General features: G+C 38.4%; 49 protein-coding genes and 1 pseudogene (2 of these 50 running past the window's edge). 12 read left to right on the top strand and 38 right to left on the bottom strand.

Annotated elements, in window-relative coordinates:
• Window positions 1-1,222: the 5' portion of a class II fumarate hydratase gene (locus tag IGI37_RS03540; protein WP_438760042.1), read on the bottom strand. Its footprint begins 152 nt before the window's first position; the window shows 1,222 of its 1,374 coding nt (coding positions 1-1,222); its start codon is at window positions 1,220-1,222; its stop codon lies off the left edge, out of view.
• A 145-nt stretch (window positions 1,223-1,367) separates the two neighbouring features.
• On the opposite strand from IGI37_RS03540, the gene IGI37_RS03535 reads away from it, so the two are divergent.
• Together IGI37_RS03535 and IGI37_RS03530 are read left to right on the top strand one after the other, a co-directional pair.
• The gene (locus IGI37_RS03535; RefSeq protein ID WP_438760041.1) at window positions 1,368-1,652 is read left to right on the top strand and encodes a hypothetical protein; all 285 of its coding nucleotides are present in this window, start codon (window positions 1,368-1,370) and stop codon (window positions 1,650-1,652) included.
• Window positions 1,653-1,752: 100 nt separating this feature from the next.
• Window positions 1,753-2,589, top strand: coding sequence for an NUDIX domain-containing protein (locus IGI37_RS03530; protein WP_438760040.1), 837 nt, complete (start codon window positions 1,753-1,755; stop codon window positions 2,587-2,589).
• 113 nt (window positions 2,590-2,702) lie between these two features.
• Here IGI37_RS03530 and IGI37_RS03525 read toward each other — a convergent pair whose 3' ends face one another.
• The 16 genes from IGI37_RS03525 to IGI37_RS03450 all read right to left on the bottom strand — a co-directional run bounded on the left by IGI37_RS03525 (window position 2,703) and on the right by IGI37_RS03450 (window position 23,213).
• Complete coding sequence (locus IGI37_RS03525) at window positions 2,703-3,839, bottom strand: FtsX-like permease family protein (RefSeq protein WP_438760039.1); 1,137 nt, start codon at window positions 3,837-3,839, stop codon at window positions 2,703-2,705.
• 1 nt (window position 3,840) lies between these two features.
• Window positions 3,841-4,533 (bottom strand): ABC transporter ATP-binding protein, encoded by a 693-nt coding sequence (locus IGI37_RS03520; RefSeq protein ID WP_438760038.1) that lies wholly within the window; start codon window positions 4,531-4,533, stop codon window positions 3,841-3,843.
• A 21-nt stretch (window positions 4,534-4,554) separates the two neighbouring features.
• Complete coding sequence (locus IGI37_RS03515) at window positions 4,555-5,118, bottom strand: TetR/AcrR family transcriptional regulator (protein WP_438760037.1); 564 nt, start codon at window positions 5,116-5,118, stop codon at window positions 4,555-4,557.
• A gap of 296 nt (window positions 5,119-5,414) precedes the next feature.
• Window positions 5,415-6,599 carry an IS110 family transposase gene (locus tag IGI37_RS03510; RefSeq protein ID WP_438760035.1) on the bottom strand — a complete coding sequence of 395 codons (1,185 nt, stop codon included), beginning with the start codon at window positions 6,597-6,599 and terminating at the stop codon, window positions 5,415-5,417.
• Window positions 6,600-7,002: 403 nt separating this feature from the next.
• Window positions 7,003-7,557: an aminoglycoside N-acetyltransferase AAC(6')-Ii gene (aac(6'), locus tag IGI37_RS03505; RefSeq protein WP_438760034.1), complete on the bottom strand. Its 555-nt coding sequence runs from the start codon at window positions 7,555-7,557 to the stop codon at window positions 7,003-7,005.
• A gap of 178 nt (window positions 7,558-7,735) precedes the next feature.
• A complete protein-coding gene (gene rlmN, locus IGI37_RS03500; RefSeq protein WP_438760033.1) occupies window positions 7,736-8,809 on the bottom strand; it encodes a 23S rRNA (adenine(2503)-C(2))-methyltransferase RlmN in 1,074 nt (357 codons plus the stop codon).
• Between the two features lie 267 nt (window positions 8,810-9,076).
• Entirely contained in the window at window positions 9,077-9,709 is a 633-nt protein-coding gene (locus IGI37_RS03495; protein WP_438760032.1) for a TetR/AcrR family transcriptional regulator, read from the bottom strand.
• Between the two features lie 184 nt (window positions 9,710-9,893).
• The gene (locus IGI37_RS03490; RefSeq protein ID WP_438760031.1) at window positions 9,894-11,015 is read right to left on the bottom strand and encodes an alpha/beta hydrolase family protein; all 1,122 of its coding nucleotides are present in this window, start codon (window positions 11,013-11,015) and stop codon (window positions 9,894-9,896) included.
• Window positions 11,016-11,245: 230 nt separating this feature from the next.
• Window positions 11,246-13,189, bottom strand: a complete 1,944-nt coding sequence (locus IGI37_RS03485) for a heavy metal translocating P-type ATPase (RefSeq protein WP_438760030.1) — start codon at window positions 13,187-13,189, stop codon at window positions 11,246-11,248.
• 317 nt (window positions 13,190-13,506) lie between these two features.
• Window positions 13,507-14,643 (bottom strand): AI-2E family transporter, encoded by a 1,137-nt coding sequence (locus IGI37_RS03480; RefSeq protein ID WP_438760029.1) that lies wholly within the window; start codon window positions 14,641-14,643, stop codon window positions 13,507-13,509.
• Window positions 14,644-16,150: 1,507 nt separating this feature from the next.
• Complete coding sequence (locus tag IGI37_RS03475; protein WP_438760028.1) at window positions 16,151-17,698, bottom strand: bifunctional metallophosphatase/5'-nucleotidase; 1,548 nt, start codon at window positions 17,696-17,698, stop codon at window positions 16,151-16,153.
• 149 nt (window positions 17,699-17,847) lie between these two features.
• The gene (locus IGI37_RS03470) at window positions 17,848-19,134 is read right to left on the bottom strand and encodes an extracellular solute-binding protein (RefSeq protein WP_438760027.1); all 1,287 of its coding nucleotides are present in this window, start codon (window positions 19,132-19,134) and stop codon (window positions 17,848-17,850) included.
• Window positions 19,135-19,162: 28 nt separating this feature from the next.
• Window positions 19,163-20,455 carry an MBL fold metallo-hydrolase gene (locus IGI37_RS03465; RefSeq protein WP_438760025.1) on the bottom strand — a complete coding sequence of 431 codons (1,293 nt, stop codon included), beginning with the start codon at window positions 20,453-20,455 and terminating at the stop codon, window positions 19,163-19,165.
• Window positions 20,439-21,257 (bottom strand): carbohydrate ABC transporter permease, encoded by an 819-nt coding sequence (locus IGI37_RS03460; protein ID WP_438760024.1) that lies wholly within the window; start codon window positions 21,255-21,257, stop codon window positions 20,439-20,441. Before IGI37_RS03460 ends, IGI37_RS03465 begins: the two co-directional genes overlap by 17 nt.
• A 1-nt stretch (window position 21,258) precedes the next feature.
• Complete coding sequence (locus tag IGI37_RS03455) at window positions 21,259-22,143, bottom strand: carbohydrate ABC transporter permease (RefSeq protein WP_438760023.1); 885 nt, start codon at window positions 22,141-22,143, stop codon at window positions 21,259-21,261.
• Window positions 22,143-23,213 carry an ABC transporter ATP-binding protein gene (locus IGI37_RS03450; RefSeq protein ID WP_438760021.1) on the bottom strand — a complete coding sequence of 357 codons (1,071 nt, stop codon included), beginning with the start codon at window positions 23,211-23,213 and terminating at the stop codon, window positions 22,143-22,145. The genes IGI37_RS03455 and IGI37_RS03450 overlap by 1 nt, the downstream gene beginning before the upstream one ends.
• 615 nt (window positions 23,214-23,828) lie before the next feature.
• Here IGI37_RS03450 and IGI37_RS03445 point away from each other — a divergent pair.
• Window positions 23,829-24,440, top strand: a pseudogene (locus tag IGI37_RS03445) (ATP-binding cassette domain-containing protein).
• A gap of 127 nt (window positions 24,441-24,567) precedes the next feature.
• Here IGI37_RS03445 and ald read toward each other — a convergent pair.
• The 5 genes from ald to ppdK all read right to left on the bottom strand — a co-directional run bounded on the left by ald (window position 24,568) and on the right by ppdK (window position 31,227).
• Window positions 24,568-25,668, bottom strand: coding sequence for an alanine dehydrogenase (ald, locus tag IGI37_RS03440; protein ID WP_438760020.1), 1,101 nt, complete (start codon window positions 25,666-25,668; stop codon window positions 24,568-24,570).
• Between the two features lie 83 nt (window positions 25,669-25,751).
• Window positions 25,752-26,963, bottom strand: coding sequence for an amidohydrolase (locus IGI37_RS03435; protein WP_438760019.1), 1,212 nt, complete (start codon window positions 26,961-26,963; stop codon window positions 25,752-25,754).
• Between the two features lie 51 nt (window positions 26,964-27,014).
• Window positions 27,015-27,839 carry an ankyrin repeat domain-containing protein gene (locus tag IGI37_RS03430; protein ID WP_438760017.1) on the bottom strand — a complete coding sequence of 275 codons (825 nt, stop codon included), beginning with the start codon at window positions 27,837-27,839 and terminating at the stop codon, window positions 27,015-27,017.
• A 204-nt stretch (window positions 27,840-28,043) separates the two neighbouring features.
• Window positions 28,044-28,442 carry a VOC family protein gene (locus IGI37_RS03425; protein WP_438760016.1) on the bottom strand — a complete coding sequence of 133 codons (399 nt, stop codon included), beginning with the start codon at window positions 28,440-28,442 and terminating at the stop codon, window positions 28,044-28,046.
• A 181-nt stretch (window positions 28,443-28,623) separates the two neighbouring features.
• A complete protein-coding gene (ppdK, locus tag IGI37_RS03420; RefSeq protein ID WP_438760014.1) occupies window positions 28,624-31,227 on the bottom strand; it encodes a pyruvate, phosphate dikinase in 2,604 nt (867 codons plus the stop codon).
• Window positions 31,228-31,393: 166 nt separating this feature from the next.
• On the opposite strand from ppdK, the gene IGI37_RS03415 reads away from it, so the two are divergent.
• Both IGI37_RS03415 and IGI37_RS03410 read left to right on the top strand, forming a co-directional pair.
• The gene (locus IGI37_RS03415) at window positions 31,394-32,023 is read left to right on the top strand and encodes a helix-turn-helix transcriptional regulator (protein ID WP_438760013.1); all 630 of its coding nucleotides are present in this window, start codon (window positions 31,394-31,396) and stop codon (window positions 32,021-32,023) included.
• A gap of 10 nt (window positions 32,024-32,033) precedes the next feature.
• Window positions 32,034-32,855: a pyruvate, water dikinase regulatory protein gene (locus IGI37_RS03410; RefSeq protein ID WP_438760011.1), complete on the top strand. Its 822-nt coding sequence runs from the start codon at window positions 32,034-32,036 to the stop codon at window positions 32,853-32,855.
• 89 nt (window positions 32,856-32,944) lie between these two features.
• Here the strand turns inward: IGI37_RS03410 and IGI37_RS03405 are convergent, their stop codons facing one another.
• On the bottom strand, window positions 32,945-33,661 hold the full coding sequence (locus tag IGI37_RS03405; protein ID WP_438760010.1) for a GntR family transcriptional regulator: 717 nt from the start codon (window positions 33,659-33,661) through the stop codon (window positions 32,945-32,947).
• Between the two features lie 470 nt (window positions 33,662-34,131).
• Here IGI37_RS03405 and IGI37_RS03400 point away from each other — a divergent pair, with 470 nt between their 5' ends.
• Together IGI37_RS03400 and IGI37_RS03395 are read left to right on the top strand one after the other, a co-directional pair.
• Complete coding sequence (locus IGI37_RS03400) at window positions 34,132-34,776, top strand: FusB/FusC family EF-G-binding protein (protein ID WP_438760009.1); 645 nt, start codon at window positions 34,132-34,134, stop codon at window positions 34,774-34,776.
• A gap of 197 nt (window positions 34,777-34,973) precedes the next feature.
• Window positions 34,974-35,321 (top strand): DUF6176 family protein, encoded by a 348-nt coding sequence (locus IGI37_RS03395; RefSeq protein WP_438760007.1) that lies wholly within the window; start codon window positions 34,974-34,976, stop codon window positions 35,319-35,321.
• A 146-nt stretch (window positions 35,322-35,467) separates the two neighbouring features.
• Here IGI37_RS03395 and efp read toward each other — a convergent pair whose 3' ends face one another.
• The 6 genes from efp to IGI37_RS03365 form a co-directional block, all read right to left on the bottom strand.
• A complete protein-coding gene (gene efp / locus IGI37_RS03390) occupies window positions 35,468-36,031 on the bottom strand; it encodes an elongation factor P (protein WP_438760006.1) in 564 nt (187 codons plus the stop codon).
• Window positions 36,032-36,202: 171 nt separating this feature from the next.
• Window positions 36,203-38,233: an immunoglobulin-like domain-containing protein gene (locus IGI37_RS03385; RefSeq protein WP_438760005.1), complete on the bottom strand. Its 2,031-nt coding sequence runs from the start codon at window positions 38,231-38,233 to the stop codon at window positions 36,203-36,205.
• Between the two features lie 282 nt (window positions 38,234-38,515).
• Complete coding sequence (spx, locus tag IGI37_RS03380) at window positions 38,516-38,917, bottom strand: transcriptional regulator Spx (RefSeq protein ID WP_161842773.1); 402 nt, start codon at window positions 38,915-38,917, stop codon at window positions 38,516-38,518.
• A 219-nt stretch (window positions 38,918-39,136) separates the two neighbouring features.
• Window positions 39,137-39,385, bottom strand: coding sequence for a GlsB/YeaQ/YmgE family stress response membrane protein (locus IGI37_RS03375; RefSeq protein WP_438760004.1), 249 nt, complete (start codon window positions 39,383-39,385; stop codon window positions 39,137-39,139).
• Window positions 39,386-40,124: 739 nt separating this feature from the next.
• Window positions 40,125-40,823, bottom strand: coding sequence for a response regulator (locus IGI37_RS03370; RefSeq protein WP_438760002.1), 699 nt, complete (start codon window positions 40,821-40,823; stop codon window positions 40,125-40,127).
• Window positions 40,801-42,348, bottom strand: a complete 1,548-nt coding sequence (locus IGI37_RS03365; RefSeq protein WP_438760000.1) for a PAS domain-containing protein — start codon at window positions 42,346-42,348, stop codon at window positions 40,801-40,803. Before IGI37_RS03365 ends, IGI37_RS03370 begins: the two co-directional genes overlap by 23 nt.
• A gap of 157 nt (window positions 42,349-42,505) precedes the next feature.
• Between IGI37_RS03365 and IGI37_RS03360 the strand changes: the two genes are divergently transcribed.
• Together IGI37_RS03360 and IGI37_RS03355 are read left to right on the top strand one after the other, a co-directional pair.
• Complete coding sequence (locus tag IGI37_RS03360) at window positions 42,506-43,831, top strand: 2-hydroxycarboxylate transporter family protein (RefSeq protein WP_438759999.1); 1,326 nt, start codon at window positions 42,506-42,508, stop codon at window positions 43,829-43,831.
• A gap of 215 nt (window positions 43,832-44,046) precedes the next feature.
• A complete protein-coding gene (locus IGI37_RS03355) occupies window positions 44,047-45,210 on the top strand; it encodes an NAD(P)-dependent malic enzyme (RefSeq protein WP_438759998.1) in 1,164 nt (387 codons plus the stop codon).
• Between the two features lie 109 nt (window positions 45,211-45,319).
• Here the strand turns inward: IGI37_RS03355 and IGI37_RS03350 are convergent, their stop codons facing one another.
• Window positions 45,320-46,342: a glycosyltransferase family 4 protein gene (locus IGI37_RS03350; RefSeq protein WP_438759997.1), complete on the bottom strand. Its 1,023-nt coding sequence runs from the start codon at window positions 46,340-46,342 to the stop codon at window positions 45,320-45,322.
• Between the two features lie 286 nt (window positions 46,343-46,628).
• Between IGI37_RS03350 and IGI37_RS03345 the strand changes: the two genes are divergently transcribed.
• Window positions 46,629-47,603, top strand: coding sequence for a diacylglycerol/lipid kinase family protein (locus IGI37_RS03345; protein WP_438759996.1), 975 nt, complete (start codon window positions 46,629-46,631; stop codon window positions 47,601-47,603).
• A 92-nt stretch (window positions 47,604-47,695) separates the two neighbouring features.
• Here IGI37_RS03345 and recD2 read toward each other — a convergent pair whose 3' ends face one another.
• The 4 genes from recD2 to IGI37_RS03325 form a co-directional block, all read right to left on the bottom strand.
• Window positions 47,696-50,284, bottom strand: coding sequence for an SF1B family DNA helicase RecD2 (gene recD2, locus IGI37_RS03340; RefSeq protein ID WP_438759995.1), 2,589 nt, complete (start codon window positions 50,282-50,284; stop codon window positions 47,696-47,698).
• 24 nt (window positions 50,285-50,308) lie between these two features.
• Window positions 50,309-50,953 carry a histidine phosphatase family protein gene (locus IGI37_RS03335; RefSeq protein WP_438759993.1) on the bottom strand — a complete coding sequence of 215 codons (645 nt, stop codon included), beginning with the start codon at window positions 50,951-50,953 and terminating at the stop codon, window positions 50,309-50,311.
• Between the two features lie 215 nt (window positions 50,954-51,168).
• Window positions 51,169-51,675: a tRNA (uridine(34)/cytosine(34)/5-carboxymethylaminomethyluridine(34)-2'-O)-methyltransferase TrmL gene (trmL, locus tag IGI37_RS03330; protein ID WP_438759992.1), complete on the bottom strand. Its 507-nt coding sequence runs from the start codon at window positions 51,673-51,675 to the stop codon at window positions 51,169-51,171.
• Between the two features lie 221 nt (window positions 51,676-51,896).
• Window positions 51,897-52,754 carry a methyltransferase domain-containing protein gene (locus IGI37_RS03325; RefSeq protein ID WP_438759991.1) on the bottom strand — a complete coding sequence of 286 codons (858 nt, stop codon included), beginning with the start codon at window positions 52,752-52,754 and terminating at the stop codon, window positions 51,897-51,899.
• Window positions 52,755-52,857: 103 nt separating this feature from the next.
• On the opposite strand from IGI37_RS03325, the gene IGI37_RS03320 reads away from it, so the two are divergent.
• Window positions 52,858-53,502, top strand: coding sequence for a copper homeostasis protein CutC (locus IGI37_RS03320; protein WP_438759990.1), 645 nt, complete (start codon window positions 52,858-52,860; stop codon window positions 53,500-53,502).
• 142 nt (window positions 53,503-53,644) lie between these two features.
• Here the strand turns inward: IGI37_RS03320 and mgtE are convergent, their stop codons facing one another.
• Genes mgtE through IGI37_RS03300 form a run of 4 tightly spaced genes read right to left on the bottom strand, consistent with a single transcriptional unit; the run spans window position 53,645 to window position 57,406 of the window.
• Window positions 53,645-55,009: a magnesium transporter gene (gene mgtE, locus IGI37_RS03315; protein WP_438759989.1), complete on the bottom strand. Its 1,365-nt coding sequence runs from the start codon at window positions 55,007-55,009 to the stop codon at window positions 53,645-53,647.
• Window positions 55,010-55,032: 23 nt separating this feature from the next.
• The gene (locus IGI37_RS03310) at window positions 55,033-55,926 is read right to left on the bottom strand and encodes an RluA family pseudouridine synthase (RefSeq protein WP_438759987.1); all 894 of its coding nucleotides are present in this window, start codon (window positions 55,924-55,926) and stop codon (window positions 55,033-55,035) included.
• Between the two features lie 3 nt (window positions 55,927-55,929).
• Window positions 55,930-56,727 carry an NAD kinase gene (locus IGI37_RS03305; protein WP_438763572.1) on the bottom strand — a complete coding sequence of 266 codons (798 nt, stop codon included), beginning with the start codon at window positions 56,725-56,727 and terminating at the stop codon, window positions 55,930-55,932.
• A 13-nt stretch (window positions 56,728-56,740) separates the two neighbouring features.
• On the bottom strand, window positions 56,741-57,406 hold the full coding sequence (locus IGI37_RS03300) for a GTP pyrophosphokinase (protein WP_438759985.1): 666 nt from the start codon (window positions 57,404-57,406) through the stop codon (window positions 56,741-56,743).
• 201 nt (window positions 57,407-57,607) lie between these two features.
• Between IGI37_RS03300 and IGI37_RS03295 the strand changes: the two genes are divergently transcribed.
• Window positions 57,608-57,671 carry the start of a CYTH domain-containing protein gene (locus IGI37_RS03295; protein WP_438759984.1) on the top strand. Its footprint extends 524 nt past the window's final position, so the window shows 64 of its 588 coding nt (coding positions 1-64); the start codon lies at window positions 57,608-57,610; its stop codon lies off the right edge, out of view.

The raw sequence follows: 57,671 nt of genomic DNA, 5'->3' as shown, positions 1-57,671 counted from the left end.
GTGCATTTAGAGCCGTCACTAACATCAAGGATTGATTCACGTACTCGGCCATCTTTTCTTCATTAACTGTCAAACCACGCAGACATTTCTCTTCAAATGAAGCCAAACTATCTGTCAGTAGCTCAATACTTTGTAACAAATTATATGCCAGCAGTGGCATATACACATTCAGCTCAAAATTCCCTTGAGAAGCAGCAATCCCAATAGCCGTATCATTTCCCATAACTTGGACCGCAACCATTGTCAGTGCTTCACATTGCGTAGGATTGACCTTGCCTGGCATGATTGAGCTTCCTGGTTCATTGGCAGGTAAGGTAATCTCGCCAAAGCCACTTCTTGGGCCACTCGCCAACCAACGAACATCATTAGCCATCTTCATGCTATTGGCCGCTAAAGCTTTTAAGGCGCCACTCAAAAATACAAGCGCATCTTTATTCGCTAAGCCATAAAACTTATTGTCTAACTCGACAAATTCAAGACCCGTCTTTTTGTTTAACTGTTGCATAAACGCAGAAACATACGAAGAAGACGCATTTAACCCGGTTCCTACAGCTGTCCCACCAATCGGTAGTTGCTTCACTTCAGTCAAGGTTAGCTCAATCATTTGTTTTGTATGCTGTAAGCTTGCTCGCCACCCACTAACTTCTTGGGCAAATGTAATCGGCGTCGCATCTTGCAAATGTGTTCGACCTATTTTGATGGTTTTTTGATAAGTCTCCTCTAGCTTCTCCAATTGTTCACTCACTCGCTCAATCGTTGGTAACAAACGGTTCGTCACTGATGTCACAGCCGCAATCTGAATTGCTGTCGGAAAGACATCGTTTGAACTTTGCGAACAGTTCACGTCATCATTTGGGTGAATCGCTAGCTTTTGACCCGCATGATGAGCAATCACTTCATTAGCATTCATATTGGTTTGCGTGCCACTTCCGGTTTGCCAAACAGACAACGGAAAATGAGTCATTAGCGTTTCTGGATGATCTAATAATTTTTGTGCCGCTTCATAAATCGCCTGACTTTTTTCAAGAGATAATTTTTCTACTTCTTGGTTCGCCACAGCGGCAGTTTGTTTGACCAAAACTAAGGCTTCAATCAACGCTATTGGCATTTTTTCTTGACCAATCACAAAATTTTCTTTACTTCTTTGCGTTTGGGGACCCCAGAGAGCCTCTATTGGCACTTGAATTTCTCCCATCGAATCTTTTTCCGTACGATATGTCATGCGTTTTCCTCCTGTTTTTTTGCTTGTATTAACTATACTTGATTCCCAGCGTCTGCTCAAATAGTTTCTCAAGAAAAATATTCTCATGGTATAATAGATAAATAGGCCAATTTTATTTGGAACGTTAACAGGAGGATCTATCTCTATGAAGAAAAAAACAATGCTTTTACTTGGCTGTATCGCCTTTTTTTCTCTAATTCATCTAGGGCTCTGCTTTTTTTATCCGCAGATGTATGCTTATTTTTCAGGTCAAGAACAGCTCACAGTCTTTTTAACCTCACTTCGAATCTTTCGCTGGTTACTCTACTGTGCCGTTATTTTAGCGGGGCTGTACACTTTACAAAAAAAAGAAACAAAAGTGGTACCCGCCTACCTATTATTTTTCCTATTTAATTTACTCTTACCCAACATTTTTTCTAGCATCTATTAGGTTTTATTTCTAAATATGCTACTTTAATGCTTGGTTTTTTTACAACGCATGATACAATGAATGTATTCTGTACAAATTAATGAATGAGAGGTGTTCCAGATTGGAATTTCGTTCTAAATCAGAAGAAAAGCTTTACTTTGAACAAACAGCCAGTGAAGCTGAATTCCTAGAATGGTACCACAAACAAGAATTACCTGAATATGAGAAACCTTCTTTAACCGTCGATATCGTTTTGATGTGTTACAACAAGGAAGAAGATCAATTAAAAATCCTATTAATCAAAAGAAAAGGCCATCCTTACCGCAACTCTTGGGCCCTTCCTGGTGGGTTCGTTCAACGAAACGAATCGACAGGTGAAAGTGTTCTTCGAGAAACAACTGAAGAAACAGGTGTCGTCATTTCAAAAGAAAATATTGAACAGCTACACTCGTTTAGTACGCCTAACCGCGATCCACGAGGCTGGGTCGTAACGGTCAGTTATTTAGCCTTTATTGGGGAAGAACCTTTAATCGCAGGTGACGACGCCAAAGAAGTTCGTTGGTTTTCTATGGAGCGTCAAGCTAACCAAATTCATTTAACAAGCGGCGACGTGGAGATTATTTTAGATTTAAAAACAGGTCTATCTACTGGGAAAGACACGTTAGCCTTTGACCACAGTGAGATTATCTTAAAAGCCTTTAATCGTGTGTCCGATAAAATGGAACATGAACCTCAAGTCCTTCAAGTATTAGGAAAAGATTTCACCATTACAGAAGCACGAAAGGTTTTCGCTAAGTTTCTGGGCATTGATTTTCATTCAATCGACCACTCAAACTTTAAGAAAGCCATGCTTCAATACTTCGATGAAATTGGTGAGCGACCAGTTGGCATCGGTCGTCCTTCCAAGATTTATCAGCTAAAGCCTGAAGTTACTGAAGGAAAAAACACCTATTTATAAGAAGAACTCTTTTAACATTACAGTCAAAATAAGAGCAGCCATCCCTTTTCGGATGACTGCTCTATTTTTGACTGAATAAAGAGGAGCGATTTTTTGTAACCAACTCCTATTCTTTACACAAGCATCACAGATTTTACTGATATTGATTCAATTTTTTTGGCATACAGATACATGTATGTTTCATAAATTGCTAGGAAAGCAACTAATGTTACTACACAGGCGCCTACATCAAAGGCGACTTCTGGAAAATCCTCAATTGACGTCGCAAATAATCCTGTCATCAGCTTAATGAGAACAAACTGATACACTGTTCCGATTAGAAAACCAGCCCACGCGATTGGACGATACCCATCTAACACGGCCTTACGACAAGTCGTATTGCTATATCCCATGACTTTCATAATAGAAATATCTTTCGCTCGTCCTTCAACAACCGTCGCAACAGAGATAAATAGAATAACTAAAGAAAGAATCAGTCCAATCCCTAAGATAAGTATTGCAAATAACTCATCCATCATATCACGCATATTCAAAGTCATCTGAATCATTGTTGCAAAGCAGAAAGCACTAAACCCAATAAAAAACACAAGACTTTTTCTAGAAGCTAACATTGTTCTTTTTAATTCAGTTAAAAATGAACGCTCTTTCAAGCGGACTCGTTTATGTTTAATTTGTTTGGGCATCTCCTTAAGTAATTGCATCGTTGTTTTTTGTAGCTTGAAACTTGCATAAACAACTGAAAATAAGCCGAAAACGACTGTTGGCACTAGAATTAGAAATACTGGAACTGCAATATGTAAGGTTGGTGTAAATTCAATCAGTTCACTAATTTCTGCATTCATCACTTTATAAAACTGAGGTAAAAATAAGTACGCCACTAGAAAACCAAAGCTACTCCCAAAAAGAACACTGATACTGAAAAACCAAAACTGTTTAGCAATTTTAAATGTACTATACCCTAAAGCTTTCATCATTCCTAAATATTTCTGATGTGTATCAATATACTGCTTCACATAAAAGGCTAGCATAATCATGGAGGTCAAAGATAAGCAGATACCGCTTGTCCAACAAATCATATCAGCAACTGCTATCTGTGCTTCATATAAGGTGACAAGCCTCGAATCTTTAATATTTTCTAAATTAATGCCAGAATCAATCCGATAGCTAATAAATAAGGTGCAGACAAACACTGCACAAAAAATAATTAATGATACAGCAAATAATTTTTTTAGAGTTTTCTTTTGAATCATCTTACCACCCAATTTCGTACGCATTTTTTTTCGTTGAATTCTGTGTAATAGTCTTAATCTCTCCGCTATTCACTTCAACTACCGTATCAGCCATTTCCGCGATATTCAAATTATGTGTGACCATAATCATCGTTAAATTCATTTCTTCTTGAAGCTTAGCAAGGTAATCCAACACGCTTCGCCCAGTTGTTTCATCTAACGCCCCTGTTGGTTCATCTAAAAATAAGATTTCTGGTTTTTTAGCTAAAGCTCTAGCAATTGAAACTCTCTGTTGTTCTCCACCGCTGAGTGCACTAGGATATTTTTTTAATTTGTCTTTTAAGCCGACTGCCTCTACTATATTGAGATACTCTTTATTATTGGCAAGCTCCGCACCCATTTTGATATTCATCTCAACAGTTAACTCTGGCAGTAAATAATATTGTTGAAAAACAAAACCTGTCGTTTCTTTTCGGAAAAGCGTTCGTTCTTTTTCGCTCATCTTTGACAAATCTTGGCTTCCTACAGACAAACGCCCTTCATCAATCTGTTCTAATCCAGATAATAAATTTAATAAGGTCGATTTTCCTGAACCGGAAGGGCCTAAAATAACGGTGAATGTTCCTTTTGAAATGGTTAATGAGACATCCTTTACCACTTTCGTTAATTGTTCACCTGTACTAAAAGACTTGTGTATATTTTTTGCATTAATCATTAATTCTCCCCAACCTTCTCTTTATTTAATTTGATGCACAGCTCCTAAAAAAACATCTGCCATCATTCCTCCAACTTCTGTCGGCTCAAATGCATGAACACCTGTCGCGTACAGTGTTGCAATCCCGTGAGTAAACACCCATAAGATCATATATAGTCGGTAGGCTTTTTCATCTGAAAATCCATAACTTTCAGAAATTGATTGTAAAATCTTCTGACTATTTTCATCAATGGAAGATAAAATGCTCACAAAACTATTTTCCAAGTTTTTTTCTGACATGAATAATAGCTGAAACATTTTCGGCTCTTCACTAGCAAATCGAATGTAAGCTTCACCAACTGCTTTAAATGCCAAATCTTGTTCTAAAGCTTCAGAGACATACCCATTGTAAAGATTTTTTGCATATTCAATTGCACTGTCTTGGACTTCTTCCATGGTATGAAAAACTGTAAAAATGGGCCTCGGGGAGCTTCCCAATTCTTCAGCTAAAGCACGAGCGGTAATCCCCGAAAGACCATCTTGTCTTAAAATCTTAACCGCTGAAGCGACAATTTCTTCTCTACTAAATTTTTGTTTTGGTGGCATATTTTTCCAATCCTCTTTTCGATTTCGTCCGTTTTAAAACAACCGTTGCATAACATCTGTATTTATAATAACGAAACTTTCCCCTATTGTCAACACCCCATATAATTTTTTTATAATGGTCACTCTAAGCTCGTTTATACTAAAGGTGGTCTCGCTTATCTCAAACAAAAACGATTGAAGGAGGCTGAGGTGGGGACAGACTTATAAAGTTTTTATACGAAAACTAAATCTGTAAAAAAACAAAAAAAAGCTACCTCCTACTAAAAGCGTAGTTAGCTAAATTGGTCTAGAACACTCTAGGAGGTAGCCGTTAGAGGGTTCTCTCTATTTTGTAAATACGTTTCTCCAAGTTCTTTATAGCGGGACTGATCGGAAAACATCCGATAAATAATACGTAGTAATAAATGAACTGTCGCAACGACCGCTTTTTTGTGACCGGCATTTCTTCTTACTCGAAAGAAAAATGCTTGAATTCGGTTCTTTTTCCCCTTTGAAACAGCTAAAGCACCTTGCGCTAAGACTTTCTTTAGATAAGAATTTCCTTTTCTTACCCGTTTACTTCGCGTTTTTCCGGCACTTTGATTATTTCCCGGACTCGCTCCCGCCCATGAAGCTAAATGTCCAGAAGTAGGGAAAACAGACATATCTATCCCAATCTCTGCCAGTACAACTGCGGCAGTTCTTCGATTGATTCCCGGTATTTCCTCTAACCGTTCCACGTATTCTTCATAAGGTGTAAGATAGTCGTTAATTGTTTCTTCGACTTCCTGAATTTGTTTTTCTAAACACTCAATTTGAGTGAGATGAAGAGCCAACATTTTACGATAATGAGGATTCATAAATCCTTCTAAGGCGTCCATTAATTGAGGAACTTTTCTGCGTAGCGTTGTATAAACAGATTTGAGAATGAGTGACTCTGTGATTGTTTTATTTTCAATTAAGACATAAAGCAAGGCGCGACCAGATTTCCCATAAATATCTTTCATCACTGAGGTCAATTTGATTCCAGCATTTTGTAAGACCATATGCCCACGATTTTTTTCTCGATTCAAGTCTTCAACTAAATGTTTGCGATAACGAGTTAAGTCTCTCAATTCTTGAATGGGTTCGGGTGGCACAAAACTCGTAGGAACGACACCTAATCGAGTCAACCGAGCAATCCATTCAGCATCTTTCATATCTGTTTTTTTCCCTGGAATGTTTTTGATATGCCGAGGGTTAGCTAGTTGTAATTCAAACTGATTTTGTAAAATGCGCCACACACATTTCCAATAGACACCCGTACTTTCCATACTAATATGAGTCACTTCATAAGAAGCCAACCAATCAGAGAGTTCAAACAGACCACGAGTCGTTGTTTCAAAACTACCAAAGGCTTTTTCTGGGCGTTTTTTTCCTTCAGTAGAACGAAGAACACAAGCAACAATAACTTTTTGATGAATATCTAATCCAGCACAACAAGAATGAAATACATCTTCCATTTTACCTTCCTCCTTGAAAAATTATCCAGAAGAGGCTATTCTACTTATAGAAACAATTTATTTTTATACGCAGGTTCTATGACCTAATGATTGGTGCAAATAAGTAGAATGATCTAGTTTGTCCCTCAAGGTTACTTGGAGCAGAACCTCAATAAGTGATCGACCTACAAGCCACTCCTGTCAATTATATTATGACAGGAAATCATTTGTAGGTCGATCATTTTCGTTTTCATTCTGTTTGGTGAGGGTGATAACCCTCATGGGTGTTTGTCCCAGCCTCTTTTTATCCGAATAAACGGTGGGTGCAGAAGCAACTCCATCTTATTTCTCGGAGTTAAACATTTCTGTCCCCACCTCAGCCTCTTCAACCGTCTTCCTATTTTTATTTCTTCATCGGCACCCATTAACTCGCGTGCTTAGTGTCTCTCTTTCCCACCGATTTAGCCATCCAAATATCCGGCTTATTCCAACCATTCACGTCTGGAAAAACGCCAACAATCTGATACCCTTGTTTTTGATAAAATTCAAATGGATGATTCTTTTTATTTTTTATCTGTTGGATTTTTTCAAGAGGATTCTCAAACAAGTCCCCTTCACTAAGTGAGGTTTGGAAATTTTCATCATCTGTTCCTAGATAGATGGTCAAGCCACCCATTGAGGCCACTTCTTTTTCTAAATATCGAACCAGACGCTCACCAATTCGATTGCCCCTCTGTGTGGAAGTAACTACTAGCGGATGCATCTCCCATCCCGTCTTGCCATATTGTGGAATCGCCCCGACAAATCCAATCAATCGATCATCTTCTAACGCGACAACCGCAATTCGATTCTCAGAAAGTAGTTCCGTCACTTCTGCTGTTGCTGTTTCTCCATATTCCTTGGGCCAAGTCAAAGCCAGTAAGTCTGCCAGTTGACTTCTCAAAGCCACACTTTCCCAATCAAATTCTGTGATTATCATCTGCTGTTGACCTCCATTTACCAATTTATTGCTCCATTGTACCAGTCTACTCATAAAAAAAGAAATAATAGGGTTTAACTGATAAAAAAAGCCAGTTCCTTGTTTATCTACTAATTTTGAGGAATCAAAAAAACTGATAAAACAAGGTTTCCCCTCTTCTTATCAGTTCTTAGTTAAACTATTTAGTTGCTTCTTTTTGTTTCTTCATTTGTTTACTACGCAATTGTCCGCAAGCCGCATCGATATCTGTTCCATGTTCTTTACGAATGACACAGTTTACGCCGTTTTTCTTTAGGATATCGTAAAATTTTAGGACATCTGCCTTATCACTACGAGAATACTGGTCATGTTCACTCACTGGATTATAGGGAATCAAATTCACGTAAGATAATTTTTTCTTATTTTTTAATAGATCTGCAAGCTGTTTTGCGTGTTCCGGACGATCATTCACTCCGTTTAACATAATATATTCAAACGTAATTCGACGATTCGTTTTCTCAATATATTCATCCACCGCTTCCATTAATTTTTCAATTGGGAAGCTACGGTTAATTCGCATGATTGATGTACGCACGTCATTATTTGGTGCATGTAATGAAATAGCCAGATTAACCTGCAGGCCGTTTTCAGCAAACTCTTTAATTTTGTTTGCCAAACCACTCGTTGAAACCGTGATATGACGAGCGCCAATCGCCAGACCTTTTGCATCATTAATAATCCGCAAAAAGCTCATTACGTTATCATAGTTATCAAATGGTTCACCAATCCCCATCACCACTACGTGAGACACTCGTTCGTCTAGCCCACGTTCATCAAAGTAATGTTGGACTAACATAATTTGTGCTACGATTTCACCGGCCGTTAAATCACGTTGTTTTTTAAGTAGCCCACTTGCACAAAAGGTACAGCCAATATTACAACCAACCTGTGTCGTTACACACACAGAAAGACCATATTCTTGGCGCATCAAAACTGTTTCAATCATATTTTTATCAGGCAATTCAAATAGATACTTGACGGTCCCATCCTTCGCCTCTTGTACAACCATTTGTTTTAATGGATTGATCACAAAATTTTCTTCCAATTTATTAATCAAGTCTTTGGATAAGTTGGTCATCTCAGAAAACTCACGCACGCGTTTTTCATAAAGCCATGCCCAAACCTGTGTTGCTCGAAATTTTTTCTCCCCATTTTCAAGAAACCAAGCGACTAATTCTTCATTTGTTAAGCCATAAATGGATTGTTTATCCAATGTTGTTACCCCTTTTCTTCACGAAAGATTCGCTACATACTATACCCGATTCTTCACCTATATGCAATAACTTCTCAATTTTTGACTAAGAAATCTTCTTAAAACAAAGAAGTTTCAGCCAACCACAAGTATACACGCATTTTATAGGCTCTTTTCTGTAATACATAACCACCTCAAAACAAACAAAACAACCACTGAGTCACATGAGGCTCGTTACAGTGGTTGTTCTGTTTGCAAAAGACAATCATTTCAAGCCGTAATTGACGACTATTCTACCGCAATTCCTCTTGAATGACACAACTCTCGATAGTCAAACTGGGTCTCTTCACTAATATACAAGCCAAGTAAGCTACAAAGTACTTCAGTAATCTGGTATTTGGGCAACAAATCATTATTGTAAGGGGCATTTTGTTGTAACCAAACCGTTGATAAACTAACAAAGGTATAGGAAAAACTCGTCATCTCGGGCATTGTAATGGATGGTTTTAACAATCCTTCTTGCTGCATATCCTCCATTCGTTTTAACACTCGATCATACAAATGCTTTTGAAATTGTTTTGTTTTGTCTGAAATATAGTCAGAATCCTTCGTAATCTCGTATAAATTTTGATAGTAAAAACTATTTTTTGATTCGTTGACTTGCGCTGTAACAAATGCATCAAGCAAATTTTCCAACAAAGCGATTCCTTTTAGATTTTCCACTAAATTTAAAGGAAACGTAGTATGTAAATCATCCAAAATCGCAATTAGCAACTCCTCTTTTTGTTTAAAATAATAAGTTAAATTGCCAATTGTTGTGTTCGCTTCTGCCGCTATGGTTCTCAAAGATACCTTATCATAACCAAACTCATTAAATAGTTTTTCTGCTACCTCTATAATTTTTTGTCTTGTATTCGTCATGCGCTTATCATTCCACTCATCTTTAATATACCTCTTTGATTCTATTATATAATAAAAACGAGCTAGAGAAATAAATACTTTCTTGATTTATTGACTCAAAAAAAGCAACTATTTTTAGCTATAGACTAGAAGACAGGTAAGTGACAGCCTACAAGTTGTCAAACAAGCAGAGAGACATGTTGGTTTAGTTCATCAACCTACTTACAATCCAGTCTGCCGCATAAGCTCTTGTTTTTTGATCTTCATTATTGCCGCAATGAACATTTCCAGGAACTTCATAATATTCTTTGTCGGCACTCGCACATTTTTGATAAATCGTTTTTGCCCCTTCAACACCTAGCACTAAATCTTCTTCAGAGTGAACCACCAAAACCGAACAAGTCACCTGATTTAACCGTGGTTCGACATTCAGTTCACGACTAATTTTTTTCGCTTCTTCTAAGTCAGTTGTATTAAATTTTGGCATAAAATGACGAAGGTAAAAATGGTCGATTCCTTCCCATTCATGCATAGTTAACTGATCCGTTTGTGAGCAACCGCCTCTACAGACCATTGCTGAAATATCTTTTGCATTGGCAGCTGCCGCACTTGTTGCAAGGTAGCCTCCATAACTCATTCCACTGAGGCCAATCTTGTCACCTAGTCGGGGGTCTTCTTTGATAAAATTGATCACTGCTTTGACTGCCCGATCATAGTTATCTGCAGTTAAAAACATCGCTTGGTTTAACAGAGGATCTCCTTGCCCTGGTCCATCAAAAATCAATGCCGCACACCCTCGTTCATAGATGGAATAAGCAATATTATAGTTTTCCTCCTTATACCCCGTTGCACCAGGAATACAGATCACCACTGGAACATCAGCAGGTGCATCATGAGGAATTAATAAATAACCTGGCATCATTTTTCCTTCAAACGGGATTTCAACGAATTCACTAGCCTCCGTCACCGAAAGCTCTTTACTTTGTCTGAAGCTACTTAATAGCTTCGAGTAAACGCGATGTTTTTCATCGGTAATCCCTCTAATTCCATAGTCACCAAGTCGGTAAAGACAAGAAGCATTAAAGAAATACTGACTTGCGGTAACCATTCTGCCTAACTTTTGATTATTGGTCGCATATTCGACAGCTCTATCGCCTAATTCTTCACAGGTGTTGACAAAATCAGCGGCCTCTTCAAACGTTAGTTTCGTAAAATCCTCAATATTTCCTTCTGTCGCATTCATCAGCTTGATAAAATCCTCTGATGCCATTCCTCCACCTAAAATCCGGCCAATATTTTGTGCTGCAGGTCTAATTCGTTTCTCCATGAGTTTCTCTCCCTTCATTTTTAGTACAGTGTACTATACTCAAATAGTACACTGTACTAAAATCGTTGTCAATCCCTTTATTCATGAATAATACTCTAAAAGTTTTCGAAAGACTCGACTTGACGCTGAATTCTGCCGACTCCAATAAATTCCCACACAAAATAAGAGTAGAACATAACCTTCTAGTTACGCCCTACTCTCTCTTTTGCTCACACAATCCTCTTCACTTTTTACCGTTCTCTTACTGGCAAAAGTAAACGTAATCCATTCAAAATAACAAGTAACGTACTTCCTTCATGGGCTAAGACACCAAGACCAATGTCCATTTTCCCAAGAATATTTAACACAACAAGCAGAACAACAATAAACATAGAGAAGAAAATATTTTGCCAAACAACTGTCGCCAATTTTTTAGACACTTGATGTGCATATTTAAATTTGGTTAAATCATTTTTCATGATAACCGCATCTGCTATATCAATCGCAATATCTGTTCCATCGCCCATCGCAAACCCGATATCTGCTTGAACAAGCGCAGGTGCATCATTAATTCCATCGCCTAGCATAACTGTCGGGCCAGTTGTTTTTTGTAAATCACTTATGATCATTGATTTGTTCTCAGGCAACACATTCGCTTTGACTGAGTCAATCTGCAACCTTTTAGCAACAGCTTCTCCCGTTACTTTTGCATCACCCGTAATCATGGTGGTCTGGATTCCTTGACTACGCAAATACTCAATCACGCCAGCTGCCGCTTGGTTTGGCACATCCATTAAGGCAATCATCCCCACGAGTTCGTTATCTTTCGTGAGACAAACGACGGTCTTTCCTTCTTTCATCCAAGCAATATTTTTTTCTTGGACAGTCTCTGATAACGCCTCTGTATTTTCGATTTTTCCTAATCGATAATGAGCGCCTTTATAGACTGTTACTAACCCTTTCCCAATCTCATTAGTCACTGCTAATTCTAAGTCGTCCGTTTGATCAAACGCTTCTAAAATAGCATTGGCCAATGGATGGTTTGATTCCTTTTCCATATGAACAATCAGATTTATCCACTCAGCTTTTTGTGTTTCATCTACAAAATACGTATCTGTAACGGAGGGCTTACCTTCTGTTAAGGTTCCTGTTTTATCAAACGCAACCGCTTTAATCGTCGCTAAATTCGATAGATAACTACCCCCTTTGAATAACACACCACGTTTGGCTAAGTTGGAAATGCCAGATAAAGTTGCCGGAACCGCACTAGCAGCCAACGCACAAGGAGATGCTGAGATTAGTAACACCATGCCACGATAGATACTCACTTGCCAGCTCCAACCAAACACAGACGGTGCCAAAAGAATAAAGAGAGGCACAATAATTAATACAACTGTTACATAAATTGGTTCTAATTGCTTAATTTTTGTCGCTGTTTTGGACATATTTGATTGCGCTTGACTGACCATTTCAACAATTTTTGAAAAAACGGTGTCCTTACTGTCTTTAGTCACACGCATCGTAAAGGTTCCTGTTCCGTTCATCGTACTTCCAAAAACTTCGTCCATCAGTTGTTTTTCTTTTGGCATGCTTTCACCAGTGATAGATGATTCATCAACCGCTGTCCCTCCTGAAAGAATGATCCCATCAGTTGGGATTTGATCTCCAGGTAAAACCTTCAATTCATCACCAATCTTCAAGGTAGACACATCCACCAACTTCGTCTGTCCATCTGACTGAATCAAACGAGCTTCTGTTGGGTTTAGTTTTAGAAGCTTTGTAATTTCACGTTTACTTTTCCCTTCTGCATACTCTTCAAGGAAATGAGCACCAGCGAAAATCAAAATAAGCAACGCACCCTCATCAAAATCGCCAATTGCGGACGCACCAGCAGCTGCTAAAGTCATCAAAATATGCACATTCGGTAAGAATTTCTTTTGATTGATTGTATCGGTGATTGTTTCACTAATCCCTTCGACAATTACATGGTAACCTGCAGTCAGAATCGCTAGTACATACAAACTGTTTTCTATAAACTCATTTTGAATAAACAGTAATGCGATGAAATAAAAAACTAACCCGACGCCGTATAAAACAATTGGTAAATTCCCATGACTATGTTCATGTGAATGATTATGAGAACAGCCTTTCCCGTGCTCATGAGTGTGCGAATGTGTTGCATTGGTTGTCGTCATTTTATATCCCTCCATTTATGTATCAATCTACATATGATTATTTGTTCATACGTTTATTATATATGATTGTTTATTCATATGTCAAATGAATACATAGAATTTATTCACTCTCTTTGACCAAAGCTGTCCAATGATGATTAGCTTTCACTTATCGACTAAATCACTCGCCTGCTACTTCCATTCCAAACAGCCCAAAGTGCCGCTTAACTCGAAAAAAACACATACAATCATTGGGCGTTTTCCCCAGTAATTGTATGTGTTTCCCTAATAATTTCTAGTAGCCTCCGTGGAATAGCTAGCTGCTAGTTCAGACCAACTTAATTAGTCAATCCAGCTTTTTTCTGTTCTTTTTCGACAATATAGATTTTCGCTAGCTTATATACGCAGGCGGTTGCCGGGATTCCCAGAAACATACCTGGTATACCAGCAAGTGTTCCAAAAACCATCACTGAAGCCAGAACAAAAATCCCTGGCAAGCCGACAGAATTGCCCACGACTCTTGGATAAATGATATTGCTTTCGAACTGTTGCAAAATAATTAAGTAGACTAAAAAGCCAATCGATAAGACAGGATTTACAGTAAATACCATAAACGTCCCAATCGCACCACCCACATAGGCGCCGACGATTGGAACAATATTTATAACACCGACCAAAGTTCCCACCATAATTGCGTAAGGCATTTTTAGAATCAACATGCCAATCGCACAAAGCGTTCCTAGAATCACAGCTTCTAGACATTGCCCGCCGATAAAAGAGCTAAATGTGTGATGAACAAGCTTCAAGACTTTATCAAGACGACGTTTTCGACGCTCAGAAATATACAAGTTCCCCACCCGTTCATAGGCCCGGATAAAACGTTCCTTATCTAATAAAATATAGATAGCAAAGACTAAAATCAGTAAGAAGTTAAACAAGCTCCCCAATACAGCACTGATGATTGAAATTGCTACATCCACAAAGTTTGCGACACCACCACCCAAGAAGGACAGCGTGTTTTGTAGAATATTCTTCCAGTCAATCTCCAATGTAGCAATCGTTTGTTTGATTTCCGGATTATTTTGAAAGACATTAATCAAAAACTCTTGTGTTTCTTTAAACACACCTGGTAAAGAAGTGAATAACACATTCAGTGAATCAATAATACTTGGAACGACTAATCCGATAAATACTGTAATGATAAACAATAAAATAATCAGCGATAAAAGTAAACTAATCGGACGTTTAATTTTTTTCACCCAACTATATGAAACCTTATCGAAAAGATGCTCAATTTTGACCATCACGATATTGATTACATAGGCGAGTAGTGCTGCAAGAATAATATTCGTAAACGCACCAAGGATTGTTTTAGCAATTCCTAAAATTGGTAATAGGTAAATGATTCCAATCACCAATAACGCCACGAGTAAAATATATTTTTTTAATAATTTTTCAATCTCCTGTTTTTCCATAAGCCACCTCAATTTCTTTCACCTAAGCATACCTAATTACCTATAGAATAGGCAAGAGAAAAAAAGAAAAAGTAGAAAAAATCTAAGGTTCTTTAACTCTTTACAGCTCAATTAAAAAATAACACGCCTATATCTAAGCCTTTACTACTAAAAATGAGTTCTCGCAGCCAGAATTCCTTCCACCACACGGTCGAGTGCCTCACTACTATGGTCCCTCTGTCGATAATAGGATTATAAATAGCTATGGATTGTGGACTTGCGCACAGATTCCATGGTCTGGAACTGTCCTGCCACTTTCATTTTTGATTTCACGCTGCGTAAACTTCGCTCGCTTAGATATTAGAAAACGGCGAGTCGACATTGAGCACCCATGAAAACTAGTACGAACGGCAGTCGAACTATTGTTTTAACTGCGCTCAGTAAAAAATTAGTAGTGATTATCCTCCATCTTATTTCCATCAATCTTCTTCAAAACAACTTCATCGAGTGATGCAAAAGTTGGCTCTCCTTAAACGTAAGAAATGAGCTTTCTCCTTGTTTAATCAACTGTGTGTGTGCCACATTTTGTTGCGTAATCAACTGTTTCAATTTCTCAGACCAAGGATGCGTGTTATCTGAACATTTCTATAAATCCCTTAGTAAGTGAACGTTACATTCAATATTCTGATAGCTGAACAAGCGATTAAAATGGACTTTTTTGTGGTCGCGCATCACTAAGTTTTCTTAAGATAACAACGCAAGAAACTCGTCTGGTTGAATGCTTTCCAGATTTTTTTCGGATGCGCACAGCACTATGCCAAATCTTACGTGCCATAAAATCGGAGGCAGCCTCCTTTCTTACTTAAATGACTAGTTTTTCCCCACGGATTTCAATCTATGGAGAACTTTTGAAACGAATTTCCATACGAAATTAGGAATAGAAATTCTCCTTCCAGTTGGCCTCTTCTTGAAAATGTTCGAGATCTAGCAGTAGAAATTTCTGGAACCAAAAAGTTCTGTAGTCTCAAGAGGCAGATGGTGAATTACCGGCTGTTTTCCAAGTATGTACAGCCGGTTGCCAGTTCTACTTACCAAGTATCATAGTAGTAGAATGGTACTCGGCGCGTCAATGAAAGGAAATGTTTCATTTCCTTCCTTATTTTGAGCAAGGTTCAAAGAGGCTAATGCCAAAAAAATGTGATGAAATGAAACATTTCATTTTTATCGGCCTGCGCATACCATTCCACTAGAGGGGCCTACACAAGTGGAACTGGCAAGCTGCTTGCGGCCAGACTATAAACTTTTTTGGTGGAAGAAATTTTGGATGCGATTCTTCATTTTTATTGAGAAAATATCTGATGTACGAGTGTTCCTTTCTTAATTTAGCCGTGAACAGTAACCCACTTTTTCCAATTACTCTGCGCTTATTTAACTTAAAATGCTCTAGATTAGCAGACTACTCTTTTCGACAGCACTCTTTTAACGGTTAACCCATACATCAACTTATCTCTACTCATCACTCTTTTAGTTATCTTAGCACAGTAAAATTTTGATTGGTTGTGGCTTGAATTACCGGATGCTCTTTCAAATAATTGGCGATCAGTTCCGTCATATCAATTTGGATTTCACGGATAATTTTGCCTGCTTCAAACATCTCATAGTTTCCACCACCGACTGCACGATATTGATTGATAACCATTTCCAATTCATCCGTCGCCTCCACGGGTTTTCCTTCAAACTCTAGCTTAGTGATACGGCTAAAAGCAGGGTTTCTCATATCAATTGTATAGTTAATTCCTTCATACATATCGTAGTTGTAGTACTGTGGTTTCGGCATAATAAATTCAGGGTTAAAAACAACCTTTCCTTCATCCAAAATTAAATAGTTTGCCGTTTGTTCAAGTGCTGCACGCAAATCTGCGCCTGTCACTTTTAAGACAGCCAGTGTATTCGGATAAATATAATTGGTAATCACATCCCTCATTGTGATCACAGAACCAAAACCTTTTCCTTCATTATTAAACAAGGATGTTCCAGATATTTTGGCCCCACTAGCTGCCATCTGTACGCGATTAATAAACTCGATATAAGGATGTTCGTGGATTCTCGCTACCATAGGGTCAGTGATATGCATATCGCCTTCGACTTTCCCAACAGGCTGATCCAACCAAACCTCAACTTCTTCTCCAGCCGGCGCAATTAACTTTTTGATTTCTTCATCTACTTGAACCGACTCTACTGAAAGAATTGCCGCCTTACTTTCATTGACTTTAAATCCTTCTTGCGTTTGCTCAATCTCTAAGGTAATTTCTCCTAAATGACTTCCCCTATAGCCCGGTTGAACCACTGGTACGCCCTGAACATGTGTTGCAATTTCACGATGTTGATGCCCAGTAACAAGTGCATCAATTCCAGATACCTCTTGAAGAAGTTGATACCCCTCATTTTCACCTGTCAATAGTTCTGTCGGTTCACCCGTCACTAAATCACGCTCAAATCCACCATGATAAGCAACTACGACAAGATCTGCTTGTTCTCTTAGTTTTGGCACATATTCCTTTGCCGTTTCAACAATACTCTTGAATGTTAAATCTTTAACCGTAGCCGGCTGTTCCCAATGAGGGATATACTGTGTGACTAAGCCTAAGATTGCAATAGTCACCCCTTCTTTTTCGATTAAATCGTAAGCTTTTCCAAAGGCTGGTTGCCCTTCTTTATTTATGATATTCGCGGCGAGAACTGGATGATTGTAGCTCGCAATTGCTGATTTTAAATACGACAATCCATAGTTAAACTCATGGTTGCCCAATACACCCACATCATACCCAAGTGCGTTAACAACCTGTGTCAGTTCACCCACTCGTTTATTTTTGGCTAGGAAATAACTCAAGGGAGAGCCTTGAATAAAATCGCCGTTTTCAATCATTATGACCGGACCCGTAGCATTTTTTTTGATATTTTTAATTAATGTAGCAATCTTTTCTGTCCCAAAAGGTAGGTCACTATTTTTTTCTGCATAGTTTGTTGGTTCGATATACCCATGCATATCGCTGGTTGCCAAAATTTTTATTTCCATCTACTTCACTCCCATTTCTCTACTGCTTTATCTTAACAAAAAAAGTGGCTAGACAAAAGTGAATCACTTTTGCCTGCCACTATCATTGTCGATTAGCGGTTGTCTATCGCTAACTGTTGGTGCTCATTTGAACCGTCCCTAATAAATTCTTACTGATTCCAAGCATCTTCCAATTGTGCTTGAGAATCTTCAATAATTTTGTCTGTGTTTTTACCAGTATTTGATAAGACATTTTCCATAATCGCACGAACTTCATTGTACGCAGCATCACTATTTTCAGCAACTGGAACTGTAAATAAGTCTTCTGTAGTAGCTGCTAAATGAGCCGGGATTTTTGTATTTTCTGCCTTTTGATAATCGTCACTAGAAATAACTGAATCTAGAATCGGCATGTAACCTGTTGTGATTGCCCAGTCTAATTGAACTTCTGGTGAAACCAAATATTTCATGAATAGATAAGCCGCTGTACGTTCTTCGTTAGAGGCATTACTGAACATATACACGTCTGTTCCTTGTTGTAAGTTAATTTTTTCAGGGCGAGGAGCCACATCATAAACAAATTTACCTTCAGTATCTTTTGCAACAAAGCTTTCTCCTGCAATACTTCCGATAAACATAGCCACTTGTTCATTGGCAAATGGGCCAGATAAATATTTGTCAGAGCCTGCAATACGGAAGTAACCATCTTTCACGCCTTCAGCATAGTAATTGATGATTTCTTTTGACGCATCGCTAGTAATTTTTGTATCTTTACCAAATTCTTCGCCTTTGTTTTTCATCCCAATAACATAGTAGTTATTTAGTGAATCAAACCCAACTCCAACGACTTTTTTGCCTGATTTTTCGTAAATTGTTTTAGAGGCTTCTTTTAATTCTTCCATTGTTGTTGGAACTTTTACCCCATATTTATCTAACATATCTTTGTTATAGAATAACATTTCAGTTGATTTGTTAAACGGCACCCCATATTGAACGCCATCAATTTGAGCCCCTTCAAGTAAAGCGGGCTTGATTGGATTTTCTTTGTCCATACCAATCGTTTTGTCATCCATATAAGGTTTCAAGTCTACTAACATATCATCTTGAGAAGCATTCCATAACCAGCCAGGATAAGCTTGAGTGATTGTTGGTAAATCTTTTGGTGAAGGTAATGTTGAATTAATCTTTGCTTGTAAATCTGGATAAGAAGATTGGTTTTGCAATTCTACTTTAATTTTTGGATTTTCTTTCATAAAGTCTTTTGCAACTTTGGTCAACTCTTCTTCTTGAGCGCCATTCATAGCATGCCAGAAAGTGATTGTCGTATCGTCTTTTACTTCTGTAACGATTTTCCCGTCATCTTTTGTTGTCCCTTTATCATTACTGTTTCCACACGCCCCTAGAACAAAAATAGTTGCGGCCGCTAATACGGCAGTTGATAGTTTAGTCAATTTCATTTTTTCTAGTCTCCCTGTAATTTCATTTTTAAAGAACAATTTTTTCGCCTCTGGTAGGCAAGTACCTATCTCCATACGGATTTTTCAGTTTTTCTGGCTTCAACGTATGGATTGGAATCAGTAACTTTGGCTCAATCCATGCAATAATCTGTGCTAAATCTTCTGGAAATGCATGTCCTGAACATGCTAAACGAACAAACTCTACCTTTTGCTTGTCTAACATTTCCAAAAATACTGCATATTGAGGATCAAAGTCCCCCAATGGTGCTGCATCGCTATGAATATAAACGCCACCTCCTTGTAAATTGGTAAAACGATCAACCACCTGCCACAAGTATTGATGGTTGTCAGTAATTAAACCTTCATAGGAAATCTCCAATGAAGAATCTAACTCCGGAATAATTGGACTATCATTAAGATAGTAGTAATGTGCAGATCGCCCAGTAACCTCTTTTAACAAAGCAGCCATTGAAGCTTCTAACACAACTGTTCTAGGCGCCAACTCAACAATTTTTTCAAATCGTTTCACATTGGCAGGGTAGCCATTGAAGGTTACTTGACGGTCTGGATTCTCATTCACAACTTTGATTAGCTGTTGGATTAAATCTTCTTCGCTGATAACCTTAATCTCTTTTGGATCTTCCTCACGCTCAGGGAAACTGATGCTAACCCCTTCCATAATTAAGGCATCTGTGTATTTCGCTTTTTCACACAATTGAACAGTCTGGCCGCGATCATACCCATGTAGACGCAAATCACCAGTATACGTAATAAAACGATCCGGGGTTTGAATTAATAACGCGCAAGCGCCATATGCATCATGGTCGACAGGAACTAACTCCACAGAAATATCTCCAACCGTCACTACTTCGTTGGCTTCACAAGCAATCAACTCACGCGTAAAGTTCTTTTCCTCAAAAGGAGAAGGAATCAAAAAGTCTCCTTCACGATTCAAAAGATTTAAGATTGCTTTTGATTCTTTTAAAGTATACATAGGAATGTTTGGATCTAAGTAATTCACCATACGCGAATGATCCAAATGAACATGAGACAAGAATACAGCTGTGTTCGCATATTCTTTTTGATTCTCACCTTGGTAGACATACCCTAGGCGAGGATCATATAAATCCTTGATTTCTGGCACTAAACGATGGTCAATTAGCGTCTGTAGATTGTCATCTTTTAAATTCAGTTCTGGTCGAAACTCCGTACCAAAGTCGAAGAAGATATGAGAATCTTCGTAAGCTACTTCAATTACTGTTCCACCAATCGTTAAAATTCCACTATGAAACGTTAACGTTGTTTTACCCTTTGATGCCATTTTTCGCCACTCCTCGAATGATTTCTTTTCTAAAGACTAGATAAATAATTAATATTGGTAAAACAGTTAAGGTTGCCGCAGCCATCTGTAAGTGGACATCACTTCCACTTTCTGTTGTAAATGCTGACAGACCATTGTTTAACAAACGATATTTTTTCTCATTGGTCACAAGTAGCGGCCACAAGAATGAATTCCAACTCGAAATAAAGGTCAAAATCCCGACAGTTACCAATGCTGGTTTGGACATAGGAATAAGAATCTTCCAAATATATTCCAAATCCGAGGCACCATCAATTTTGGCTGCTTTATAAAAGGTTGGTGAAATTCCTTTTAGATACCCGTGCAAATAATAAATATAAAAAATACTCGTCAGAAACGGAATAATCAAGGCAACATAAGTATTCAACAAGCCCATCTTAGAAATTGTATTGTAATTGGTAAAAATGATTGATTCATAAGGAACCATCAACAGAGAAATCATCAGCCCAATCACAAGCTGCTTATACTTGAATTGTAAATTAGTCAGCGCAAAAGCTGCCAAGACAGCTGTCACTAAAGTTGCAATGGTCGTAATTGCTGAAACCACCGTTGTGTTAATAAAATATTGTAAGAACGGGGCTTTTGTAAAGACCTCAGTATAATTTGACCATTGTGGGCTTTTTGGAAACATAGTTGGTGGAATACTAGTTGCCTCACTATAACTCATAAGCCCTGCCAAAATCATATAAATAAATGGAAATAAAGTGATGATTCCTAAGAGGATAATAAATAGATAAGCAATTCCTGTCACTACTTTTTTCATCTTATTTTTCCACCCTCTTTACTAATTTGTTCTGAATAAAGGTAATCAATAAAATAACAATAAACAGAATAACTGTCGCTGCCATCGCTACTCCTGGTCGACCGGCTACATGGAATTTATCATAGATATAGTACACGGCGGTGGTTGCACTCTTGGCGATTCCTGGTTGACCGGCAAACAAGGCGTAAACTTGCGTGTAAACTTTAAAAGCGCCAATAATATTGACGGTTAATAAAAAAGTTAACGTTGGGATTAGCTGTGGAAAGGTAATTCTGCGGAAAATTTCGCCATCTGTTGCACCAAACATTCTAGCAATTTTGTAGTGTTCTGGATCAATGTTTCTAAAACCTGCCAACAAAATAATAATATTAAAGGCTAGACTCGTCCAAACACCAAAAATAATCAAGGTCGGCATGCTCATGTCAACATTATCCAACCAGTTGACCGCTGGAATCCCAAAAATCGACAGTATATAGTTCACAATCCCGTAAGAACCATTAAAAAAGTAACGAAAAACAATCCCGATAGCAATTGTACTTGTAACATACGGCATAAAGAAAATCGTTTCAAAAAAAGCTTTGTGTTTAATTTTTTCAAAAATAATCCAGGCAATTGCTAACGAGATAAGTAAAGCAATTGGCACGACGGTAAACGCAAAAAGTGCTGTGTTTAGCATGGCCTTCGCAAATACTGGATCTGCCAGAACCTTTTGATAGTTTTCCACTCCTGCATAGCTTTGATTAATTAAGGATCCCTTCTGAAAGCTCATATAAAATGAACGGAATAAAGGATAAATGCTGAATAATAAAATCACTGCTAATGAAGGAAACAAAAATAACCAGGCTTTTGGTTGATTCTCTGGGTTATACTTCCTCTTTTTAAACATTAGTAGATTCGCTCCCCATTCTCCTTAAATATGAAGGTTTTATGGTAAGCAAAATCAAATGACATTACCGACCCCTCTTCAATCCCTGTTTCAATGCTAACAATTGATTTCATACGTTTTGCACCTACTTGGAAATTCAGAATTCTTTCACGACCAATTAATTCAACCCCAGGAATATTCGTGGTAAAGACACCTGGCTCTGCTGGTAAGACATCTTCTGGACGAATCCCCAAATGATAGTTTCCATCTGGCATCTCTGCTTTAAAACGAGAAGAATCAAAATTTGAAATTGGAATAGTGACTGATTCATAGTGCATAACCCCATTTTTTACTTCAACCGGTAAAATGTTGATGATTGGGTTACCGATAAATTCTGCCACAAACAAATTGTTTGGCTCCAGATACAAATTTTGCGGATCATCGTCTTGCTGAATAATTCCTTCATTTAACAAAATAATCTTATCACTGATTGATAAAGCCTCTTCTTGGTCATGGGTAACAAAGATGGTCGTGATACCAACTTCTTTAACTAAACGCCGAATTTCTTCACGAATCTTCAAACGGAGGCGAGCATCCAAGTTACTTAATGGCTCATCTAATAAAAGAACTTCTGGTTTTTGAACAAGCGCACGGGTAATCGCCACACGCTGTTGTTGTCCTCCAGATAACGTTCCTGGTTTTTTATTTTTTAATTCTTCAATATTGGTTAGTGCCATGTACTCTTTGGCGATTTCTCGAGCTTCTACTTTTGAAATTTTCTTTGCGCCGACTGTTAAAGGAAACATAATATTTTCTTCAACCGTCATATGTGGGTATAGTGCATAATTTTGAAAAACAAATCCGATATTTCTATTTTTGGGCTCCGTATCAACAACCGACTCGCCAGCAAAACGAATATCTCCAGCTGATGGGGTTAATAGTCCCGAAATTAGATTCAAGATTGTTGATTTTCCGCAACCACTTGGACCTAATAAACAAACGAGATCTCCTTTCTCAATAGTAAAGTTCACTGATTTTAGTGCTTCAAATCCATTATCGAATACTTTCTTTAAGTCGATAACTTCTATCATGAGTTAGCCTCCAAAATATTTATTTTTCATCCATACACAGTATACCATCTTTATCGAATTTTCTAAAAAAAATGCCTGATTTTTTTTAGAACTAAGTGGATAAATGTTCGGATTTAAAAAAATGTCTCGAAGGGTATTGTCTCGTAGTTTTATTAAACGATAATAAAAACACTGTGAATTTTCTATAAGAACTTAAGTAAAACTTAACTATTCATAAATCAAAAAAACTGCCTGTTTTTTGATCTGTGATATATTTCTCGAAATAAGGTACTGATTCTCATAGAAAGTTCACCTTATAAGTCCAAATCTATCTATCTGGAAATTATCCCATATCTTCATTTAATGGTGAAAGGCCACCTCTATCTGATAAAGTGCTCCCAAAGTGTTACGTTTGCTCTAGAACTTTGAATAAAACTCTGAAAACAATATCCTTTCGCAGACAAAAAACATGAATAGATTCAGAAAGAACCTTTGTCTCAGCTTACTGATTCAAAAAACAACAAACTATTTTCATAATTTACTAGATAATCTAGGTACATGGTGACTTAACTAATATACATTCCAAACGATACATACGAGCTTAAGGACTCAAAAAAATAAATGTAAGTAAAAAAGTTGGAACAACGTACACTTTTAGAAAACCTAAACCTTCTATTTAAACCAGGAAAATCTATGTGATAACTAGGATGAGTGATAGTGGAAAAACCACTCTTCTAAATATCTTAAGTCACCTTGAAACATTTGATGAGGAGGTGGTTTATTATAATACTGTCTCCTTGGTAGATAGTCCCTCTCCAAAATTTTCCCACGAAGAATTAGGCCATTTATTTCAAAATTTTAGCCTATTGGACGGCCAAACTATCCAAGAAAATTTGGATTTGGGATTCGCAGGAAGAAAAGCTTCTCCAATATTAGGCTTTAGAAAAAGTAAGCCTTTCTTATATAAACTTAAAACAACGAATTTTCACTCTTTCTGGAGGTGAGGCGCAGCGTGTAGCTCTTGCTAAAGTAATTATAAAAGATCCACCTCTAATCTTGGCCGACGAACTCACAGCAGCTCTCGACCCGACTAACAGCTTAGAAATTATGGCCTTGTTATTATCACTACGAACAGACACCAGGATAATCGTTATTGCCACACACAATAAAATAATATGGGAACAAGCCGATGTGGTCATCAATTTGGACGAATTATCGAGTAATTCTCATAAGTATAAACTGACATGATAAGCAAATTGATTAAGAAAAACTCGCATGAGACTAGCTGATTGAGCCAGTTTCATGCGAGTTTAATTAAAAAATCTTATTCAGTCTCTATAAGTTATACAGCTAGTTCATATTTTTTCGAATGCTCTTATTTCCACTCATGGTATGGCAAATCAAGACTTTCAGCAACTGCTTGATTGACTACTTTCCCATCAATCGTGTTTAAGCCTGAACGAATCATTCCTTCATGGCGAACTTCTTTGCCTTCTAAAAATGGCAAAATTTCAGTTGCATAAGGAATCGTTACACTTGTCAAAGCTTCCGTAGAGGTCTTAGGAACAGCTCCTGGAATATTGGCCACGGTGTAGTTAATAACTCCGTGCGTTGTATACACAGGATCTTCTAGCGTTGTAGCGCGTGTAGAGGTCGCAAAAATTCCTCCTTGGTCAATTGGAATATCAACCAAGACTGATCCTGGCGCCATTTTTTTGATGGTTTCTTCTGTCACAATCGTTGGTGCCTTGGCTCCTGGAAGAAGAACGGCTCCAACAACTAAATCTGCTGCTGAGACAACCTCATCAATATTTTTTTCATTCGAGAATAAAGTTTCGACTTGACCGCCGAATAAATCATCAATTTTTTCTAAAACTTTTTTGTTTACGTCAAGAAGGGTCACGTGTGCGCCTAATCCTAGAGCCATTTTCGCGGCATTAATCCCGACAACGCCACCACCAATAATCACAACTTTCCCTTTTGCAACACCTGGAACGCCACTTAAGATTAAGCCTTTCCCACCGTATTGTTTTTGTAAAAATTGCATACCTGCAATGACACCCATTCGGCCAGCCACTTCACTCATTGGTGCCAGTAACGGTAATGAGCCATCCACGTCTTGCATGGTTTCATAAGCAACAGCTGTCACTTTAGTTTCAACTAATTTTTCAGCAAGCTCTTTGTTTGCTGCCAGATGGAAATACGTGTATAAAATAAGTCCTTCACGTAAATAATGATATTCACTTGATAAAGGCTCTTTGACTTTTATCACCATGTCACAAGCCCAAGTCGCATCTGTTGAGCTGATTGTAGCTCCCGCTTCTTTATATTGCGCATCTGTAAAGCCTGAACCTAGTCCAGCACCTTCTTCAACAAATAGTTGATGGCCCGCTTTACATAAGTGGACGACTCCACTTGGTGTAATTCCTACACGATTTTCATTGTTTTTTTGCTCTTTTACGATTCCAATTTTCATACCTAATCATCTCCTGAAAAAAAGCGTACCATACTCAAAAGAGGATTTCAATTTTTATTCAGGAGATTTTAGAAAAAATAACACTATCTATTAAATGTGTTTTTCCCACGATAAAAGCTTGCTTCAACTGCGTTTTGTCTCGCCACAAACTCGGCTGCACAAGAAGCCTTCGTCAAAAGAAAACTAGCCACGTCTCCTTCTTGTAGCCATAATTTATCTCCCTCATTTGAGAGCGTTTGTCGCCCACCTGTGATTAGACCAAGAGAGGCTGTCAACTCTTCTTGTGTCTTCCTATTAAAAACTTCACCATAACGATTTAACTTTTCCAGTATATTTCCTGTTCCATAAGGGGACCAAGAGTCATAGACATTATCACACCCCAGTGCCACTTGAACGCCTGCTTGTTGTAATTCTATTAGTGGTGGAACAACGCCATTAATTGGCACGCTAGAAATGATGCCAATCTGTTCTTTAGCCAAATCCGCATACATTTTTTCCCGTTCTTCCCCTGTAAAATCGTTTAAACCAAACGCATGGCTCACAAAAACCTTACCTTGCCAGTACGTTTGTTTGGTGTACTCAAGTAACGTTTTAAACGTTGCTCTTCCGGCTTCAAATCGATCATGAACATGAATATCGATAGGCACTTGATGCTTCACCGCTAATTCAAAGGTTTGGGCTAACGATTTTTCAACATCCCCATCCAATGTATATGGATCCACACCACCAATAAGAGTCGCGCCATTTTTTAATGCAGTATCGACCTCTTTGTAAGCATTCGAACGAAGTAATCCGTGCTGAGGAAAAGCAATCAATTCATAATCAAATTGCTGATTATACTCAGAGATGGCTCGTTGCACACCTTCCAAATAACGTTGGCCAACTGCTGGATGAACGTCAATATGTGAACGAAAAAAGGTGACGCCATTGGCTAATTCTATATCAATCAAATTCTTCGCACGAGCTTCAATTGATAAGTCCAAGCTATCCAGTTCGACTACCTCGCTAGTAAATCGTTCCACCAAATTTTTGGCAGGTGTCACTGGTCGCCATGGAACCCCAAGCTTACTTTTGTCTAAATGACAATGCATTTCTTTCAGTGTTGGTAAAATAAGCAACCCTTTACCGTCTATCTCAGACGCATACTTTTTATCAGATTGATAATTCTGTATCTTGGTTACCTTTCCCTCTTTCAGTTGAATATCAATCGGTTTTGTTTGACTCCCATACGTAAATCCGTCTTCTTGTAAATAATTCGTTTCAATCAACACATTTCGAATCCATGTATCTGCCATATTCTTGCACTCTCCCATCCTTAGTTTACAGTTTTTCTCCTTTAACAAAGGCTATTCTTGAAGCATTCGATAAATATTGCCATACCCAAATGCTTGAGCATAGTCGCTAGCTGTTCGACCGGAGTTATCTTTTAAAGTTCTGTCCGCACCAGCGTCAAGTAAGAGCTTCACAATATCTTGATACACCTGTGAGCCATCTCTTAAGGCAATCGCTTCAATTAATGCCGTATACCCCGAATAATTTTGTAGATTAATATCGACTTTCCCCTCTGCAAGTAAGAGCTTTACATTCTCGATATGCCCTTTTTCAGCTGCTGGAATCAACGCATTGCCCCCAAAACGATTTCGAACGGATTGATCTGGCTTACCATGTTCAATCATGTACGCCAAAATCTCTGTTCTTCCTTGTGCTCCAGCATAAAGATACGGACTATCCTGAATTTTATCCTGCTGATTAACATCTGCTCCAGCATCAATTAACAGCTTTGCAATCTCAAAGTTATTTTGATGTGTTGCTATTAACAGAGGACTCTCTTGCTCTTCATTAATTTCATTGATGGGATAAGTGGAATCTCCCAAAATTTGTCTCACAGCTGCCACATCACTGGCTTCTACAGCAGGAACCAAACTGCCCACCTTAGCGCGCCACTCTGAGGTTTCTGTCGTAGCCAAGAATTCGGTGCCGGTCTCTTCTGTAGAGGGTGTTTCTGTCGACTTCTCGTCAGTTGTCTGAGATGTCTCTTTTGACGACGTCGACTTCGTAGTTGAGGTCGTCTCAGTCGTTTCACTAACTACAGAGGATTCTGTCACCTTTTGTTTGTCTGTTGAACAACCAACCAAAACGAACAATAACCCTAAAATAATTATTCGAACCATTTTTTTCCTCCCATAAAAAGCTAGAGTAAAAATGAGGACCCGAGACATCTGTCTTTTGACAAGTGATGTCTCAGTCCCCTATCTTCAGCTGCTTATCATTTATGCTTTTATGCTTTTTATAACCATTCACGGCTTTTCTTCTATACGCTTATATACTTGCCTAACGCTTGGGCAAAATCACAAGCGCCGTAAATGAACTATCATCTAATAACCATTCATCCAAACAGCTTCCAACATGTTGCCATCTATATCTTGAACTTCCAGACTAAACATTTGGTCTTCTGGAATCCCCATATCTACTGCATAATAGGAGCCACCGTTTTCATCTGCTCTCTTCGCAAATTCCCTGACCTTTTCAGCGCTTTCCATACTAATCGCAATTAATGTCCCACTAGTTGTTTTTGCATCGATTATATTTTTGCCATTAATGAACTGACGATAAAACGCGTGATCTAACAGCATAATCCAAAAATGATCATCCCAAACCAAAGAGCTTGTTGTCTCGTTTGAGAATTCTTGATTCTTTTTAAAACCTAACTTTTCATAGAATTCGGTTGATTTTGCTACATCCGCAACAGGAAAATTTACAAACACCATTGACATTGCTTTTAACCTCCTTCAGTAATTTTAGATTTAGTACTCTCTAATCATCTTACGAAACGGAAAAAGAGTCAAAAGTAATGCGCTTATTTGTAGAATTATCCCTCATTTTTATTTTAACTAGGCTACAGAACGACAAGAAATTTCTTTTCCTGATTAACCGATTTTCAGCTACCCCTATTTCCTATTTTGCTAAGAGTAACTTAGCTTGCGGGATTCGGTACGGCGAACATGAAATATAATCAATCGCATACGTTTTTAAAAATTCAATGGATTGAGGATGAGCTGCAGCCTCCCCACAAATCCCAATTTTCAAGTCAGGTTTCACACTTCGGCCCTTCTCAATCGCTAGCTTCATCAATGCACCGACTCCTTTTTCATCTAACACTTGGAAAGGATCGTTCTTCATTAATTGCTGCGTCATATACTGACTAATTATCTTCGGCGAGTCATCTCTTGAAAGGCCATAAGTCATCTGAGTTAAATCATTTGTGCCAAAACTAAAAAAATCCGCATGTTTGGCAATTTCATCCGCTAAAAGGCACGCACGAGGAATCTCAATCATCGTTCCAATCCTATAAGGAACCGGTTGATTGTATTTATGGAAAACTTGTTGGATACGCGCCTCTAATAGCTGACGGATCCGCTTAAACTCACGAGCATCCGTCGTAAATGGAATCATAATTTCGACCTCCATCCAATTATTCAGCTCAAAATAACTTTCAACCGCGGCTTCCATAATTGCTTCTGCCTGCATTTGATAAATCTCTGGATAGGCTACTCCTAGTCGAACGCCACGAAATCCTAGCATCGGATTTACTTCCGCTAACGCTTCTGATTTTTGCTGAATTTCTGTCGCCGATTTGCCAATGATTTCTGCTGTTTCAAGATATTCTTCCGCGGTCTTCGGCAAAAATTCATGTAATGGTGGATCGAGCAAACGAACGGTCATTGGGTGCCCTTCTGCTGCTTGATACATTTGTTTGAAGTCTTCTTTTTGAACATCCTTTAGCTTATCCAAGATAACGACGCGGTCCTCAAAGGTCTGTGCTAAAATCAATTGACGGAAGAGCATCAACCGATTTTTTTCAAAAAACATATGCTCTGTTCGTGACAAACCAATTCCTGTAGCGCCTAGTTCCATCGCCATACGGATGTCTTTTTCGGTCTCCGCATTCCCTCGAACAGCAATTTTGGATTGCGTGTCAGTTATAGCGAACAGCTCTTTTAATGGCAGCTTTGTGTTACTTTTTTCTAAAGGAAGCTCGCCTACGTAGAGTGCTCCTGTTGTCCCATCTACTGAAAGAAACGCCCCTTCTGTAAGCCTTGTTCCTTCAACAGAGGCGGTCTTCTGATTCTCATCAACAACTAAATACTCGCAGCCGACAACGGAACAAATCCCCATCCCCCTGGCAACAACCGCCGCATGTGAGGTCATCCCACCGCGACAAGTAACAATTGCTTCACTAATCGCCATACCTTCGATGTCCTCTGGGGAAGTTTCATTGCGTAATAAAATAACTTTTTCGCCACGCTTGTGAGCAACAACCGCCTGCTCTGCTGAAAAATAAAGTTGCCCCACCGCAGCTCCTGGACTCGCCGGTAGTCCTGAAGTCCATTTAATTTTTTTCTCTACTGCTTCTTTTGTAAAAGCGGGGTGTAATGCATCTTCCAAATCCTTGCCTTCAATTTTTTGAATAAGCGCCTGTTCAGTCAAGAGTCCTTCTCTATACAAATCCAATGCAATCACTAATTTGGCTTTTTCTGTTCGCTTCCCATTGCGCGTTTGTAAAATAAATAATTGGCCTTTTTCCACCGTAAATTCAATATCCTGCATCTCTTTATAATGCGCTTCCAGTTTGTCGCAAATAGTTTGTAATTTTTTAAAAACTTCTGGTACCTCATCAGCTAAAACACTGATATTTTTAGGCGTTCGAATTCCTGCCACGACATCTTCTCCTTGTGCATTCATCAAATATTCGCCATACAAGCCCTTTTCACCCGTCGCCGGATTGCGCGTAAACACAACCCCTGTTCCAGACGTCTCCCCGAAATTTCCAAAAACCATTTCTTGGATATTCACCGCTGTCCCCAATAAATCACTAATGCCGTGCAACCGACGATAGGTTTTTGCTCGTTGATTGTTCCAGCTCTTAAAGACTGCTTCCACTGCCAATACCAACTGTTGTCTAACATCTTGAGGAAACTCACGCTGTTTCACAGTTTGATACAATCCTTTATATGCTTCAATCAGCTCTTTCCAACCTTTCGCTGTCACCGCTTTATCCGATTCAAACGCATATTTATCCTTTAACTGGGTCAAAAGATCTTCAAATAAATGATGGTCAATTTCAAACACAACATCCCCAAACATTTGTAAAAGACGTCTATAACAATCATAAGCAAACCGTTCATCGCCGCTATCTTTCGCCAAAGAAAGGACTGTCTCATCGTTTAGTCCTAGGTTTAAGATTGTATCCATCATTCCTGGCATCGAAATTTCCGCTCCACTACGCACAGAAACTAGCAGAGGATGATTCTTTTCACCAAATCGTTTGTCTGTCTCCTTCTCCAACGCCTCTAACGCTTCAGAAATTTCCTTTGAAATAGTTGGCTGTAGCTTGTTTTGATTGCCTAAATAGTCTAAACATGCTGCTGTCGTGATCGTGAATCCTTGAGGTACAGGTAAACCAATCGCTGTCATTTCAGCCAAGTTAGCTCCCTTCCCGCCTAGTAGTGTCGCTTGCTCAGCATTTCCTTTTTTAAATGATACTACCCATTTATTCATCTGTGTTATCCTCCCTTTTATATGTGACACATATTAACTTAAAAATAATATAATATGACACATATTAAAAGTCAATACATTTTTGTGTTGCATATTTGATGAATTAAGGTATAATATGAGACGTAATAAAGAGATATGTGTACATATAGAAGAAAGCAGGGGGCTTATGAATTTATCTGAACGCCAAGAAAAAATTATTTCCGTTGTGAAAAAATTTCAACCAGTCAGTGGTGAGAAGATCTCTGAACAATTGTCTATCTCACGTGCAACTTTACGAGCTGACCTTTCCTTTTTGACGATGGTTGGGATTCTCCAAGCAAGTCCAAAAGTCGGCTATACGTACGTGGGCGAAACCATTGAACCGCTATTTTTCGATAAGACTTTTTCGACAAAGGTCTCTGAGATTATGATTCCACCCCTATTAATTACACACGACTCAAGCATTCATGATGCAATTACCACGCTATTTATGTATGATGTTGGTTCTCTTTATGTCACCAACCAAGAACATGAACTAGTCGGGGTCTTATCCAGAAAAGACTTATTGCGCGCCTCACTTAGTAACCATATTGAGAAAACGCCTGTCGCTGTTGTTATGACGAGAGCTCCTCATGTAAAGACCTGTACAAAAGACATGTCTATCTTAGAAGCCGGCGATTTATTGCATACGTACCAAGTCGACTCACTTCCAATTGTTAACGAAGCAGACCCTTTAAAGGTTATTGGGAAAATCACAAAATCCCGTTTGTTGGACTATATTATTCAGCAGGCAAAATCGACCGAAATGAACAGATAGGAGTATTATTATGACAAAGAATGTTGCCTTATACTTAATTTCAGATGCCGTTGGTGAAACAAATCAAAAGTTGGTTTCTGTTGTTACTGCACAATTTCCAACCATTGAATTTAGTCCGACTTACCGATTCCCTTTTATTAATGACAAAGAAGAATTGACCGAAATTTTAAGGGATGCGTTATCTGATAAAGCGATTGTTTTAACAACGTTAGTCAATCCTGAGCTGGTCGAAACAGTCTCCACGTTTTGTCAAAGAACCGGACTACAGTTCTTTGATATTATGACACCATTTACTGAGATGATTCATGCACAAACCGGCATTTCTCCATTAAACGAACCTGGTGTCGTTCATCAGTTGAACAAAGAATATTTCAGCAGAATTGCTGCGATAGAATTTGCAGTGAAGTTTGATGATGGTAAAGATCCACGAGGCTTTTTGGATGCTGACCTTGTGTTACTTGGGGTCTCTCGAACATCCAAAACACCTCTTAGCATGTATCTAGCAAACAAACATTTGAAAGTGGCGAATTTGCCCTTAATTCCTGAGGTTCCTTTACCAGAACAATTGAAAATGGTTCCTGCAAACAAAATTATTGGTTTAACCTGTGATCCTGACAATTTAGAAAAAATTCGAACAAATCGTTTACAATCACTAGGGCTTGACCAACTATCAAAATATACAAACAGTGATCGAATCCGCGAAGAGCTACAGTATGCCCAAGATTTATTTGATGAGCTTGGGGTAACTGTCATCGATGTAACACATAAATCTATTGAAGAGTCCGCTTTCTTAGTTTTAGAAGCACTCGATAAAAAAGAACAACTTGCCTAAGAAATTCACCGTACTAACCACACAACCACAAGAATTAGGCAAACAAAAAAGACAGAAGTTCGCTTCTGTCTTTTTTGTTGTTTCTTCATTCAATTATCTCTGGTTAAGACAATTTCTACAGAATATTCATCATATCTATGAACAGATGTTGAATATTCAAAGGCAGCACCTGTATCGAGATAGCCAATTTGATCAGCAACGGCTACAGGGTCTCCTTCTTGAAGTGCTAAATACTCCGCTTCAAATGCTGTTGCTTTGCGAACAGTGATTGTTCGGTGGGCACTTTGAATAACAGAATGAAGCTTCTCTTCGATGTAGTTATAGATTGATCCCTCTACATTGACCTTTTTTAACCCAGGAATCAAATCAATCGGCATATACATTTTTTCTATCACATGAGGCTGTCCATCAATATAACGTGCACGATATATATCGTAAACAAAACTATCAGCGTCAATATTTAATTTCTTTTGGACATTCTCCGGACATGGAATCACAGAAAAATTAAGAATCGTACTCGTAACTTTTTTATCTGGGTTTAAAGCAGTCGTTCCTCTGAACTGGTTCGCTACACTCATTCGTTCCAATTCATCTGGTCCAATGTCTTTAACAAACGTACCAGAACCACGTCGTTTAATGATTAATCCTTCTGTAACCAACATATCTAGTGCTTTTTTTACGGTCATTTTACTTGAATTATAGTAGACACATAAATCTTTTTCAAAAGGAATTTGTTGATTTGCGGTATATTCACCTTTCAAAATCTTATTTCGGATATCATTTGAAATAAGGATATATTTTTGCATACATGCTCCCTCCTTTTAAAGAAAAAAACTCTTCTATCTCTTTAAAAGTATAGGTGTATTAGACCCGTTTGTCTATCTAACTTTACAATCTTTCTGAAAGTTTTTCTTCAAAACTTCTATTAATAATAACTATTTTATCGATGACAACTGAAAACTTATCTTAATTTCTATTAACTACTCACTACAACTATCTATTTATCTAAAATCCATTATTTTTTCATGAAAACTGATAAAAGATACTGCTCAGAGCTTGTCTATTGACCGATTTTGTTATAAAATAAATTGCTTTGTTACCCGTTGAAAGAAAATACAGTAAATAAATACACCATAAAGGGGGTGATGCTATGATATACACTACTGTATCGTATTTAGCTACCCAAGAATTACTTTTTTGATCAATGTTGTTGGTCAAAAAATGCCTTCCAACAACATTTTGAATGTATGATAGGCACTTGGAGAGGAAAATTTTTATGCCAACGATTCAACCATATCAATATAATTTTATAAAAAATCAAGTTTCTGTATTACTTAATACCTACTCATCTGTAAATGATAAAAACACAGTAAAGACTGTTCAGGCCTCTACTACAGAATTAGTCAACCAACTCTTTGATGAGGTTCCTGAAAAAGTCACTCAATTCATGGCGCTTGTCGCAGACGATCGATTGACCAAAGCAAAAGCTGATCAGTATTTAGAAACACTTAAGAATGAAGTGATTCCATTCAATGAACCTAGCACTCAACAATTGACAAAAGCCTTCCGGAAAGTTAAAAAAATGAAGTTTCCGAAATGGTCTGAGCTCGATTTGAGAAATCATAGTTATGTCGGTTGGAATGATGCGGGGACACAAAGAAAGTACATTGTTTTATATGAAGAAAACAAGCTAGCAGCCGTTTATGGTACCCTTTCACCAGAAATATCGAAAGGAATCTGTAGTATCTGTCATAAAACATCTGAGGTTTCAATGTTCTTGTCCTTGATTAAGTCTTCTGGAGACGGTACCTATACGAAACGTGGCAACTATATTTGTCATGATAGTGAAAAATGTAATCAACAAATTCAAAAGCTTGAACCTTTGCATAGTTTTATCCAAACAGTCAAAGCAGAAAAATAACGTCACTTTTTGACATATGGATAACTAATAGGCCATAGATGAAAGATAGTTTCAAATAAATAAAAACAAAACGCAAGATCTAGCTGGTAAAACAGCTAAGGTTCTTGCGTTTTTTTGATACTTCATTCAAAAAATTGAAGATATATAAGCGTACAATTGTTATACTTATACCTAGAGAACCCTCAGGAGGAAAATGAATGTTAACAACCGAATTGACACGTTTCAGAGTAAAAAAGGGTATGTCCCAAAAGGTCGATGAATGGCTCGCTTTTCTAAATGAAAATATGGCAGAAACCTTACTGACTTTGGAAAAAGAAAAAATGTATGTTGAAACGATCTTCAGAGAAACTTTAGATGGAGACGAATATTTGTACTGGTACTCTATTCAAGGTGAAGATGGGCAAGAAGTGGAGGCGTCTGATCATTGGATAGACAAGAAACATCTAGAATATTGGGCGCTTTGTATTGACAGAGACTTCAGACCTGTAGACTTAACACCAGAAGTCGTCATGATTCCTAAAAACATTCGGGATCATATGAGCTAGTAGTTAGGTAGTTCAATAGGTCCCCAATACACTTCGTTTATTTACATAAAAAAGTTGTGACAGCCGAAAATGGCTCTCACAACTTTTTACTTTGTTATTAAAGAGGAACAAGGTTACAAGAGAATATTTTTCTCATACCTGTTATTCTATTTTGAAGCACGCTTTAAATACGTACCTTCTTGCGTGTTAATTTCTAATAACTCGCCTTCTTCAACAAAGTCAGGAACGTTGACTACTAAGCCTGTTTCCATAGTGGCTGGTTTACCTGATCCCGTAACAGTTGCGCCTTTAATTGATGGTTGCGTTTCAACCACTTTTAAGACAACACTTGTTGGAACAGCTAGCCCAATCACTTCTGAACCAAAGAATTGGATTTTTACTTCCATGTTTTCTAACATGAATTTTAATTCGTCTTGAATCAATTCAGTTGGCACTTCATATTGTTCATAAGTTTCTAAGTCCATGAAGTTAGCAATATCATCTTGTACATAAAGAAATTGAACTGGTTTTGTATCAATATGCGCTTTTTTCACTTTTTCATCTGGACGCATTGTTGTATCATAAGTTGCACCAGAACGTACGTCGCGCAATTTCATACGCATAACTGTGTTTCCTTTACCAGGTTTATGGTGGCTCGCATCTAATACTTTAATTAATTTTCCATCTAACTCGAATGTCATTCCAGCTCTTAAGTCGCTTACTGCAATCATTTTAATTTCTCCTTTGTCTATAAACTCATACTTCCATATTGTAGCAAATTATAACCATTTATACTAGTGAAGTTTTCTCTAATCAAAAAGAAGATAGGAATAGAGTGCCCGAATCAGCGGCACTCTACTACTATCTCTATCAATCTAATCAGAGCTGAGTAAAGTGAGACTCTACCCTTTTCTACGTCTTTTCAGGAAGAATGCCGCTAATACAGCGAACACTCCTACTACAGAAAGAAGTTGTCCATCATTTTGTGTCCCTGTTTTAGGTAATTGTTTTGTCGATTTTTTGATGGCTTTTGTTTGTGTAACAGTTGCTTTTTTATTGTTTGTTGTCTTTTTATTATTTGTTGCTTTGGGATCCTTGTCCGTTTCAGTTGTTTCTTCTGAATCTTTCTGTTCTTTTTCTGAATCTTTCTCCGCTTCTTTTCCTGGCTTTTCCTCATCCACTGGTTTTTCCAAGACTGTCAACGTCATTGTCATTTTTACTTCTTGCCGCCCTTCATTTGCGGCTAAGTATTCAATGGTGTGAACACCTGGTTCAACCAATGTATTATCCAGTTTATTTACGAGAATTTTTCCACTTGAAACAACAAATCCAACGTACGTTGCATTCTCTGCTTTTGCCCAACTTAAAATCATCTCTTCAGTTAAGACATCACCCACATACATCACTTTTTCAGCTGGCACTTTAAGCGTTGGTGCTGGATACTTGGAAATGGTTAATGTAATCACTTTTGTTCCCGTTTTACCAGCAGAATTTGTGTAAGAATAGGTGATGGTGTAGGTCGAACCAACTGCTTTTGTATCAATTTTCCCTTCGGCTACTGTGTACTCTTTCACCGCTAAGTTTTCACCATCTACAACGTCATTGGCTTTCGCCCAACCTAAAATAGTTGCATCCGTTAGTTTTGTTCCCGCTACAACTGTTTGATTTGAGGCCACAATCGTTGGCTCACTTGCTTCCACTACCGTTACGTTAGCTGTCGCTGTTGCCACTGAACCTGTCGAATTTTTCGCAATATAGTTCACTGTATAGACACCTGGTGTTGCCGTATCAACCGCTCCCGTATAGAAAATTCCTGTGTCTTTAGTCACATCATAACTACCTAATGCTTGACCTGTCGCTTGATCGACCGCAGTAACTAAGCTTAACGGATCAACTGCTTGTCCCACATAAATCGTTTTATCCGTTGCTTTGATAGTTACACCTGCGATAACTGTCACTTTCACTGTCGCTTCTGTCACAATGCCTGTGGTTTTATCTTGAACAACAATTGTCACTGTATAATTTCCAACAACCCCGCCACCTGCAGAACCAATCGTTGCAATATCATATGTTGAAGGATCCGCTACAGTACCGTCACTTTTTGTCACTTTCACTCCAGCAAGAATTTTTGCACGCACGTCTTCTGAATCCGTGACCGTTACATCCTTTACAGAAATCTTTAAGGCTTTGCCATTTGCTTTCTCATCGTATACATAAACATCCACTGTTTTTGTTGCGGTGATTCCAGCCGAATTTGTGACTGAATATGTAATTTTATAGCTACCTACTTTATTCACATTCACGTTATTTGTTTGAGTAATTTTGCTTGTAAGGTCTCCATCCTTATCATCCGTTGCGTGAACTCCTGCCAGCGGATTGAACGGGCCACCTAACTTGATTGTTTTCGCTGCTAAACCAGAAAAACGAGGTTGGTTTGCCGCCGCTGGTTCATCTGGAAGGACAATTCCTACTTCTGGTGGTGCCGGTTGAGAAGTAGCTGCTTCTGGTTGTGCTACTTCTGGAGTTGCTTCGTTAGTTGGTGCTTCGTTCACTGGTGCTTCGTTCACTGGTGCTTCACTCGCTGATGGTTCTTCAGATTCTTGTACAGCTGGTGCCGCTTCTCGTTCAGTCGTTGCGTTTGTCTCTTCTGTTTGAGAAGCTGTTTCTGGCTGGCTAGACTCGCTAGTTGTCGTTTCTTTCACGGTTTCTTTGGTTGCTTCTTTTGTTGCCTGTTCTTTTTCAGCAACCTCTTCCACTGAAAGCTTTTCAGCATACGCTTCTTCAGAATGAACCGTTTCAGCTAAAACTGATTCCGTTGTTGGCTGTTCCTCCACTGTATTTGTTATTGATTCCGCAATAACTGTTTGTGTGTTCAATAATGTTGGTGCTATTAACGTAAGCAATGACACCACTGCAAGTTTTTTGCTTTTCATTTAAGTCTCCTTTTCCTCTTTATATTTACCATGTTATTTTAACATAAATCTTTTCCTCTTGCTATATTTTTTTAAAACCATAGTTATTTTAATAAAGTGTCCTAGAAAAACATTTAGAAGTTCAAGAATTTTAAAACTAGAATCTCATTTTTTCACTAACTTATAACTCCCTTTAAAAGACAAAAAAAACTCCTTCGAGATAAGCCAAAATTTCAAAAAATTCGGAAAATATTTTTTTGAAATTTCTCTTATCCCTCGGAGTTAATCGTTCTAGTTCACTCTTTATTCATAGGCAAAATATTTTTGACGCTCTTTGAAAATCACATTTCTAACTTCTCTTGGAATAAAACAATGAATGTCATCTTCGTTATAACCAATTTGCAAACGTTTTTCGTCGATAATGATAGGGCGACGTAACAAGCCTGGATTTTCTTCAATCAATGTCAATAATTCACCTAAAGGCAAGTCATTGATATCAACGGTTAATTTTTCATAAACCTTTGAACGAGTAGAGATAATATCTTCCGTTCCGTTTTCAGATAATGCTAGAATTCGTTTTAATTCTTCTCTTCTCAATGGTTGAGAGAAGACATTTCTTTCTGTAAATGGTAGTCCTTGTTGAATTAACCAAGCTTTTGCTTTTCTACATGATGTGCAACTAGGTGTTGTATATAAAGATATCATGATTTTACACTCCTTTAAATAGTTCCTGTTTGTCCTTTTATGTAAGAGATGTTCCTGTTTTACATCTCTCTTTTTTACATCTTTAACCAAAAAATGTTTTGACCAATATTTATATATTTATTTTTTTTGTGAATCATTATCTGTTAAAACTTCTCTAATTTGTCACTTTATCTATTGGGTCCTCGATTAATCTAACTGTTCTCCCTCACATAACTTGTCTTAATCTCTTGCCCGTCCAAAGAAAAATGAAACAATTGCAACTAATATGACCGCACCGATGATAGATGGGACAATTGCCATATCAGCGACGTGTGGTCCCCAGCTTCCCAAAAGTTTTTCTCCAATGAATGAGCCGACTAGACCAGCTACAATGTTAGCAATCCAACCCATTGAATTTCCTTTATTTGTAATTGCTCCCGCGATCATCCCAATAACGGCTCCTACAATCAGTGTCCATAATAAATGCATCCTCTTGTTCCTTCCTTCTAACTCATTTTCATCTCAATGACTAGCAGTCCAATTTATTCTCTTGAATTATTTTCTTCGTTATTTTAAAAAATAACAAGAAAGACCATTCATCAAAAACTGCCCTGTTAACTGTACACAGAAAGTCATTTTTTTGTGAATCTGGCATTTTGATTCTTAAACTAGGTGATGATTGAATAACTCTTCAATACAAACAATTTAGATGATTTGGCACCCCTCGCTTTCAAACCAGTTTTGGAAACTAAGTTACCGAAACAGGATAATTTTATGTCTGAATACATTGTTGCAAACTTTCGCAAAAAACACAAATAAAAGCCTTTGAAAAACGAAAAAAAATTCTCTTTTTGTTCATTTTCTACTTATAAATTTGTCTTTTTTAACAAATGCTCGTTATCATCCATTATCTTTTAATCATGAATTGCTGATTTATCGGCGTTTGTATAAATCTATCGGTATTTTTATAATAATCCGAGTTTTTTTCATCTATTAAATAAATTTTCTCTTACTTTGATTTTTTCATTCAAAAATAAGAAGAAATAATTTTTTTCTATCTCTCTATAAAACAAGGGAAAATCCCATTATATCAGTTCAAAAATAATTATTAAAAAAACACTCCGCCACAAAAAAATCCAAGCGAACACTTTTTTAGTATTCGCTCGGATTTTTATCCCTTATGCTCTATTTACAATCGTCGACCTTTTAATGATTAAATTGTTCTTATTTAATCTTTCATTTGATACACTTGATACGGTCTACCAATTTTCAGATACACGCTATGACTTTCTAACACACCCTTTGTCTCGAGAAACGTCAGATATTTTCGGACAGATACATGGGAAAGGTTACTAGCCTCAGCTAACTCTTGGGCTGTGAACTGTTGTGGTAACTTAGCCATCGTCTCAATCAGTAAATGCAGAGTAGAACGAGTAAGTCCCTTCTCAAGCGGTAATTTCTGCCACTCCACTCGCTCCGATTCATTTGAATTAAGCGACTGCTTGAATAAATCATCAATCGTCTCTTGAGAAATCGTCTGAATGGTAGCAGACAGCTTAATTTGTTTTTCTTGAAATACCTGAACACTTTGAGCAAACCGTTCAAATGAAAAAGGCTTCACTAGATAATCGAGGACACCTAGATGTAGACTTTGTTTGACAATCTCTCTATCATTTGCCGCTGTGATAAAAATGACCTCGACATCGATTTTCTCTTCTCGAACTTTTTTCAGATAACTTAAGCCACTACCATCCTGCAAATTCAAATCCAACAACACGAGCGCAGGTGGCTCTTTTTGAGTTAATTCGAGCCCTTCCTTGATGGTTTCTGCTATCGAGATAGATTCAAAACCGCCCATCTTTTCCAAATACTTCTGATGGATAAACGAAACCATTGGATCATCTTCAATAATTAATACGTTTGTCATCTTGTACTCCTTCATAGTGAACTGTCATAATCATTAACAACCAATTGTCTTGCTGATTTTCCCAGTGAATGTCCCCCTTAGCCTTTTTTAAAAGGGTCGTCAAATAAGAGCTGAAAAACGCCAATTCAAATTGTTCTAGCTGTTTTTTGGAATAGGCCAATGAAAAGGTTGTTAGTAAGGTTTTCTCTTTGTACTCTATCCTTTGCCCAATTTCTTCAGGGAGCGTTTGCGCCATAAAAAAGCGATTGATATAACGATACAAAGCTAATAAATTCTGTGTATCCGAATCATGGGCATTCGGTGGGATTTCAGGGTAAATCTCGACAATTAATTGTGTCTTTAGCTCACTGAATTTCAAACGCTCCCCAATTAAAAACCCAGCCAAAACAGGATTTCTGACAAGAATAGCTAGACGTTGTGCAAATTCTTTTTCAGGCTTGAGGATATCTACTAAGTATCCTTTTAAAGCTTCGTAGTCTTCCAAATCAACCAACCCATAAATGACATGCATTTTATTCATAAATTCATGGGATTGACTTTGTAAAGCCGAAGCATAAGTTGTGGTACTCACTAGCTGCTCAGCAACAATAAAGGTTTCTGTCGCATTTTTTAAGAATACGACATGCCCAATGTCCTTTTTTCTAACCCTAATTGGTGCAATAGAAACAAAATAATCTTGGCCATTTTGTTGATAAAACTGCTCTGTTTTAGACTCGACCGTTAATTTTTCTAAATGAAGAACTAATTCTGAGAGCGCGCGTCCGACCAGCTCTTCTTGATTTGTCATTCGCTGAAACATGCTTGTTGCTTCGATGTTTGCCAATAGAATGGTTCCTTCGCGATCAATGACAACAATCGCATCTTTCGTTTCTTCTAACATGGCATTGCGCTCCTCCAGTAGACGCGCAATTTCTTGCGGTTCCAGGTCGTGTAATTGTTTCTTTAAATAATAAGAAACGGCAATAGCTAAAAACAACCCAAAACCAACACTCAAAACTAGGCTCATCGTATAATCTTTTTTGGTTCGATTAATCAAGCTGGATAGCGAGGTCAGTTTAATCCCCATTGAGACTACTCCAATCTGTTGGTCACCGTCAAAAACTGGAACAAACCCTCTAAGAGACTCACCTAAGCTTCCTTCACTGATAGAAACATGTTCGTTTCCTTCTAAAGCGGGCAGCTCATCACCCCCTTCAAAATGTTTGCCTATTTTCCATGAATCAGGATGGGTGAGACGAATTCCTGACATGTCCATAATAACCACAAAATCTAACCCATGGATTTCGCTGACTTGGACTGTATATTTTTCTAAAGCCTCTGTCGTCTGATTGTTTTTTAAAGCAGTAATCACCTGCTCTTCCACAGATAATTGCCTTCCTAATGCAAGCAAAGAATTTTCTTGATTCTTTCGGACTTCTTTAATTGTTTGTTTGGTCATAACGCCATACAAAAAGGTAATCATTACGATGAGTGTCGTAATAAAAACGACGGAAAGTAAGCGCCATAGTTTTGCCCCTTTTTTCATCACAAACTCCTTTGATTTTCTACTCAAAGTATAGCATAAGAAGCTTCTCACACTTGGTTAAAGAACTTGTGTTTAGTTAAATTAATTAAATAAGCTATTTTTCAGAAAACGATTTCAATAAGATGAGGGTGTAAAGAAAAACAAGGAGGCAATTCATATGGAAAAAAAGATCACAACTGACGTACCAATTAAGCCAGGATGGTTCAAAAAAATGAAGGAGGTGCGGATTGGTTCTGTTTCGTTACCTGTCTATCTCGTAACTTCAGCAGTCATCTTAATAACCGCACTATTAGAGCAGCTTCCAGTCAATATGCTCGGTGGTTTTGCAATTATTTTAACGATGGGCTGGTTACTTGGGACAATCGGAGGCAATATCCCTATTCTAAAAAACTTCGGGGGACCAGCAATTCTCTCTTTACTTGTTCCTTCCATCATGGTTTTCTTCAACCTATTAAATGAAAATGTCTTAGCATCAACAGACATTCTGATGAAACAAGCGAATTTTTTGTACTTCTACATTGCTTGCCTCGTTTGCGGAAGCATTTTGGGTATGAATCGTAAAATCTTGGTCCAAGGATTAATGCGCATGATTGTCCCAATGGCCTTAGGGATGATTTTTGCGATGTTAGTTGGAACATTGGTCGGAACGTTACTAGGACTTGGCTGGAAACACAGCTTGTTTTACATTGTAACGCCAGTATTAGCTGGTGGAATTGGTGAAGGCATTCTCCCTTTATCACTAGGTTATAGCGCAATTACTGGCCTTCCTAGTGAACAATTGGTTGGGCAATTAATTCCAGCAACAATTATCGGGAACTTTTTTGCCATCATGTGTTCAGGTCTCTTAAGCCGTCTTGGCGAAAAACGTCCTGAACTGTCTGGTCAAGGAGAGCTAGTCAAAATTAGCGGGGATGATGATTTGAGCGATGCCCTAGCAGAGGACAAGTCACCGATTGACTTAAAATTAATGGGTTCCGGCGTTCTTATTGCTTGTACCTTATTTATCACAGGAAGTTTATTACAACATTTAACTGGGTTCCCTGGACCTGTATTGATGATTATCGCAGCAGCTTTCTTAAAGTATTTGAATGTCGTCCCTAAAGAAACGCAACGTGGCTCTAAACAATTATACAAATTCATTTCTGGAAACTTTACTTTCCCGTTAATGGTCGGATTAGGTATGCTTTATATTCCATTAAAAGACGTAGTTGGCATGTTAACCTGGCAATATTTTATCGTGGTTATCAGTGTTGTCTTTACCGTCATCGCGACAGGCTTTTTCGTTTCACGATTTATGAATATGAATCCCGTTGAAGCAGCAATTGTTTCTGCCTGTCAAAGTGGAATGGGGGGCACCGGGGATGTAGCTATTTTGAGTACCGCAAACCGCATGAATTTGATGCCGTTTGCTCAAGTAGCAACACGTTTAGGCGGCGCAATTACCGTAATTTCGATGACAGCTATTTTCAGAATGCTATTTTAGGGTATACTAATACTTATCAAAGATAGATAATGAGAAAACAAGTGGATCAGCCACACATTTTACGCAGCTACAAATAGATTCCAATTGAAGTCTGCTTCATACGGTGCTCTGCTGAAATTGTCTTAGTTAACAAATGAACACGGACAGAGCACCGCGGAATTTATCTTATTTGTACCAAATTTATACTAAATTAAAAAAACTCAGGAGGAACGAGCATGTCAAACAAAGATGTAAAAGAATTAGCTCTTGAACAAGCAAAAGAATTTGGTGGAAAATTAGCAGTCGTGTCAAAAGTTACAATTGATAGTCGCGAAGATTTAAGTATCGCCTATACACCAGGTGTCGCAGCTGTTTCTTCGGCCATTCATGAAAACAAGGAATTAGCCTACGAACTAACGACCAAAAAAAATACCGTTGCTGTGGTCAGTGATGGTTCTGCAGTTCTTGGACTGGGAAATATTGGCCCAGAAGCTGCTATGCCTGTAATGGAAGGAAAAGCCGCTCTATTCAAACGATTTGCTAATGTCGATTCTATTCCGATTGTATTGAACACCCAAGATACGGAAGAAATCATTCGGACAGTCAAAGCGATTGCCCCAACGTTTGGCGGTATTAATTTGGAAGATATTAGTGCACCACGTTGTTTTGAAATTGAGCAACGATTGATTGAAGAGCTTGATATTCCGGTTTTCCATGATGATCAACACGGAACGGCCATCGTTGTGCTTGCTGCTCTTTTTAACAGCTTAAAACTTATTAACAAAACAATTGATGAAGTGCGTGTGGTAATTAACGGTGGCGGCTCAGCAGGTCTTTCTATCACACGTAAATTCTTAGCTGCTGGCGTAAAACATATTACGGTTGTTGACCGCGCAGGAATCATCTGTGAAGGAGATACAACCTTAGCGCCCCATCATTCTGAGATTGCTAAGGTCACCAACCGTGAATACCGCACAGGAGGTCTTAGTGACGCGCTAAAAGGAGCGGATGTTTTTGTTGGCGTTTCTGCCCCAGGTGCCTTAGAAGCTGAGTGGATTAAGCAAATGAATGATAAACCAGTGATTTTTGCAATGGCAAACCCCGTTCCAGAAATTTTCCCGGATGAAGCTATCGCTGCCGGAGCTTACATTGTCGGAACCGGACGCAGTGATTTCCCAAATCAAATCAATAACGTTCTCGCATTCCCTGGTATATTCCGCGGAGCTTTAGATGCTCGTGCCAAAAAAATTACTGTCGATATGCAAATTGCCGCGGCTAAAGGAATTGCTAGCTTAATTGCTGAAGATGAATTATCTGTAACCAATATTATTCCTGATGCATTCAAAGAAGGTGTTGCTGATATCGTTGCGCAAAGTGTCAGCCAAGCAGTCACAAAATAGCTTGTAATAAACAGAAAAAAATCGACCACTGCTAATTTGCTTACTAGCGGTGGTCGAATATTTTTGTATTCCTTTAAACTTATCAACTTTTAACGCTTCATTAAACCGCCTACTTCTTTTTTTCTAGCTCTGTATAAAAGTCTAACCAAGTAGCAGCACAGCTTTCTTCTGAATATTTTTTAGCTGCCGCTCTTGATTTTTCTTTAAATGACAACAACTCATCTGGACTTTTCACTAAATGTGTTAATTTCTCCTGCATCTCAGTGATATCGTCGGCTGTGATAAAGGTCTCTTTTAATATTGAATCATATAATTCTAAATTCCGTAACATAACAGGTGTGCCACAGCTGAATGCTTCCAATATAGACATTGGGAACAATTCATTATAAGAAGGCAATAAAAATAAATCTGCCATATTATAATACTTAACAATCTCTTCTCGTTCAACAATCCCTGTGAAGCGTAAGTTTTTCGGTGGATTTTCATAGATTTTTTGATATTTTTGATACCCATCCGTGATTTTTCCAAATGAGAAACCACCCGCCCAAATAAATTGAACTTCAGGATTTTGAATCGCTAACTGAACAAAATCATCAATTCCTTTTCGCTGTTGGATTTGACCGACACCAAGAACCACAAAATCCTCTGGCAATAAATTTTCTTCTTCACGCCATTTCGTTTTTGTTTCCTCCGTTGCTTCATAAAATACTTTCGGTGAAACAAAGTTGGGAATATAGGTAATCTTTTCTTCACTCACACCTAATGCTACTAACTTCTCTATAAAACTAGGATTTACAACCACTAAATGATCCATTCGTTTATAAAACGACAAAACATACCAGTTAAATATTTGTTGAACAAAAGGAATTAGCTTGATACTTCCTTCTAAGGTTTCTGGAAGAAAATGGACATATCCCAGCTTTACACCTCGATTCCACAAAAATGTTGAAAGGTAATAAAGAAAATCAACTGTATGATAATGAGAAATATCCGCCGCTTTGCAGGTATTAATCTCAATTGAGAATTCTTTAGAAAAATATTTTTTAAGCATCGCTAACAACTCAATATAGGCACTTCCAACTCCTTGCCCCTTGACTTTGTCTGCGGATGAGAACATCGTAATTTTAATCATAAACTTGCTCCTTTTACATTTACAGGTCATTCAGATAGTTAGAATTATCTAGAAAAATAAGACTCATTTTTCACCTTACCAAATAGATACAACTATCAGTGTATCCTAAACCGAAAAAAATTGCTATATAGGAAAGATGAGAACCTCATGAATTCCACTTGTTATTTATCATAATAGACGTATCAGACCAATCAGTAATCGAATTCCTAAGTTTTTTTAATTTTTATCTGACGAACTGTCTGTTATAATGTAAACTTGAGACTTTGCTTATTTTAGGAGGGAAATTATGCAATTCCACTATCATTTTTTAATTAATCCCACTGCTGGAAGTGGCAGTGCTGAAAAAATAGTCAAGCGAATTATTGAGCTGACCTCACAACGAGGGTTTCCCTATACAACCTATTTTACTGAATACGCTGGACATGAACAACGAATAGCCGAACAATTAGCCCAAAATACACTGATTCCTTGGAAATCTGAACATTTAGCCGACTTAGATGAAACCTCCTCTTATCCCTTATTAGTCGTGATTGGTGGGGACGGAACGCTTCATCAAGTCGTGAACGCCTTTTACCGTCTAAATGTAGAGATTCCCGTCGCCTATATTCCTGCAGGCTCAGGAAATGATTTTGCACGCGGGATTGGTTTACCTAAAGAAGCTGAAAAAGCCTTTTGGCAAATTGTTAAAACGCCCTTTCCTCGTGAGGTTTCTATGATCACGTATGACGAGAAAATCCAAGATGAACAAGGCGTTGTCATTAACAATGTCGGAATCGGTTTAGATGCAGCCATTGTGCATGCGACCAATGATTCTGCAACCAAAAAGCGTCTAAACAAATATAATCTAGGTTCATTAGCGTATATCGTTTCTATCATCAAAGTACTATTTACCCAAAAAGGGTTCCCTATCATGGTCGAAATTAATGGTCAGCAAATGAATTTTGCCAAGGCGTTCTTATGTACAACGACCAACCATCCCTATTTTGGTGGTGGTGTTGCCATTGCCCCGACAGCAAATGCTGAAAAAAATCAGCTAGACTTCGTTTTAGTTGAACGAATCAACATTTTTAAGATTTTCTGGTTAATCCTTTTACTTTTGCGCAAAAAACATATGGAATCCAAACATTTCCATCACTTTACTGGCAACAAATTGAGAATTGTCTCCACGATGCCTGAATACGGACAAGCAGATGGGGAAGTCATGGGCTCGCGTTCCTTTGATATTCACTTTGCGCTAAAAAAACAGTGGATTTGGTGTTAGTCTAAAAAATCCTTATAAAAAAATAAAAAAGATTGCGTTTGACCCGTTAAGCATTTCGTGCAGACTGGCTCAGACTCAATCCTTTTTTATTTTTATGCACCCAGAAATTGTTGGGGTGTTACACCGTTCATGCCAATCATCGGATCAACTAGTTGTTTTTGGATTAACTGAAGTGTCAGCACTGTTTCCTGTGGCTGAGTCAGTTCCTCTTCATCAAACAAAGACGGTTCCTCTTTCACCAAATCGTTCCCTTTTGAAACAGGCTGCGCTTCTGAGTAAGTCACCGATTTTGTTGAAGGTGCACTCATTTGTCCAAAAGTTTCGCTCGCTGTAGCTCCTCTACTCCCTCCCATATCCTGACTAGAGAAGGGCTGATCAGAAGAAAGTGATTCTTCATAAACTTCTAATTTGTGTCGTAATGTAAAGGTCATCTCACTAGCCATCAAGATTCGTTGCCTTAAGGTGGTCAAACGGCTCGCAGATTCATGTGTCACACACGTTTGGTACGCTTGCTCTTCCCCCAACAAAATTAACATCTCTTTACTTCTAGTAATCGCCGTATACAGTAAATTCCGTTGAAGCATTCGTTGGAATTGATGAACCATGGGTAAGATAACCATCTTAAACTCACTACCCTGCGATTTATGAATAGAGCAACAATAGGACAGCGTAATTTTGTTCCATTCGTTGCGTTTATACGAGACCTCATTGGCGTCAAATTGGATCACCAATTCATCCACCTTATCGTCCGAATCCTTTGCGTAGATAATTCCAGTAATCTGCCCCATATCGCCATTAAACACGTTCAGCTCGGGCGAATTGACCAATTGTAGAACTTTATCCCCAATCCGATAAACTGATTCATTCCATTTTACTTCTTTTTTCTTGCCATTATTTGGATTAAAAATCTCTTGCATCATCTTGTTCAAGGCATCAATCCCTGCCGGCCCCCGATACATTGGCGCCAACACTTGAATGTCTTGCGCGGTAAAACCTCGTTCTTTGGCCTTCCCCACAATTTGCGAGATGAGCGGTTCAATTTGATACGCATCACTTCTGAAAAAAGAACGATCCTTTTGATTTTTTGTAAAATCAACTGGCAAACGCCCTTCTTTAATCTCATGAGCGAGTGGAATAATACTTGAGCCATCGCCTTGTCGATAAATCTCCGTCAACTCCATTTTGGGAATCTCTTCTATTTGAAGAAGGTCATGCAGGACTTGACCTGGCCCCACAGAAGGCAGTTGATCCTTATCCCCCACAAAAATAACTTGCATGTTTGTAGGGATAGCTTTAAACAAGGTATTCGCAAGCCACGTGTCGACCATCGACATCTCATCAACAATTAATAGGCCGCCTTCAAGCTCTTTGGTACTCACGCTAGGGCTTTTTTCATGACCATTTAAGCCTAACAGTCGATGAATCGTTCCAGAAGGTAGGCCCGTCGTTTCGTTCATTCGTTTCGCCGCGCGTCCAGTTGGTGCCGCCAGCAAAATCGGAAACATTTCTTGCGTGTATTTGGTTGGGTCTAACTCCAACCCATTCAATTCAGCAAACAAATTAACAATCCCATTGATGACGGTCGTTTTTCCCGTCCCAGGCCCACCTGTTAAAATAAACAACGGTGAACAAATCGCTTCTTCAATGGCTTTCTGCTGAGAAGCGCCATAGCTAATAGACAATTGTTTTTCAAGCAACCGAATCGTCTTCTTAATTTCTTTTTTCTCATATTTGATTTGTTTTTTCCGTGATAATAATCGATGAATCGAACTGCCAATTCCTAACTCGGAAAAATACAAACTATTCTCATAAAGTTTGGTCTCTTCTTGTTGAATTTTATTCTCTTCCACCAGCTCAAGAATGACATTAGCAACCTCATCCGGAACAATTTCAACCGGCCGACTTGTTTCTAACAGGCGAATAGTTTGTTCTAACAAGTGTTTTGCTTCTATATACGTATTCCCCGTTTGAACCGATTGTTGAAATACCTGATGTAGGACAGCCGCACGGATTCTTTGTGGCGACTGTGCGCCAATTCCTAGCTGTTCGGCCAAATTATCTGCTCGTTTAAAGCCGACTCCTTCAATATCCTCAACTAGCTGATAGGGGTTTTCATGAATAATGTCCAAAGCCTCATTTTGATACACTTTATATATCGCAAATGATAGCTGACTCCCGAAACCGTAACGATTCAACCCCACGATAACTTGATCCATCCCGTGGTTTAAACGAATCGTCTCAACAATCACTTGTCGTTTTTTTTCATTTAATGCTGGAAGCTGCTTTAGAACATCGGGTTCTTCAATAATTCGCTCAATCGCATCTTCTCCCAAAATTTCAACAATTTTTTCAGCCGTCTTTTTTCCAATTCCTGGGAACTTGTCACTCGACAAATAATTCACCAACCCATTGGCTGATGTAGGCCGTTCTTGTTGATAACGATCCACCTGTAGCTGGCGACCATAACGTGGATGGTCCACAAATTCTCCATAAAAACGATAGCTTTCTTCTTCTTGAATTTCACCAAAACTTCCCGTCACCACAAGTTCTTTTTCTTTGTAGTCTATATTCGTATCCGTTACTCGGATTAACAGAACTTTATAAAAATTACTAGGGTTTTGAAAGAAGATAGCGGCCACATTACCAACTATGTACTTCGCTTCTAACGCTTCAGTTTGCATGTTCTCGCCTCCAGAAAGTCCTATCTAGTCTTTATCTAAAAACCGGACGTCATTCCACCGCTTCATCTGATAAGAAGCACTCGTTTGATTTGTGGATGCCGTCTCCTCTATAATCGTCAAACTACTATTTAATAATCCGCCCTCTTCACGTAACTTTTCCAGAGGTTTTCCGACCATATGTTGGATTGCCGCTGTCAGTATCGCTCCATGACTAACAAATAATAACGGCCCATCATTCGCAGCAGCAACGGCCTCGTTGACGACCTTCTCAATACGTTTGATAGCTGCCGGAATCGGTTCTGCTTGATATGGAGTTGGATCATATTTTTCTAAATGATAACGCAGATAATCTAAGTTTTCGGCTTCTGTTTCACGTAATTTTTCGATAGATTGACCTTCTAATCTGCCTAATCCCAACTCACGTAAATCATCTGTGTAAACAATTTCGACAGGATGGTCCAACTCGGCAAGTATCCCCATAGCTGTATCTCGCGCGCGTTTTGAAGTGCTTGAATAAATCTTCTCAAACGGAACTTCTTTGACCAACTGACCGAAGGCTTTTATTTCCTCATAACTTTCAGGAAGCAACGGGGAATCTCCACTCTGCCCTTGAAATCGTTTCTCTTGGTTCCACTGGGTTTTCCCATGTCTTGTAAAATATAGTTTCATCTGAATGCCTCCGTATCAGTCAACAAAGCAAACAAAAGATTCCTCTATCAGCTATACGTTACTGACACTCTAGCGGTCAACAGCGTAAGTCTAAAGAATCCTCTTCAGTCAAGCTTTTCATTTTATAATTTAGGGGCTTCAGCCAACCTCTGCCTGAGCCCCGTTCTTTTTTTATTTTAGCATACATTCACTCATTGAAATCAACAATTTTAGAATTAATCTAATTTGTCCTTTTCATAGTGATGTTGCAGCTCCAGTTTAGGAAAGGCCTGTTGTCTAAGTGCCTCATAGACCACCAAAGCCACTGTATTCGACAAATTAAGCGAACGCACATGTTGATCATTCATGGGAATCCGCAAACATTTTTCTTCGTTGTCGCGCATAAACGTTTCTGGTAGTCCCGTTGTTTCCTTACCAAACATAAAAAAGTGCTCTTCATTATCATTAAATGTCTCTTCACTATAGACTTGATTTGCAAATTTCGTAATCAAATGTAACTTTCTATCACCTAACACCTGTAAAAAGGCCTCTAAACTCTCATGATACGTGATATTTACGTCGTGCCAGTAGTCAAGACCTGCACGTTTCAGCTGTTTGTCATCTGTCGAAAATCCTAAGGGTTCAATTAAATGCAATGGAGAGTTTGTCGCGGCACATGTCCGGGCAATATTCCCTGTGTTCGCTGGAATTTGTGGTTCAAACAAAACAATGTGATTTGTCATAACGTCTACTCCTCTTTTTAACTAATTTTGGCTAGTTTATTTAAATTATTGCATAAAAAAAACGTACCGCCTCGGTGTCATCACTGCGAGTCGTTACGTTAGTGAAGCTCTTCTCACTAACTTTTATCAGAACAGGAACCTGATAAAAACCAATGAAAAAACAACTTGTTGATACTATATCACCAAAATGTCACTTTGACAACCGCAATCTTTAAAAAAACTTAATGAAAACGATTACTATGAGAACCTTTTAATATTTCGATATCTACCGTGACTTTCTCTAGTGGATTTCGTTTCAAATTCTGTTTGATTTCTTCTGAAACGCCCCATTCAAGTGGAGACATCTCTAATAAATCCAAGCGATTCTCTTCAGGAATATCAAACGTATAGGTTATCCGTTTTCGCTCAATCAAATCCATCTCTGCTTGAAACTTATCGACAACGGCCTCGTTTGAATAGCTTTGTTTGGCTTGTTCATTTGGATAAAAGGCCTGACGTAGCTCTGTCAGATAGTTAGTTTGCGGGACCACCTTCAACAGTTGGCCTTGATTCTTTAAGACGCGGTGAAACTCTTTGTAATGAGAAGGTGAAAAAATATTTAGAATGGTTGGAATTGTTTGATCTGAAAACGGCAAGTTAGTCAAATCAGCAACACACCAAAAAGCAGGCATTGGCTGTTGTGTTGCCAAATAAATTCCCTCTTTGGAAATATCAAAACCAATCATTTTTTCTAATGGTTGGCGATTATTTAATTGGTTTAAGAAGCTCCCTTCCCCACAACCAACATCTAGAACAAACTCAGGAAAGTCCATCATACTTGCCAGCTCATCCATCACAGGTGCATACATTCCGGCTTCAATCATCCGGCCTCTAGGGCGAAACATTTCCTTCGTATACTCTGTTTTTATTTGATGATCCAAAAAATAAAGTGTGCCTTTTTTTGATAAATCAAATCGATGCCCTGCCATACAAACAATTGTGTGATTTGTAGTGGTCATCGTTTTGTGGCAGACTGGACAGCGAAAAACCGTCTCATTTTCTTTTAAAAATAGCGCTCCTTGATCAATTTTCTTTAGCATATCCATCTCCCCTTCCACAGACCATCTTACCTTTCTTATTCTTCTTTAGCAATGAAAAAAAGTATGTTACAATGCCTTGGAAGATATTTAGGAGGGAACTACCATGATTAAAGAATTTTGTGCAGAAAATTTCACTCATATCCCAGAAGCGATTGCAAAAGGCGCGGGACGAATTGAATTATGTGACAACCTAGCTGTCGGCGGAACGACCCCTAGTACAGGTGTAATTGAAGAAGCACTAAGTTATGCCGGAGAAAAACATGTACCTATCATGACCATTATTCGCCCTCGAGGTGGAGATTTTATCTTTAATGATATTGAATTAAAAATTATGCATACTGATTTAATCGAAGCAAAAAAATTGGGCACTGACGGAGTTGTCATCGGTTGTTTAACACCTAATAACTGGTTAGACGAAGAAGCCTTAGAAATGCTGATTGACCATGCAGAAGGGCTACAAATCACTTTTCATATGGCCTTCGATGAAATTCCTGTTGCTCGTCAATTTGAAGCAATTGACTGGTTAGCAGAACATGGTGTCCACCGCATTTTAACACACGGTGGCCCTGCCAACACACCTATAGAAGCAAATCTCGAGCACTTACGCGCCTTAGTTGACTATGCCCGTGATCGTTTGATTATCCTTCCTGGTGGCGGTGTTAATTATCAAAATGCAGAGACTGTTGCAGCAGCTCTTGGTGTAAAAGAAATTCACGGAACTAAAATTGTTAAGTTAGAGAATCAGTAAATTCTGGTGAATCAAATGAATAAGAAGATGCAGTAGTATTCTACTAAGTAAACCTTGCTTGTAATAAAAAAGTCGACATGCCCAAAATTGAAAAACAATTTTGTTGCATATCGGCTTTTTTACGCACTCATGCCTCCCAGTTCTAAACCAGGAAATAGTTCATAAACATACTAGCAATACTAAAATAGATTAGTACACTAGTTAAATCACTTAACGTCGTAATAAAAGGACCACTGGCGACTGCCGGATCAAAGCCTAGCTTATCCATTAACATCGGAATTAAACTTCCTGCAAGATTCGCTACGGTAATTGCACACAACATGGCCATCCCAATCACAAACCCAAGGATAAAATTCCCTTGCCAAAATCCCACAATAATAAAGATCGTCAGCCCAGTGACAAGTCCTGTCACCAATCCTGTTAGTACTTCACTGAAAATCAGACGAACAAAGTTATTGTCCTTTTCATCTGCAAGTGCTAACCGACGAACCGCAACCGCAAGAGATTGTGTGCCCGCGTTTCCTGCTGTCCCAGTAATCAAAGAAATAAAGACTGCAAGAATGCTCGCCTCACTAACCAAGGCTTCGTAGTGACTAATTAATGTGGCTGTCGACATACCTAAAAAGAGTAACGTAATCAACCACGGCAACCGCCTAGAAGCCGCCTTCAAAGGATTCTCGCTGACCTCCTCCACGTTAACCCCGGCCAAACCAGAGTAGTCACTGGCCGCTTCATCATCGATAACATCGATGATATCATCAACGGTGACAATCCCTAATAGATGATCATCATAATCCGTAACGGGTAAAGCTAAGAAGTCATAATCACGGAAGGTTTGAGCAACGTCTTCTTGGTCATCCCCCACGTGCACAGAAATTACCCGCTCGCTCATCAAATCAGAGATCATCGTGTCATCCTCATTGACAATTAAATCACGCAAAGAGATAACACCCAACAGCTGGTTCTCTTGATTGACCACATAAATATAATAAATAGTTTCGGCAACATCGGCTTCATGTTTTAAGACATACATCGCCGAACGAACCGTTTGATTGGCAACAATGGAGACATATTCAGTAGTCATGATTGACCCGGCTGTGTCATCCTCATAGTGAAGCAAGTCCTTAATTTCACTTGCATCCTCTGTATCCATCAAACTAAGGTATTTAGCAATTTGTTTTTTGTCTAATGTATTTAACAAATCCACCGCGTTATCTGTGTACATCTCTGATAACATTTCCGCGGCATAACTCGGACGCATCTCAGCCAAATAGTCCTTCATGTTTTCATTATCTTCTTCAATAACGTCAAACATGTCCGCCAATTCTTTGGGCGATAGATACGTATAGACGACCAAACGATCTTCATCAGCTAGAGATTGATAGAACTGCCCCTGCTCGTAAATGTGCATCTCCAAAAATCTCTCACGAAATTCCTGGATATTATTTTCCTGCAGATCTTTGAGTAATAAAGCAAATTGTTCTTCTAATTCTTGATTTTCATCCAAATCAATCTCACCTCACTGTTAAATTATTGCACAAATTTTGCCATGTCTTTGGCCATTGGTTGATGAAATGCTAAAGGTTCCCCTGTGAAAGGATGCATAAAACGAAGATCGTAACAGTGCAAGGCTTGGCGCATAATCCCCAAGTCCATTCTTCCTTCATACATTTCATCCCCTAATAAAGGACAGCCTAACGCAGCAAAATGGACACGTATTTGATGTGTTCTGCCTGTATGGAGTTGAATATCCACAAGGGCAACTTCTTTTTGACGTGTCTCTAGCCAATATTCTGTTTTCGCATACTGGCCTTCTTCTACGCCTGTAACTTTTCGTTTTAATAAAGAAGTGTAATCTCGACCGATAGCTTTTTCAATCACCGCATGATTATCGAGCGCTTCAATTGCGCCACTGACTAACGCTTGATACTTTTTAACGAAGGCTTTCTCGCGTAACTGGACATCCAATTTAGCATGGGCAAAGCCGTGCTTAGCAAAAAGCATCAACCCTGTCGTATCACGGTCTAACCGCGTGACCACATGAATGACTTGGTTCACGTACCCTTGTTTTTTATAATAGGCTTTCACTCGATTGGCCATCGTGTAATTGGGATGGTACTGTGCAGGAATCGAAGAGACCCCTGCTGGTTTGTTAACTACTAGTATGTGTTCATCCTCAAAAATAATCTCAATTGGTGTATCATCAACTAAAAGAGTTTCATGTTCTCCTTCATCTGGAATCACAATTGTTACCATATCATTGTAAGAAAGAGAAAACAAGACATTCTCAATTTTTCCATTTACTTTGATTTGCCCACCTTGAAATTTAATTTTTGCTAGTAGCCCTTTGGAGATTCCTTTCTCTTTTAAAAAAGACTTTACTTGCTGTGGTTGTTCTTGTTGAAACTGCCATGAAAATTCCATTATTTACCCCTCACTAATAAATGCATCCTTCACTCGACCCCAAAAATGCATATGACGATAAGAAGCAAAATGAATTCGCTCATCGGCTATACGGTAATAGATAGAAGCAATATTATCTTGTTGGATATCTAGTTGGTCAACGGTCACTAGGTAGTCGCTACTATCTTGTAGCTTGACCTCTAACCACTCTGTATGAGCAATCACAATAGGAGAACCCAATGTTCGAAATACGCGGTTATTCAACGAGGCAATTTCAGCCAATTGAAACGCATTGATACTTGGATGGATAACTGCGCCACCCACACTTTTATTATAGGCAGTTGAACCGGTTGGTGTAGAGATAGAAAGGCCATCCCCACGAAACCGTTCAAACAGTTCATCTTTAATCACAATATCTGCAACCATTGTTCGATTGCCTCTCTTGATTGTAGACTCATTTAAAGCAAGAAAATGCTTATCTGGCTTGCCATCTAAAAAAGTAATTCGCACATCTAATAATGGATAACTGACACTCTCGCCACGATTACTACTTAAACTGATGACCAATTCCTCTAACTCAAAATCACGCCAATCTGTATAAAACCCGAGATGCCCCGTATGCACCCCTAAAAAACTCGCCTCATTCAGACGATGATTATATCGGTGAAAGGCCGAAAGTAGCGTCCCATCACCGCCTATAGAAATCACAAGTTCTGGCTTCTGATCATCAATTTTGATATTGGCCTTATGCAACATTTCTCGCAGTTTCTGTGCGACAATTTGTGATTTTTCTTCATGATTTTGAACAATCGCCACTCTCATACTTACCATGCTGTCACTCCTCTTGGTCTATCGATTTATGATAGTATACATCTTCTGATTTCCCTCGACCATGAGAAAACAGTCTCTGCGCCTCTTGAATTTCTTCTCTAATTGTCGACATTTCCTCATCAAGCTGATACGCAGCTTCTGCCGCCCGTTGCAAACGTTCGCTCATCTCTTCTGGAAAAGCCCCTTGATATTTGTAATTTAACGAATGCTCAATCGTTGCCCAAAAGTTCATCGCTAACGTTCTAATTTGAATTTCAGCAAGAATTTTTTTTTCACCACTAACTAACTGCACAGGATATTCAATAACTAAATGATACGAACGATATCCGCTCGCCTTTTTGTTTGTGATATAATCTCGCTCTTGGATCACCTTCATGTCTTTTCGGTTTCGAATAATCTGCACTACTTGATGAATATCATCCACAAACTGACACATAATTCGTAATCCAGCGATATCCGACATTTCTTCTTCTAAACGTGGCATTGGAATGTGACGTAATTGCGATTTTGTCACAATACTTTCTACTGGTTTCACTCGTCCTGTTACAAATTCTATTGGTACATGCCGATTTTGTTCTCGAAACTGCTTGCGAATCCCACGCAATTTCACTTTTAATTCTGAAACTGTTTGCTCGTACGGTGCTAAAAATGACTCCCAATCTCGTTCCATAATAATCCCTCGACTTATCTTATATGATGCATATATGTTACATTTTAACATAAACTTTACGAAACACTCACTGAATCCGTTCAAGAATTACCAATTTTTACAGAATTCATCTCCAAAAAAAGACAATCAAAAACAAGCCATTTAATTGGCGCAATAATTATAATTATGTAACAATAAATGTAATAAAAGAAAGGGGTCTCCATGAGCGAAAATTTAGAAATTGAATTTAAAACATTGTTAACTGAAACCGACTATCGAATGATTC

The sequence above is a fragment of the Enterococcus sp. AZ194 genome (assembly GCF_051713825.1).
Lineage (GTDB): Bacteria > Bacillota > Bacilli > Lactobacillales > Enterococcaceae > Enterococcus_K.
Note: the sequence above shows the minus strand (reverse complement) of the source record. Positions and strands in the feature narration are given on the sequence as shown.

Excerpts from the sequence above, each read along its gene's own strand:
- IGI37_RS03535 (WP_438760041.1), top strand. The coding sequence starts at position 1,368 with ATGAAGAAAAAAACAATGCTTTTACTTGGCTGTATCGCCTTTTTTTCT.
- IGI37_RS03525 (WP_438760039.1), bottom strand. The coding sequence starts at position 3,839 with ATGATTCAAAAGAAAACTCTAAAAAAATTATTTGCTGTATCATTAATT.
- IGI37_RS03520 (WP_438760038.1), bottom strand. The coding sequence starts at position 4,533 with ATGATTAATGCAAAAAATATACACAAGTCTTTTAGTACAGGTGAACAA.
- IGI37_RS03515 (WP_438760037.1), bottom strand. The coding sequence starts at position 5,118 with ATGCCACCAAAACAAAAATTTAGTAGAGAAGAAATTGTCGCTTCAGCG.
- IGI37_RS03510 (WP_438760035.1), bottom strand. The coding sequence starts at position 6,599 with ATGGAAGATGTATTTCATTCTTGTTGTGCTGGATTAGATATTCATCAA.
- IGI37_RS03495 (WP_438760032.1), bottom strand. The coding sequence starts at position 9,709 with ATGACGAATACAAGACAAAAAATTATAGAGGTAGCAGAAAAACTATTT.
- IGI37_RS03490 (WP_438760031.1), bottom strand. The coding sequence starts at position 11,015 with ATGGAGAAACGAATTAGACCTGCAGCACAAAATATTGGCCGGATTTTA.
- IGI37_RS03485 (WP_438760030.1), bottom strand. The coding sequence starts at position 13,189 with ATGACGACAACCAATGCAACACATTCGCACACTCATGAGCACGGGAAA.
- IGI37_RS03480 (WP_438760029.1), bottom strand. The coding sequence starts at position 14,643 with ATGGAAAAACAGGAGATTGAAAAATTATTAAAAAAATATATTTTACTC.
- IGI37_RS03475 (WP_438760028.1), bottom strand. The coding sequence starts at position 17,698 with ATGGAAATAAAAATTTTGGCAACCAGCGATATGCATGGGTATATCGAA.
- IGI37_RS03470 (WP_438760027.1), bottom strand. The coding sequence starts at position 19,134 with ATGAAATTGACTAAACTATCAACTGCCGTATTAGCGGCCGCAACTATT.
- IGI37_RS03465 (WP_438760025.1), bottom strand. The coding sequence starts at position 20,455 with ATGGCATCAAAGGGTAAAACAACGTTAACGTTTCATAGTGGAATTTTA.
- IGI37_RS03460 (WP_438760024.1), bottom strand. The coding sequence starts at position 21,257 with ATGAAAAAAGTAGTGACAGGAATTGCTTATCTATTTATTATCCTCTTA.
- IGI37_RS03455 (WP_438760023.1), bottom strand. The coding sequence starts at position 22,143 with ATGTTTAAAAAGAGGAAGTATAACCCAGAGAATCAACCAAAAGCCTGG.
- IGI37_RS03450 (WP_438760021.1), bottom strand. The coding sequence starts at position 23,213 with ATGATAGAAGTTATCGACTTAAAGAAAGTATTCGATAATGGATTTGAA.
- ald (WP_438760020.1), bottom strand. The coding sequence starts at position 25,668 with ATGAAAATTGGAATCGTAAAAGAGCAAAAAAACAATGAAAATCGTGTA.
- IGI37_RS03435 (WP_438760019.1), bottom strand. The coding sequence starts at position 26,963 with ATGGCAGATACATGGATTCGAAATGTGTTGATTGAAACGAATTATTTA.
- IGI37_RS03430 (WP_438760017.1), bottom strand. The coding sequence starts at position 27,839 with ATGGTTCGAATAATTATTTTAGGGTTATTGTTCGTTTTGGTTGGTTGT.
- IGI37_RS03425 (WP_438760016.1), bottom strand. The coding sequence starts at position 28,442 with ATGTCAATGGTGTTTGTAAATTTTCCTGTTGCGGATGTAGCAAAATCA.
- ppdK (WP_438760014.1), bottom strand. The coding sequence starts at position 31,227 with ATGAATAAATGGGTAGTATCATTTAAAAAAGGAAATGCTGAGCAAGCG.
- IGI37_RS03415 (WP_438760013.1), top strand. The coding sequence starts at position 31,394 with ATGAATTTATCTGAACGCCAAGAAAAAATTATTTCCGTTGTGAAAAAA.
- IGI37_RS03410 (WP_438760011.1), top strand. The coding sequence starts at position 32,034 with ATGACAAAGAATGTTGCCTTATACTTAATTTCAGATGCCGTTGGTGAA.
- IGI37_RS03405 (WP_438760010.1), bottom strand. The coding sequence starts at position 33,661 with ATGCAAAAATATATCCTTATTTCAAATGATATCCGAAATAAGATTTTG.
- IGI37_RS03400 (WP_438760009.1), top strand. The coding sequence starts at position 34,132 with ATGCCAACGATTCAACCATATCAATATAATTTTATAAAAAATCAAGTT.
- IGI37_RS03395 (WP_438760007.1), top strand. The coding sequence starts at position 34,974 with ATGTTAACAACCGAATTGACACGTTTCAGAGTAAAAAAGGGTATGTCC.
- efp (WP_438760006.1), bottom strand. The coding sequence starts at position 36,031 with ATGATTGCAGTAAGCGACTTAAGAGCTGGAATGACATTCGAGTTAGAT.
- IGI37_RS03385 (WP_438760005.1), bottom strand. The coding sequence starts at position 38,233 with ATGAAAAGCAAAAAACTTGCAGTGGTGTCATTGCTTACGTTAATAGCA.
- spx (WP_161842773.1), bottom strand. The coding sequence starts at position 38,917 with ATGATATCTTTATATACAACACCTAGTTGCACATCATGTAGAAAAGCA.
- IGI37_RS03375 (WP_438760004.1), bottom strand. The coding sequence starts at position 39,385 with ATGCATTTATTATGGACACTGATTGTAGGAGCCGTTATTGGGATGATC.
- IGI37_RS03370 (WP_438760002.1), bottom strand. The coding sequence starts at position 40,823 with ATGACAAACGTATTAATTATTGAAGATGATCCAATGGTTTCGTTTATC.
- IGI37_RS03365 (WP_438760000.1), bottom strand. The coding sequence starts at position 42,348 with ATGAAAAAAGGGGCAAAACTATGGCGCTTACTTTCCGTCGTTTTTATT.
- IGI37_RS03360 (WP_438759999.1), top strand. The coding sequence starts at position 42,506 with ATGGAAAAAAAGATCACAACTGACGTACCAATTAAGCCAGGATGGTTC.
- IGI37_RS03355 (WP_438759998.1), top strand. The coding sequence starts at position 44,047 with ATGTCAAACAAAGATGTAAAAGAATTAGCTCTTGAACAAGCAAAAGAA.
- IGI37_RS03350 (WP_438759997.1), bottom strand. The coding sequence starts at position 46,342 with ATGATTAAAATTACGATGTTCTCATCCGCAGACAAAGTCAAGGGGCAA.
- IGI37_RS03345 (WP_438759996.1), top strand. The coding sequence starts at position 46,629 with ATGCAATTCCACTATCATTTTTTAATTAATCCCACTGCTGGAAGTGGC.
- recD2 (WP_438759995.1), bottom strand. The coding sequence starts at position 50,284 with ATGCAAACTGAAGCGTTAGAAGCGAAGTACATAGTTGGTAATGTGGCC.
- IGI37_RS03335 (WP_438759993.1), bottom strand. The coding sequence starts at position 50,953 with ATGAAACTATATTTTACAAGACATGGGAAAACCCAGTGGAACCAAGAG.
- trmL (WP_438759992.1), bottom strand. The coding sequence starts at position 51,675 with ATGACAAATCACATTGTTTTGTTTGAACCACAAATTCCAGCGAACACA.
- IGI37_RS03325 (WP_438759991.1), bottom strand. The coding sequence starts at position 52,754 with ATGCTAAAGAAAATTGATCAAGGAGCGCTATTTTTAAAAGAAAATGAG.
- IGI37_RS03320 (WP_438759990.1), top strand. The coding sequence starts at position 52,858 with ATGATTAAAGAATTTTGTGCAGAAAATTTCACTCATATCCCAGAAGCG.
- IGI37_RS03310 (WP_438759987.1), bottom strand. The coding sequence starts at position 55,926 with ATGGAATTTTCATGGCAGTTTCAACAAGAACAACCACAGCAAGTAAAG.
- IGI37_RS03305 (WP_438763572.1), bottom strand. The coding sequence starts at position 56,727 with ATGAGAGTGGCGATTGTTCAAAATCATGAAGAAAAATCACAAATTGTC.
- IGI37_RS03300 (WP_438759985.1), bottom strand. The coding sequence starts at position 57,406 with ATGGAACGAGATTGGGAGTCATTTTTAGCACCGTACGAGCAAACAGTT.